Origin of the sequence: Cellulosimicrobium arenosum (assembly GCF_014837295.1) — a bacterium.
Taxonomy (GTDB): Bacteria; Actinomycetota; Actinomycetes; order Actinomycetales; family Cellulomonadaceae; genus Cellulosimicrobium; species Cellulosimicrobium arenosum.
Window position 1 is genome coordinate 57672 of the sequence record NZ_JACYHB010000013.1, and the last position, 56920, is coordinate 114591.

53 protein-coding genes (2 of these 53 only partly in view) are annotated in these 56920 nt (G+C 73.1%); 27 read left to right on the forward strand and 26 right to left on the reverse strand.

Annotated elements, in window-relative coordinates; translation table 11 throughout:
• A protein-coding gene (locus IF651_RS14245; protein ID WP_191829801.1) for an FtsK/SpoIIIE domain-containing protein crosses the window boundary here: on the forward strand, nt 1-2432 show its 3' portion. The gene continues 1789 nt to the left of window position 1, outside the view; 2432 of the gene's 4221 nt are visible here — the last part of the coding sequence; its start codon lies beyond the left edge, outside the window; it ends in the stop codon at nt 2430-2432.
• Here IF651_RS14245 and IF651_RS14250 read toward each other — a convergent pair.
• The gene (locus IF651_RS14250) at nt 2377-2811 is read right to left on the reverse strand and encodes a hypothetical protein (RefSeq protein WP_191829802.1); all 435 of its coding nucleotides are present in this window, start codon (nt 2809-2811) and stop codon (nt 2377-2379) included. The genes IF651_RS14245 and IF651_RS14250 overlap by 56 nt on opposite strands.
• Nucleotides 2812-3080: 269 nt before the next feature.
• Between IF651_RS14250 and IF651_RS14255 the strand changes: the two genes are divergently transcribed.
• The gene (locus IF651_RS14255) at nt 3081-3329 is read left to right on the forward strand and encodes a WhiB family transcriptional regulator (RefSeq protein ID WP_191829803.1); all 249 of its coding nucleotides are present in this window, start codon (nt 3081-3083) and stop codon (nt 3327-3329) included.
• Between the two features lie 87 nt (nt 3330-3416).
• On the opposite strand, the gene IF651_RS14260 is transcribed toward IF651_RS14255, so the two are convergent.
• Nucleotides 3417-4904, reverse strand: a complete 1488-nt coding sequence (locus IF651_RS14260; RefSeq protein WP_191829850.1) for a sensor histidine kinase — start codon at nt 4902-4904, stop codon at nt 3417-3419.
• Nucleotides 4905-5007: 103 nt separating this feature from the next.
• Here IF651_RS14260 and IF651_RS14265 point away from each other — a divergent pair, with 103 nt between their 5' ends.
• From IF651_RS14265 to IF651_RS14290, 6 genes are all read left to right on the forward strand, one after another.
• Nucleotides 5008-5526 carry a DUF2505 family protein gene (locus IF651_RS14265; protein WP_191829804.1) on the forward strand — a complete coding sequence of 173 codons (519 nt, stop codon included), beginning with the start codon at nt 5008-5010 and terminating at the stop codon, nt 5524-5526.
• Nucleotides 5527-5782: 256 nt separating this feature from the next.
• Nucleotides 5783-7168, forward strand: a complete 1386-nt coding sequence (locus IF651_RS14270; protein WP_191829805.1) for an ABC transporter substrate-binding protein — start codon at nt 5783-5785, stop codon at nt 7166-7168.
• A gap of 111 nt (nt 7169-7279) precedes the next feature.
• Nucleotides 7280-8431: a carbohydrate ABC transporter permease gene (locus IF651_RS14275; RefSeq protein ID WP_191829806.1), complete on the forward strand. Its 1152-nt coding sequence runs from the start codon at nt 7280-7282 to the stop codon at nt 8429-8431.
• Nucleotides 8428-9345 (forward strand): ABC transporter permease subunit, encoded by a 918-nt coding sequence (locus tag IF651_RS14280; RefSeq protein WP_191829807.1) that lies wholly within the window; start codon nt 8428-8430, stop codon nt 9343-9345. Before IF651_RS14275 ends, IF651_RS14280 begins: the two co-directional genes overlap by 4 nt.
• An 85-nt stretch (nt 9346-9430) precedes the next feature.
• Nucleotides 9431-10948: a glycoside hydrolase family 1 protein gene (locus IF651_RS14285; protein ID WP_191829808.1), complete on the forward strand. Its 1518-nt coding sequence runs from the start codon at nt 9431-9433 to the stop codon at nt 10946-10948.
• Between the two features lie 41 nt (nt 10949-10989).
• Entirely contained in the window at nt 10990-12006 is a 1017-nt protein-coding gene (locus IF651_RS14290) for a LacI family DNA-binding transcriptional regulator (protein WP_191829809.1), read from the forward strand.
• Here the strand turns inward: IF651_RS14290 and IF651_RS14295 are convergent.
• Nucleotides 11957-15574 (reverse strand): proline dehydrogenase family protein, encoded by a 3618-nt coding sequence (locus IF651_RS14295; protein ID WP_338403977.1) that lies wholly within the window; start codon nt 15572-15574, stop codon nt 11957-11959. The genes IF651_RS14290 and IF651_RS14295 overlap by 50 nt on opposite strands.
• 124 nt (nt 15575-15698) lie before the next feature.
• Here IF651_RS14295 and IF651_RS14300 point away from each other — a divergent pair, with 124 nt between their 5' ends.
• Both IF651_RS14300 and IF651_RS14305 read left to right on the forward strand, forming a co-directional pair.
• Entirely contained in the window at nt 15699-16493 is a 795-nt protein-coding gene (locus tag IF651_RS14300) for an aldo/keto reductase (RefSeq protein ID WP_191829811.1), read from the forward strand.
• 123 nt (nt 16494-16616) lie between these two features.
• A complete protein-coding gene (locus IF651_RS14305; RefSeq protein ID WP_422110493.1) occupies nt 16617-17924 on the forward strand; it encodes a Glu/Leu/Phe/Val family dehydrogenase in 1308 nt (435 codons plus the stop codon).
• Nucleotides 17925-17964: 40 nt separating this feature from the next.
• Here IF651_RS14305 and IF651_RS14310 read toward each other — a convergent pair whose 3' ends face one another.
• Nucleotides 17965-18792: a tryptophan-rich sensory protein gene (locus IF651_RS14310; protein ID WP_191829812.1), complete on the reverse strand. Its 828-nt coding sequence runs from the start codon at nt 18790-18792 to the stop codon at nt 17965-17967.
• A gap of 246 nt (nt 18793-19038) precedes the next feature.
• Here IF651_RS14310 and IF651_RS14315 point away from each other — a divergent pair, with 246 nt between their 5' ends.
• Complete coding sequence (locus IF651_RS14315) at nt 19039-21165, forward strand: amidase family protein (RefSeq protein ID WP_191829813.1); 2127 nt, start codon at nt 19039-19041, stop codon at nt 21163-21165.
• 170 nt (nt 21166-21335) lie between these two features.
• Here the strand turns inward: IF651_RS14315 and hemQ are convergent, their stop codons facing one another.
• Both hemQ and IF651_RS14325 read right to left on the reverse strand, forming a co-directional pair.
• Nucleotides 21336-22070, reverse strand: a complete 735-nt coding sequence (gene hemQ / locus IF651_RS14320) for a hydrogen peroxide-dependent heme synthase (protein WP_191829814.1) — start codon at nt 22068-22070, stop codon at nt 21336-21338.
• Nucleotides 22071-22122: 52 nt separating this feature from the next.
• Nucleotides 22123-23283 (reverse strand): ferrochelatase, encoded by a 1161-nt coding sequence (locus tag IF651_RS14325; RefSeq protein ID WP_191829815.1) that lies wholly within the window; start codon nt 23281-23283, stop codon nt 22123-22125.
• A gap of 172 nt (nt 23284-23455) precedes the next feature.
• Between IF651_RS14325 and IF651_RS14330 the strand changes: the two genes are divergently transcribed.
• Nucleotides 23456-24748, forward strand: a complete 1293-nt coding sequence (locus IF651_RS14330) for an alkaline phosphatase (RefSeq protein ID WP_241744476.1) — start codon at nt 23456-23458, stop codon at nt 24746-24748.
• Nucleotides 24749-24827: 79 nt separating this feature from the next.
• On the opposite strand, the gene IF651_RS14335 is transcribed toward IF651_RS14330, so the two are convergent.
• The 5 genes from IF651_RS14335 to IF651_RS14355 all read right to left on the reverse strand — a co-directional run bounded on the left by IF651_RS14335 (nt 24828) and on the right by IF651_RS14355 (nt 31703).
• Complete coding sequence (locus IF651_RS14335) at nt 24828-25790, reverse strand: carbohydrate ABC transporter permease (protein ID WP_191829853.1); 963 nt, start codon at nt 25788-25790, stop codon at nt 24828-24830.
• A gap of 86 nt (nt 25791-25876) precedes the next feature.
• On the reverse strand, nt 25877-26752 hold the full coding sequence (locus IF651_RS14340; protein WP_191829854.1) for an ABC transporter permease subunit: 876 nt from the start codon (nt 26750-26752) through the stop codon (nt 25877-25879).
• A 244-nt stretch (nt 26753-26996) separates the two neighbouring features.
• Nucleotides 26997-28397: an ABC transporter substrate-binding protein gene (locus IF651_RS14345; protein WP_191829816.1), complete on the reverse strand. Its 1401-nt coding sequence runs from the start codon at nt 28395-28397 to the stop codon at nt 26997-26999.
• 154 nt (nt 28398-28551) lie between these two features.
• A complete protein-coding gene (locus IF651_RS14350; RefSeq protein ID WP_191829817.1) occupies nt 28552-30243 on the reverse strand; it encodes an alpha-amylase family glycosyl hydrolase in 1692 nt (563 codons plus the stop codon).
• Between the two features lie 428 nt (nt 30244-30671).
• The gene (locus tag IF651_RS14355) at nt 30672-31703 is read right to left on the reverse strand and encodes a LacI family DNA-binding transcriptional regulator (RefSeq protein WP_191829818.1); all 1032 of its coding nucleotides are present in this window, start codon (nt 31701-31703) and stop codon (nt 30672-30674) included.
• A gap of 135 nt (nt 31704-31838) precedes the next feature.
• Here IF651_RS14355 and IF651_RS14360 point away from each other — a divergent pair, with 135 nt between their 5' ends.
• Nucleotides 31839-33041, forward strand: coding sequence for an AAA family ATPase (locus IF651_RS14360; protein ID WP_191829819.1), 1203 nt, complete (start codon nt 31839-31841; stop codon nt 33039-33041).
• Nucleotides 33042-33107: 66 nt separating this feature from the next.
• On the opposite strand, the gene IF651_RS14365 is transcribed toward IF651_RS14360, so the two are convergent.
• Together IF651_RS14365 and IF651_RS14370 are read right to left on the reverse strand one after the other, a co-directional pair.
• Nucleotides 33108-34298: a glycerate kinase gene (locus IF651_RS14365; RefSeq protein ID WP_191829855.1), complete on the reverse strand. Its 1191-nt coding sequence runs from the start codon at nt 34296-34298 to the stop codon at nt 33108-33110.
• 135 nt (nt 34299-34433) lie between these two features.
• Nucleotides 34434-35195, reverse strand: coding sequence for an isoprenyl transferase (locus IF651_RS14370; protein ID WP_191829820.1), 762 nt, complete (start codon nt 35193-35195; stop codon nt 34434-34436).
• Nucleotides 35196-35361: 166 nt separating this feature from the next.
• Between IF651_RS14370 and trhA the strand changes: the two genes are divergently transcribed.
• Nucleotides 35362-36063, forward strand: coding sequence for a PAQR family membrane homeostasis protein TrhA (gene trhA / locus IF651_RS14375; protein WP_191829821.1), 702 nt, complete (start codon nt 35362-35364; stop codon nt 36061-36063).
• Between the two features lie 39 nt (nt 36064-36102).
• Here the strand turns inward: trhA and IF651_RS14380 are convergent, their stop codons facing one another.
• From IF651_RS14380 to mca, 3 genes are read right to left on the reverse strand one after another with little or no spacing between them, the layout of a single operon-like run.
• Nucleotides 36103-36924: a nitrilase-related carbon-nitrogen hydrolase gene (locus tag IF651_RS14380; protein ID WP_191829822.1), complete on the reverse strand. Its 822-nt coding sequence runs from the start codon at nt 36922-36924 to the stop codon at nt 36103-36105.
• Nucleotides 36925-36932: 8 nt separating this feature from the next.
• A complete protein-coding gene (locus tag IF651_RS14385; protein ID WP_191829823.1) occupies nt 36933-37310 on the reverse strand; it encodes a hypothetical protein in 378 nt (125 codons plus the stop codon).
• Nucleotides 37307-38248: a mycothiol conjugate amidase Mca gene (mca, locus tag IF651_RS14390; RefSeq protein WP_338403979.1), complete on the reverse strand. Its 942-nt coding sequence runs from the start codon at nt 38246-38248 to the stop codon at nt 37307-37309. The genes IF651_RS14385 and mca overlap by 4 nt, the downstream gene beginning before the upstream one ends.
• A gap of 152 nt (nt 38249-38400) precedes the next feature.
• Between mca and IF651_RS14395 the strand changes: the two genes are divergently transcribed.
• Nucleotides 38401-38829, forward strand: coding sequence for a DUF4307 domain-containing protein (locus IF651_RS14395; protein WP_191829824.1), 429 nt, complete (start codon nt 38401-38403; stop codon nt 38827-38829).
• A 247-nt stretch (nt 38830-39076) separates the two neighbouring features.
• On the forward strand, nt 39077-39559 hold the full coding sequence (greA, locus tag IF651_RS14400; RefSeq protein WP_191829825.1) for a transcription elongation factor GreA: 483 nt from the start codon (nt 39077-39079) through the stop codon (nt 39557-39559).
• A 73-nt stretch (nt 39560-39632) separates the two neighbouring features.
• Here greA and ilvA read toward each other — a convergent pair whose 3' ends face one another.
• Together ilvA and IF651_RS14410 are read right to left on the reverse strand one after the other, a co-directional pair.
• Nucleotides 39633-40916, reverse strand: coding sequence for a threonine ammonia-lyase (gene ilvA, locus IF651_RS14405; RefSeq protein ID WP_338403980.1), 1284 nt, complete (start codon nt 40914-40916; stop codon nt 39633-39635).
• The gene (locus IF651_RS14410) at nt 40913-42172 is read right to left on the reverse strand and encodes an AI-2E family transporter (protein ID WP_338403981.1); all 1260 of its coding nucleotides are present in this window, start codon (nt 42170-42172) and stop codon (nt 40913-40915) included. Before IF651_RS14410 ends, ilvA begins: the two co-directional genes overlap by 4 nt.
• Nucleotides 42173-42328: 156 nt before the next feature.
• Between IF651_RS14410 and IF651_RS18275 the strand changes: the two genes are divergently transcribed.
• The 5 genes from IF651_RS18275 (at nt 42329) to IF651_RS14435 (ending at nt 45793) form a co-directional block, all read left to right on the forward strand.
• Entirely contained in the window at nt 42329-42718 is a 390-nt protein-coding gene (locus IF651_RS18275; protein WP_206715346.1) for an SDR family NAD(P)-dependent oxidoreductase, read from the forward strand.
• Nucleotides 42715-42981 carry an SDR family oxidoreductase gene (locus IF651_RS18280; RefSeq protein WP_191829826.1) on the forward strand — a complete coding sequence of 89 codons (267 nt, stop codon included), beginning with the start codon at nt 42715-42717 and terminating at the stop codon, nt 42979-42981. The genes IF651_RS18275 and IF651_RS18280 overlap by 4 nt, the downstream gene beginning before the upstream one ends.
• A 211-nt stretch (nt 42982-43192) precedes the next feature.
• Nucleotides 43193-43819: a peptide-methionine (S)-S-oxide reductase MsrA gene (gene msrA / locus IF651_RS14425; protein WP_191829860.1), complete on the forward strand. Its 627-nt coding sequence runs from the start codon at nt 43193-43195 to the stop codon at nt 43817-43819.
• 218 nt (nt 43820-44037) lie between these two features.
• Nucleotides 44038-44877: an aldo/keto reductase gene (locus tag IF651_RS14430; RefSeq protein ID WP_191829827.1), complete on the forward strand. Its 840-nt coding sequence runs from the start codon at nt 44038-44040 to the stop codon at nt 44875-44877.
• Nucleotides 44878-45013: 136 nt separating this feature from the next.
• A complete protein-coding gene (locus IF651_RS14435) occupies nt 45014-45793 on the forward strand; it encodes a CPBP family intramembrane glutamic endopeptidase (protein ID WP_191829861.1) in 780 nt (259 codons plus the stop codon).
• Between the two features lie 46 nt (nt 45794-45839).
• Here IF651_RS14435 and IF651_RS14440 read toward each other — a convergent pair whose 3' ends face one another.
• From IF651_RS14440 to IF651_RS14450, 3 genes are all read right to left on the reverse strand, one after another.
• A complete protein-coding gene (locus tag IF651_RS14440; protein WP_191829828.1) occupies nt 45840-46490 on the reverse strand; it encodes an SRPBCC family protein in 651 nt (216 codons plus the stop codon).
• Nucleotides 46487-46903 carry an ArsR/SmtB family transcription factor gene (locus tag IF651_RS14445; RefSeq protein WP_191829829.1) on the reverse strand — a complete coding sequence of 139 codons (417 nt, stop codon included), beginning with the start codon at nt 46901-46903 and terminating at the stop codon, nt 46487-46489. The genes IF651_RS14440 and IF651_RS14445 overlap by 4 nt, the downstream gene beginning before the upstream one ends.
• Nucleotides 46904-47035: 132 nt before the next feature.
• Nucleotides 47036-47905: a substrate-binding domain-containing protein gene (locus IF651_RS14450; protein WP_338403982.1), complete on the reverse strand. Its 870-nt coding sequence runs from the start codon at nt 47903-47905 to the stop codon at nt 47036-47038.
• Nucleotides 47906-48006: 101 nt separating this feature from the next.
• Between IF651_RS14450 and IF651_RS14455 the strand changes: the two genes are divergently transcribed.
• Nucleotides 48007-48435, forward strand: a complete 429-nt coding sequence (locus IF651_RS14455) for a DUF5997 family protein (protein ID WP_191829830.1) — start codon at nt 48007-48009, stop codon at nt 48433-48435.
• A 16-nt stretch (nt 48436-48451) separates the two neighbouring features.
• Here IF651_RS14455 and IF651_RS14460 read toward each other — a convergent pair whose 3' ends face one another.
• Both IF651_RS14460 and IF651_RS14465 read right to left on the reverse strand, forming a co-directional pair.
• Nucleotides 48452-48880 (reverse strand): Rdx family protein, encoded by a 429-nt coding sequence (locus tag IF651_RS14460; protein ID WP_191829831.1) that lies wholly within the window; start codon nt 48878-48880, stop codon nt 48452-48454.
• 29 nt (nt 48881-48909) lie between these two features.
• Entirely contained in the window at nt 48910-50304 is a 1395-nt protein-coding gene (locus IF651_RS14465) for a DUF2252 domain-containing protein (protein WP_191829832.1), read from the reverse strand.
• A gap of 102 nt (nt 50305-50406) precedes the next feature.
• Here IF651_RS14465 and IF651_RS14470 point away from each other — a divergent pair, with 102 nt between their 5' ends.
• Nucleotides 50407-51600: a class I SAM-dependent methyltransferase gene (locus IF651_RS14470; RefSeq protein WP_338403983.1), complete on the forward strand. Its 1194-nt coding sequence runs from the start codon at nt 50407-50409 to the stop codon at nt 51598-51600.
• 39 nt (nt 51601-51639) lie between these two features.
• On the opposite strand, the gene IF651_RS17855 is transcribed toward IF651_RS14470, so the two are convergent.
• On the reverse strand, nt 51640-51993 hold the full coding sequence (locus tag IF651_RS17855) for an FKBP-type peptidyl-prolyl cis-trans isomerase (RefSeq protein ID WP_338403984.1): 354 nt from the start codon (nt 51991-51993) through the stop codon (nt 51640-51642).
• Between the two features lie 233 nt (nt 51994-52226).
• On the opposite strand from IF651_RS17855, the gene IF651_RS14480 reads away from it, so the two are divergent.
• From IF651_RS14480 to IF651_RS14490, 3 genes are read left to right on the forward strand one after another with little or no spacing between them, the layout of a single operon-like run.
• On the forward strand, nt 52227-53105 hold the full coding sequence (locus IF651_RS14480; protein ID WP_241744479.1) for an alpha/beta fold hydrolase: 879 nt from the start codon (nt 52227-52229) through the stop codon (nt 53103-53105).
• Nucleotides 53098-53763 (forward strand): WHG domain-containing protein, encoded by a 666-nt coding sequence (locus IF651_RS14485; protein ID WP_191829834.1) that lies wholly within the window; start codon nt 53098-53100, stop codon nt 53761-53763. The genes IF651_RS14480 and IF651_RS14485 overlap by 8 nt, the downstream gene beginning before the upstream one ends.
• A gap of 35 nt (nt 53764-53798) precedes the next feature.
• Entirely contained in the window at nt 53799-54488 is a 690-nt protein-coding gene (locus IF651_RS14490; RefSeq protein ID WP_191829835.1) for a DUF5701 family protein, read from the forward strand.
• Nucleotides 54489-54546: 58 nt separating this feature from the next.
• On the opposite strand, the gene IF651_RS14495 is transcribed toward IF651_RS14490, so the two are convergent.
• Both IF651_RS14495 and IF651_RS14500 read right to left on the reverse strand, forming a co-directional pair.
• Nucleotides 54547-55062, reverse strand: a complete 516-nt coding sequence (locus IF651_RS14495; protein WP_191829836.1) for a hypothetical protein — start codon at nt 55060-55062, stop codon at nt 54547-54549.
• Nucleotides 55063-55066: 4 nt separating this feature from the next.
• Complete coding sequence (locus tag IF651_RS14500; RefSeq protein WP_191829837.1) at nt 55067-55972, reverse strand: Bax inhibitor-1/YccA family protein; 906 nt, start codon at nt 55970-55972, stop codon at nt 55067-55069.
• 278 nt (nt 55973-56250) lie between these two features.
• On the opposite strand from IF651_RS14500, the gene IF651_RS14505 reads away from it, so the two are divergent.
• Nucleotides 56251-56920, forward strand: partial view of an ABC transporter ATP-binding protein gene (locus IF651_RS14505; protein ID WP_191829838.1) — the 5' portion only. Its footprint extends 329 nt past the window's final position; only the first 670 of its 999 coding nucleotides appear in the window; the start codon lies at nt 56251-56253; its stop codon lies off the right edge, out of view.

Here is a 56920-nt window from a genome sequence, read left to right on the forward strand (position 1 = left end):
CGGTGGTGCTCGGGACGGGCGCGGACGGCCTGCCCGTGGTGCTCGACCTCGTGGCCGACGGCCCGCACGTGCTCGTCGCGGGGACCACCGGCGCGGGCAAGTCCGAGCTGCTGCAGACCCTCGTGACCGGGCTCGCGCTGACCCGCTCACCGACGGACCTCGCGCTCGCGCTCGTGGACTTCAAGGGCGGCACGAGCTTCGGGGCGTGCGGCGACCTGCCGCACGTCGCGGGCCGGGTCACCGACCTCGAGCCGGGCCTGGCCGGGCGCGCGCTCGCAGGGCTGCGCGCCGAGCTGCACCGTCGAGAGCGCGTCCTCGCCGCGGCGGGAGTGAGCGACCTGTCCGACCTCCCGGCAGGCACGATGCCGCGGCTCGTCGTGGTCATCGACGAGTTCCGCGCGCTCGCCGACGACCTGCCCGAGTTCCTGCCGGGCCTGCTGCGGGTCGCCGCCCAGGGGCGCGCGCTGGGCGTCCACCTCGTGCTCGCGACGCAGCGTCCGGCCGGCGCCGTCAGCACCGACGTGCGGGCGAACATCTCGGCCCGGCTCGCGCTGCGCGTCGTGGACCCGGCCGACTCGCTGGACGTCGTCGACTCGCCGCTCGCGGCCCGCATCCCCGCCGGCGTGCCCGGTCGCGCGATCCTGCGCATCGGCGCCGCGCCGCCGGTCGCGCTGCAGTGCGCGCGCACCAGCGCACCGTGGCGGCGGCGCGGCGCGCCCGTCGGCGCAGCTCTCGCCCCGCCGTGGGGCGCGGCGGGGCGACGGGCCGCGCCTCTGGACGACCCTCCCGAGGGACCCCCGGACGGCACGGTGGACGCCGACGACCCGGCGGCGGTGGTCCGGGTCGCGCAGGAGGTGGCACGGCGCACCGGCTCGCCGACCCCCGCTCCGCCGTGGCTGCCCGCCCTGCCCGAGCGCGTCGGGACGGCGGACCTCCCCGACGCGGGGTCCGCCGCCGCGGGACTCCCGTTCGGCCTCGCGGACCTCCCTGCCGAGCAGCGGCGCGACGTCGCTCGCTGGGACCCCGCGGACGGGCACCTCGCGGTCGTGGGACGGACCCGCTCCGGACGGACCACGACCCTGCACACGCTCGCCCGCGCGGCCCTGGACCGAGGCTGGCACGTCCACGTCGTGGGCGGGCCTGCCCTCGCGCGCGTCGCGCAGCACCCGGGCATGGGCACCGTCGTCGGGCGCTCGGATCCCCGCCGGGTCGTGCGGCTGCTCCGCCTGCTGGCCGGGCACGACGACGGCCAGGGGCGTCCCGCGGGACTGCCGCACCCCGGCTCGCCGCGCCCCACGCTGCTCGTCGTGGACGACGTCGAGGCCCTGCGGACCGCGCTCGACGCGCTGCCCGGAGCCGTCGGGACGGACGCGCTCGCGGACGTCCTGGCGGCGCCCGGCGTGCACGTGGCGGTCGCGGGCTCGGGGGCACGCGTCGCCGGGCTGGACGCGCAGGTGGGGGTGCGAGTCGTGCTGTCCTCCCGCGACCGGCACGACGACGTGTCCCGCGGCGTGCCCGGCGCGCTCGCCGGCACGGGCGGTCCTCCCGGCCGGGCCGTGCTCACCGGGTGCGGCGAGCCGGTCGTGTGCCAGGTCGCGATCGCCGACGGCCCCGCGCCCGGTCGTGGCGCCCACCCCGGCGGCGCACCGCGGGTGCCGACGACCGACCGTCCCACGCGGGTGGCGCCGGTGCCCGACCACGTGGCCGTGGCCGACCTGGGTGCACCCGACGCGGCCGCCCCGACGACGGGCCACCTGCTCGTGCCGCTGGGACGCGGCGGCGACGACGGCGCTGTCCTCGCGCTGGACCTGGAGGACGGTGCGCTCGTCGCCGGCCCGCCCGGGAGCGGCCGCTCGGCCACGCTGCGACTGATCGTGGACCGGCTCGCGGACCGCGGCTCGCTCGCCGGGATCGCCGCCCGGGACCGCCGGGTCCCGGCCTCCGCGCCCGACGACGTGCCGCGCCTGACCCGCTACTCCCCCACCGACGTCGGAGCCTTCCTCGACCTGCTCTCCGCCCGGCCCGCGATGCCGGGGACAGGGGTCGGCCCGGCTGTGGTGGTGATCGACGACCTCGACCAGCTCGCGCAGCTGTGCCTGGTGGAGGGCGACCGGCTCGCGGCACTGTGCCGCGACGGGCTGCGCCTGGTCGCCTCGTCGACCACCGCGGCGGCCGCCACCGCGCTGCGCGGTCCGCTCGCGGAGCTCCGGTCCGCGCGGAACGGCGTGGTGCTCGGTCCGGCCGAACGCGGCAGCTCGGACGTGTTCGGGCACCCGCTCGAACGGCTCGCGGACCCGGGACGCACCCGAGCGGGTCGCGGCGTGCTCGTGCGCGGGCCCCGGGCCCGCCCCCTGCAGGTGGCGCTCGTGGACTCGTTCAGCCCTGGGGCCGGGCGTCGGGAGTCGTCGCCGCCACGACCGGCCGGAGCATGAGCAGCACGACGATCGTCACCGCGAGGACGAGGGCGACGACGGGCCACACCGAGGCACCGGCCTGCAGCGAGCTGATCGCCACCACGACCTGCAGGATCTGCCACGTCGCCACCGGCGACCGTGCCCAGCGCTGCCCGCGCAGCAGTCCGCGGACGCTCGCCGCCAGGACGGCAGCGATCCCGAGGCCGAACAGGACGAGGAACACGCTCACGCCGACGGACAGCGAGCCACCGGAGGCGAGCTCGACGAGAACGACGAGGGCCCCGCCCACGAGCGCGAGCACCTCCACCCCGACGCCCACGACGAGCGCGAGCAGAGCGGGCGGACGGGAGCCGGAACCGCCTGCGGGCGGCACCGGCTCGTGCGAAGGATCAGGCACGGGACGAGGCACGATCACCCAGGGTACGCCGCGACCTGGGGTTTCACGCTCTTGTGACGAAGACCTCACGATTCATGTGGAGGAAACTTCCCCGTAACCCCTTGTGCTCACCTTCACGAGGTGTGAACCTGGTTCAAGCATCAATCACCCCCTCTGTCCGCACCCGGCCTGCGTCGGAACGGGCGATCCTGTCGGCACCATCCTGGTCGACGGCGTCGCTGCATCCCGCCCCCGAGTCGGACTCCCTCTCTCGTGCCAAGGAGTGACACATGGACTGGCGCCACCGCGCAGCCTGCCTGGACGAAGACCCGGAGCTGTTCTTCCCGATCGGGAACACCGGACCCGCCCTCCTCCAGATCGACGAGGCGAAGGCCGTGTGCCGTCGCTGCGACGTCGTCGACACCTGCCTGAAGTGGGCCATCGAGTCCAACCAGGACGCCGGTGTCTGGGGCGGGCTGTCCGAGGACGAGCGCCGCGCGCTCAAGCGCCGCACCGCCCGCGCCCGCCGCGCCGGCTGACGCCACGCACCCGCTCGTCGGGCCGTCACCCTCCCGGGGTGGCGGCCCGACGTCGTTCGTGCCCGACGCCGTTCGTGCCCCGCGTCGTCAGGGCACGCGGGACGACCCGCCGTCGCGCAGGGCGATCTCGAGCGCGACCTGCGTCCCGCCGCCGTCGCGAGGGCCCCATTCGATGGTCCCCCGGAGCTCGTTGGTGACCAGGGTCTGCACGATCTGCGACCCGAGGCCGCTGGTCGCGACCCGACCTGCATGGGCCACGCCGCCCTCGGGCATCCCCACGCCGTCGTCCGCGACGACGATCCGCACCGCGGAGCCGTCCCGCTCGACCGCGACCTCGACGGTGCCGCCACCGCTCTTCGCGAGCCCGTGCTCGACGGCGTTGGTGACGAGCTCGGTCAGCACGAGGGCCAGCGGCGTGGCGTCCTCCGCCGGCACCAGGCCGAACGATCCGGTCCGCACCGTCCGCACGCTCGTGTCCGCCGACGCGACGTCGGCCGCGAGGCGCAGCGCGCGCCCGACCATGTCGTCGAACTCGACCTCCTCGTCGAGGGTCTGGGACAGGCTCTCGTGCACGAGGGCGATGGTGGCCACCCGGCGCATCGCCTCCTCGAGGGCGGCCCGCGCCTCCGGGACGTCCATGCGCCGAGCCTGCAGGCGCAGCAGTGCCGCGACGGTCTGCAGGTTGTTCTTCACGCGGTGGTGGATCTCGCGGATCGTCGCGTCCTTGGTGATGAGGTCGCGCTCGCGCCGGCGGAGCTCCGAGACGTCGCGGCACAGCAGCACGGCGCCGATCCGCTGGCCCGACTCCGTCAGGGGCAGCGCACGCAGCGAGAGGGACACGCGGTGCGCCTCGAGCTCGGTGCGCCACGGCGCGCGGCCCATGACGACGAGCGGCAGCGACTCGTCGACCGGCTTCTCGTGCTCCACGAGGTCTGCGGTCACCTCGACCAGCGACCGCCCGACGAGCGGTCCGATGACGCCGAGCCGGTGGAAGCAGCTCAGCGCGTTCGGGCTCGCGTACAGGACCTCGCCCTCGGAGTTCAGGCGGATCAGCCCGTCGCCGACGCGCGGCGCGCCGCGGCGCGGACCGGTCGCGGCGTTCGGGAACGGGAACTCGCCGCGCGAGATCATCGCGATGATGTCGTCGGCGGCCTCGACGTAGTTCAGCTCGAGGCGGCTCGGCGTGCGCCCGCTGCCGAGGTTGGTCTGCCGTGCCACGACCGCGATCGGGCGGCCCTGGTGGACGACGGGGACGGCTTCCTCGCGCACGGCGTACGCGCCGAACCACCGGGGCTCGCGCGAGCGCTGCGGGCGGACCTCGCTCATCGCACGCGCGAGCTGGGGCCGCTGGCCGTCGGGGGCCAACGAGCCGACGATGTCGTCGTAGTGGACCGTCGCCCCGGTCGACGGGCGGCACTGCGAGAGCGCGACGAAGTTGCCGTCCGCCGTCGGCAGCCACAGCACGAGGTCGGCGAACGCCAGGTCGGAGACCACCTGCCAGTCCCCGACGAGCAGGTGCAGCCGCTCGTTGTCCGAGGGGCTGAGATCGGCGTGGCGGGAGATGAGGTCACTCATGGCAGACACGCGCCCAGCCTAGACGGGCCGGTAGAGTCCCGGGAGAACGGCGCGTCCGCACCGCGCCCGGTCCGCCATCCCGTCCGAGTCCAGGAGGCAACCCGTGCACCTGCGCGTCGAGCAACGCTACCCGGCGAGCGTCTCGCGGGTCGGCCAGGTGCTCGCCGACGAGGCCTTCGTGCGCTGGCGCGCCGAGCGTTCCGGGGGGTCCGGCTCCGAGGTGATGCAGGTCGACGTCACCGGGACGCCGGACCACGGGTTCACCGTCACGGTGCGGCGCACCCTGCCGTCGGGCCAGATCCCCGCCCAGGCACGGCCGTTCGTCGGCAGCCGGCTCGAGATCCGTCAGGTCGAGGCGTGGGAGCCGGAGCACGACGGCGTCCGCCGGGGGACGGTCTCCCTCGAGATCACCGGAGCGCCGGTGCGGCTCACCGGGACCGTGACCCTCGCCTCCGACAGCGATCCGGGCTCGGACGCGCCGTCGACCGTGCAGGAGTACGACGGAGAGGTGCGAGCGTCGCTCCCGCTGTTCGCGAGCGCGATCGAGGACGCGGCGGCGACGGCGGTCCGGGCCGCCCTGTCCGCGGAAGAGGCCGCCGGGCAGCACTGGCTCGCGGGCTGAGGAGCCGGTCGGCGCGGGACCGACCTCGCCACCCCGTTCCGGGTCGGGCGTCACGACGCATCACGCAGCGGTCTCGAAGCGGTAACAATTCAGCACCCAGGAGTGCGGCCGATCGTCCCCGATATGCCCTCTGACCAGCGTGTATGCCGGTATGGGAGCGCGACCACACCACACCCGGCCCGACCCACCCCTTGACATCCCACCAGGGGCGCGAGCACCATCGTCACACCTCGTGGAAGCGCTACCATCTCTGGTGATGGGAGCGCTGCCACTTCGTCCCACCGACAAGGGAGTCATCGTGCTGAGCAGCACTCGAACGACCCGCCGGTCCCGCAAGGCGATCGTCGCCACCGCGGGCCTCGCGGCCATCACCCTGACTTTGACCGCATGCTCCGGAGACTCCGGAGACGACTCGGACGGCGGAGGTGGCGGCGGCGACAGCGACGAGCCGATCACCCTCACCGTCGCGACGTTCAACGACTTCGGCTACTCCGACGAGCTCCTCGCCTCCTACACCGACGAGCACCCGAACGTGACGGTCGAGCAGACCAAGGCCGCCGAGTCCGGCGACGCACGCACCAACCTCACGACCAAGCTCGCCGCGGGCGGAGAGGGCCTGGCCGACATCGAGGCCATCGAGGTCGACTGGCTGCCCGAGCTCATGGAGTACCCCGACAAGTTCGTGGACCTGACCGACCCGGCTCTCGACGGCCGGTGGGTGGACTGGAAGGTCCAGCAGGCCACGACGACCGACGGCGTGCTCATCGGCTACGGGACGGACATCGGCCCCGAGGCCATCTGCTACCGCCAGGACCTGTTCGAGGCCGGCGGCCTGCCGACAGACCCCGCCGAGGTCGCAGAGCTGCTGGGCGGCGAGGACGCGACGTGGGACGAGTACTTCAGCGTCGGCAAGGAGTTCACGGACGCCAGCGGCACGCCGTGGTACGACTCCGCCGGTGCGACGTTCCAGGGCATGATCAACCAGCTGCCGAACGCGTACGAGGAGTCGGACGGGACCCCCAAGGACCTCGCGACCAACACGGACGTCCAGGACCTCTACAACGAGGTCCTCACGCAGTCGGTCGACAACGGCCTGTCCGCGGGTGCGGAGCAGTGGACCGGTGACTGGGACGCGGCGTTCCAGAACGACGGTTTCGCGACCATGCTGTGCCCGGCGTGGATGATGGGCCCCATCGAGGAGCGCTCCGGCGGGATCGACGGCTGGAACATCGCGGACGTCTTCCCCGGTGGCGGCGGCAACTGGGGCGGTTCGTTCCTGACCGTCCCCGCGAACGGCGCGAACACCGACGCGGCCAAGGAGCTCGCGGCCTGGCTGACCGACCCCGCCCAGCAGACCACCGCGTTCGAGAACGCCGGGACCTTCCCGTCGCAGATCGAGGCGCAGGAGTCGGACGCCGTGATGGCGTTCACCAACGAGTTCTTCAACGACGCACCGGCCGGTGAGATCTTCACCAACCGCGCGCAGGTCATCGGCGAGGCTCCCTTCAAGGGCGCGAACTACTTCTCGATCCACCAGCAGGTCCAGGACGCGATCACGCGCGTGGACGTCGAGAAGACCGACGACGCCCAGCAGTCGTGGGACAAGGCCGTCCAGGGCTTCAAGGACCTCGGCCTGAGCTGACGCACCAGGTCCCGCCCCGTCCGTGCCGGCGGCACGGCCGGGGCGGGACCGCTCGTGCCGCGGACCTCGCCGCTGCACGCCTGACCGACGTCGAACCTCCCAGGAAGAGCCATGGCCGTCCTCTCACCCACGCAACCCGACCGGGGCGTCGACGGGCCGCCCGAGCGGACCCCACGACGGGTGGGCTTCTCCCAGCGCATGAGCCGCTGGGACGTGAAGCTCTCCCCCTACCTCTTCATCTCGCCGTTCTTCATCCTCTTCGCCGTCACCGGCCTCTTCCCGCTCGCCTACACCGCCGTGGTCTCGGTGCACGAGTGGAGCCTGCTGGGCGGCCAGGGCGACTTCGTCGGCCTGCAGAACTTCAGCGACGTGCTCGCGCAGCCCACGTTCTGGAAGTCGCTGCGCAACACCCTCTCGATCTTCCTGCTCTCGTCCGTGCCGCAGGTGATCATCGCGATCACCCTCGCCGCGTTCCTCGACCAGAACCTGCGTTCCGCGACGTTCTGGCGCATGGGTGTGCTGCTGCCCTACGTCGTCGCACCGGTCGCGATCTCGATGATCTTCAGCCGCCTCTTCGCCGACCAGTACGGCCTGATCAACGAGATGCTCGGCCTGGTCGGGATCGACCCGATCCGCTGGCACGCGAGCACGCTCGCGAGCCATACCGCGATCGCCGGCATGGTGAACTTCCGCTGGACCGGGTACAACGCCCTGATCTTCCTCGCCGCCATGCAGGCCGTGCCGCGCGAGCTCTACGAGGCCGCGATCATCGACGGCGCAGGACGCGCCCGCCAGTTCTTCTCCGTGACGGTCCCGCAGATCCGCGCGACCATCATCTTCGTGGTCATCACGTCGACCATCGGCGGCCTGCAGATCTTCGACGAGCCGCGCATGTTCGACGCCGGCGGCCTCGGGGGCGCGGACCGGCAGTACATGACGACCGTGCTCTACCTGTACGACGTCGGATGGGGCAACCAGGGCAACTTCGGCCGCGCCGCCGCGGTCGCCTGGCTCCTGTTCCTCCTGATCCTCGTCATCGGGATGGTCAACTTCTTCATCACGCGCAGCATCTCGACGTCGGGGCCGCGCGTACCGCGGCAGGAGCGTGCCCGTGCACGTGCCGCACGGCGTCGGGCGCGTACCGCCCTCGTGGCGAGCGCTGCCGCTCCGCCGACCGCCGCCACGGCCGCCCGTGCCGAGGGCGAGCCCGGCACCCGCGACCGCTCCGACGACCGCTCGAACGACTCCGGGAGCGCATCGTGACCTCTGTCCCCGTCATCGCCCAGACCGCAGGTCCTGGTGCTGCGCACGCCGCGGCGCGCCGCAGGCGCCGCAGGTCCACCGGCGGCTACTCGCGCCGACCCGGCTGGGTCACCTACACCTTCCTCGGCATCACGCTGCTCCTGGCGATCTTCCCGCTGTACTACACGCTGGTGCTGGGGTCGTCGACACCCGAGGAGATCTCGCGCAACGCGCTCCCCCAGCTGTTCCCCGACATGAGCCTGTTCGAACGGTTCTCGGACATCATCAACTCGACCGCGATCAACTTCTGGAAGGCGTTCGCGAACTCGGTGATCATCTCCGTGGTCACCGCGGTCACCACCGTGTTCTTCGCGACGCTGGCCGGGTACGCATTCTCCAAGCTGCGGTTCCGGGGACGCCGGCCGCTCCTCGTGTTCGTCATCGCGACGATGGCGGTCCCGACCCAGCTCGGCGTGGTCCCGTTGTTCATCCTCATGTCGGAGCTCGGCTGGATCGGCAAGGTCCAGGCGGTGATCGTGCCTGCCCTCGTCACGGCCTTCGGCGTGTTCTGGATGACCCAGTACCTCGAGGAGGCGCTGCCCTTCGAGCTGATCGAGGCGGCACGCGTCGACGGCGCGTCCATGTTCCGCACGTTCTGGTCCATCGCCCTGCCCGCGGCCCGGCCGGCCGCGGCGATGCTGGCACTGTTCACCTTCGTGATGCAGTGGACGAACTTCTTCTGGCCGTCGATCGTGCTGAGTCAGAACAATCCGACGTTGCCCCTCGTCATCCGGTCGCTGCAGGCGAACTACTTCGTGGACTACTCGCTCGTCATGGCGGGCGTCTTCCTCGTCACCCTGCCCCTGATCGTGCTGTTCATCTTCGTCGGGCGCCAGCTGGTCGCCGGCATCATGCAGGGCGCTGTCAAGGGCTGACCGGTCGCACGCCGCTCCAGCCGTACCCTCGCACGCCGCACGGGACGACCAGCACCCGCCCCTCCGACCTGGGAAGGACCCACCCATGAGCCTCTTCGTCCCCACCGCACCTCTCGCCCCGAACCCCGACACGGCCACGGGTCGCGTCGAGATGCCCCAGGGCTTCCTGTGGGGCACGGCGACCGCCGCCTACCAGGTAGAGGGTGCGGCCCGCACCGACGGTCGGCGCGACTCCATCTGGGACACGTTCAGCACGATCCCCGGCGCGGTGATCAACGGCGACGACGGCACGGACGCGTGCGACCACTACCACCGGTACCGCGAGGACGTCGCGCTCATGCGTGACCTGCACCTCGGTGCGTACCGGTTCTCGACCTCGTGGGCACGCGTGCACCCGGACGGCGGGGCCGTGAACCCCGCCGGGCTCGCGTTCTACGACCGCCTCGTCGACGAGCTGCTGTCGGCGGACCTCCTGCCGTGGCTCACGCTCTACCACTGGGACCTGCCGCAGGCGCTCGAGGAGGCCGGCGGGTGGACCAACCGCGACACGGCCTACCGGTTCGCGGAGTACGCCGTGACCATGCACGAGGCGCTGGGCGACCGTGTCGGGGTCTGGACCACGCTCAACGAGCCGTGGTGCTCGGCGTTCCTCGGGTACACCGCCGGCGTGCACGCACCGGGTCGGCAGTCGCGGCCCGACGGCCTGGCTGCCGCTCACCACCTCATGCTCGCCCACGGGCTCGGCATCCAGGCGCTGCGCGAGCGCGCGCCGGCCGCGAACCTGGGACTCACGCTCAACTTCACGGTCGCGGACCCGGTCGATCCGGCCGACCCGGCCGACGTCGACGCCGCCCGCCGCATCGACGGCCAGTTCAACCGCATCTTCCTCGACCCGATCCTGCGCGGCGAGTACCCGGCCGACGTCCTCGAGGACGTCGCGCCCTACGGGCTGCTCGACCACGTCCGGGACGGCGACCTCGACATCATCTCCACCCCGATCGACACGCTCGGCGTGAACTACTACAACGGTGGTGCGGTCTCCGCGCTCCCGCAGGAGTCGGGGTCGGGCGGCGGTGGGACACGGCCCGAGGGCGTGCGCGAGGCCGACGACGCGGCCCCGGTCCGCGAGACGTCCTCCCCGCACCCGGCGGCGGACGGCGTCCACACGCACTCGCGCGGGCTGCCGCTGACGGACATGGGCTGGGAGGTCCAGCCCGAGGGGCTCACACGCCTGCTCGTGCGCCTGCAGGAGGAGTACACGGGCCCCCGGGGCGTCGCGATGTACGTCACGGAGAACGGTGCGGCGTTCCCGGACGTCGTCGGGCCCGACGGCGCTGTCGACGACCAGGACCGGCTGTCGTTCATCGACGGGCACCTGCGCGCGACGAAGGACGCGATCGACGCGGGGGCCGACGTCCGCGGCTACTTCGCGTGGTCGCTCCTGGACAACTTCGAGTGGGCGCTCGGCTACACGAAGCGGTTCGGCATCGTGCGGGTGGACTACGAGACCCAGGAGCGCACCGTCAAGTCCAGCGGCCGCTGGTACGCGACGGTCGCCCGCGACAACGTCATCCCGGCCCGGGACGACACGACGCGGCCATGACCGATGCCGCCCGTCACCCCTGGTGGCGGGATACTGGTCTCATGAGCTCTCCCACCACAGCACCGACGCTGGACGAGGTGGCCCGGACGGCCGGCGTCTCGCGCTCCACGGCATCGCGCGCGATCAACGGCGGCGACCGCGTCTCGCCGGAGGCTCAGGCCGCCGTCGACGCGGCCGTCGCGGATCTCGGCTACACCCCGAACCGCGCGGCGCGGTCCCTCGTGACGCGACGCACCGACTCGATCGCGCTCGTCGTGCCCGAGCCCGACGAACGCATCCTCACCGACCCGTTCCTCGCGGGGACCATGCGTGGCGTCAGTGCGGCGCTCGGCGGCACGGACCTCCAGCTCGTGCTGCTCTTCGCCCGGCCGGACGAGCAGCCGGGTCGGATCGTGCGGTACCTGCGCAGCGGGCACGTCGACGGCGCGATCGTCGCGTCGCACCACCGCGACGACGAGCTCGAGGAGGCGCTGCTCGCGACTCGCCTGCCCGCCGTGTTCGTCGGCAGACCGTTCCACCCGACGCCCGACCTGCTGTACGTCGACGTCGACAACGTCGAGGGCGGACGGCTCGCCGCACGCCGACTCGTCGAGGCCGGCCGGCGCAGGCTCGCGACCATCACGGGTCCGCAGGACATGACGGCCGGGGTGGACCGGCTCACCGGGTGGAACGAGGTGCTCGACGCCGCGGGGATCGCGCACGACGCGGTCGAGGCCGGGGACTTCGCCCTCGCCGGGGGTGCGGCCGCCATGGAACGGCTCCTGGCCGAGCACCCCGACATCGACGGGCTCTTCGCGGCGTCCGACCTCATGGCCGAGGGCGCGATGCGGGTGCTCGCTCAGCACGGGCGGCGGGTGCCCCAGGACGTGTCCGTCGTCGGGTTCGACGACCTCGCGACGGCGGCGACGACGTCTCCCCCGCTCACGACCGTGCGCAACCCGATGATCACCATGGTGCGCGACGCGACCGACATGCTGCTCGATCTCGTCGCGAACGGGAGCAAGGACTTCACCCCTCGCGTGCTGGCCCCGGAGCTCGTCGAGCGGGCGTCGGTCTGACCGACGCCCGGACGTGACCGTACCGGTGCCGGGTGCGGCTCACCGCCTGCTCGGCCAGCACGGTGAGCAGCTCGCGCCGCCCGCTCGCGACGACCGGGTGGTCCAGGACCGTCACCTCTCCGACGCGCTCCGCCGCCGCCTCGCGCAGCCCGGGCGCCGACCCGATCACGCGCACCCGGCCGCGCACCCGACCGGCCGCGACGTCGGCGGCGAGCTGCGCGTCGTCCGTCCCGGTCCACCGCCCTGGCGTGCCCGGGGCACCTGGCGCCGGCACGACGATCGTCGGCACGCCCGCCGTGCGCGCCGCGTGCAGCACGCGCTCGACCTCGACGGGCAGGGCGTCGGCGCCGACCCGCACGGTGAGCAGCTCGACGGGCCGGTAGCGGAGCACGTTCGACTCGCTGCGCAGCCCGGCCGGGTCGTGCTCGACGGAGAACTCGCGTCGCCACCAGTGCGCGTCGTCGGCCTTCGCCCATGCGAGCCACTGCGCGGGTGACCGGTCGCGCGGCGGCACCACGGCGTCGTCGGACCACCGCCCGAGCTGTGCGACGTAGTTCGGCCCACCCGCCTTCGCACCCGGGCCGACCGACGACTGCTTCCACCCGCCGAACGGCTGCCGCTGGACGATCGCGCCCGTGATGTGCCGGTTCACGGAGGCGTTGCCCACGTGCACGGCGTCGAGCCACCGCGCGACCTCGTCGTCGTCGAGGCTGTGGATCCCGCCGGTGAGACCGAACGGCACGGCGTCCTGCAGCGCGATCGCCTCGTCGAGGGTCGCGGCGGTCATGATGCCGAGCACCGGACCGAAGTACTCCGTGAGGTGGAAGGACGAGCCCGGCCGCACGCCCTGCTTGAGCCCGGGCGTCCACAGGCGCCCCGTCCCGTCCTCGCCTGCGTCGAGGCAGCGGGGGCGCACGAGCCACGACTCCCCGGCGCCGAGCGTGGTGAGCGCGTCCAGCAGCTTGCCCGACGCCGGTCCGGTGAGCGGTCCCGTCGTCGTCGCGAGGTCCGTGGCGGGACCCACGGCGAGCGAGCGGACCGCGTCGACGAGCTGGCGCCGCACGCGTCGACCCGTCCCGGTGCCCGGGTCGCCGGCCGAGCCGACGAGGATCGCGAGCGACGCGGCGGAGCACTTCTGCCCGGCGTGCCCGAACGCCGAGCGCACGAGGTCGGCGACCGCCAGGTCGACGTCGGCGGACGGCGTGATCACGAGCGCGTTCTTGCCCGACGTCTCGGCGAGCACCGGACGCTCCGGGCGCCAGCGCGCGAAGAGGCGCGCGGTCTCGATCGAGCCGGTGAGCACCACGCGTGCGACGTCGCGGTGCGTCACGAGGGCGCGACCGCGCTCGTCGTCGGGCACACGCACGTGCTGCACCACGTCGGCGACCGAGTCGGCGTCGAGCCCCGCGGCGCGGTAGGTGCCGGGGTCGTCGGACACGGCATCGCGCAGCCCGGCGTGGACGGCCGCGACCACGACCTCGAGGCACCGCGGGGTCTGCGGCGCCGGCTTGGCGAGGACCGCGGAGCCCGCCGCGAGCGCCGCGAGGATCCCGCCCGCCGGGATCGCGACCGGGAAGTTCCACGGCGGGGTGACGACCGTGACGCCGTCGGGCGTGAAGTGCGCGCCGGGCACCGTACCGGCCGCGGGATCGAGCTCGTCGGCCCGGTCGGCGTAGTAGCGCGCGAAGTCGACGGCCTCGCTCACCTCGGGGTCGGCCTCGGCGACGGTCTTGCCGGGTTCGTGGACCATCGCGACGACGAGGTCGGTCCGCGCCTCCTCGAGGCGTCGCGCGACGCGACGCAGCGCGTGGGCGCGCGTGGCCGCGGGCACCCCGGACCAGGCCGACGTGGCCTGGGCGGCGCGCGCGACGATGTCGTCGACCGCGGCGGTCGAGGCCGGCTCGGGGGCGCGGACCGGGACGTACCCGCTGTCGGGGCCGGTGACGCGCGCCGCCCACGCGCGCGAGGCGGCGAGCGCCGGGTCCGTGTCGGGAGCGTTGGCGAACCGGTCCGCGTCCCGTGCGGGGACCGGCTGGTCCGGGGCGACCGGCTGGTCCGGGACGGGGCGGGTCTCCCCTGCCGGCGCGCCCGGGGCACCCCGAGCCCGACGCCGCGGGGTGAGGTCCGTCGGCGCGTCCCGTTCCCCGTCGCGCACCGAGTCGCGGAACGCGCGCTCCTGGCGGTCCATGGGGGTGCCCGCGGACACGTCGGCCAGCAGGGCGTGCAGGAAGTTGTGCGGCTCGGCGTTCTCCTCGAGCCGGCGCACGAGGTAGGAGATCGCGACGTCGAAGTCCTCGTCGCGCACGACCGGCGTGTACAGGACCATCTGCCCGCCGCGGCCGGCGTGCGGCCCGGTCGTCGCGCGGTCGCCCGCGATCTCGTCACGCACCGCGCGCGCCTCGGCCGGCGCCATGCCCTGCAGCATCTCGACGTCGATCGCGTGGCTCACGCCGCGTGCGCGACCGAGCAGCACGGCGAGCGCGACGTGGAAGAGGTTGTGGCTCGCGACCCCGACGCGGACGGCGTCGGTGCGCGGCGGCCGGAGCGCGTGGTCGAGCAGGCGCACGAAGCTCGCGTCGGAACCGGGCTTGGTCGGGTACGGTGCGGCGGCCCAGCCGTGCAGCTCGGCGTCGACCGCCTCCATCGCGAGGTTCGCCCCCTTGACGAACCGCACCTTGATCGGCGCGCCGCCCGCGGCGACGCGTTCGCGCGCGAACGCCGTGAGGTCGTCGAGGACGCCGAGCGCGTCGGGCAGGTACGCCTGCAGGGCGATCCCGGCCTCGAGGTCGTGCAGCCCGTCGCTCGCGAGGACCGCCCGGAACACCGCGGTCGTCAGCGCGAGGTCGCGGTACTCCTCCATGTCGAGGTTGACGAACACGCCGTGCTCGCGCGCGGCCCGGTAGAGCGGGAGCAGTCGGTCGACGACCCGGTCGCGCGACCCCTCGAGGTCCCAGGGCACGAGCTGGGACGCGACCGAGGACACCTTGACCGAGACGTACTCGACGTCGGGCCGCTCGACGAGCGCGATCGTGCGAGCGAGCCTGGCTCGCGCCTCGTCCTCGCCGAGCACCGCCTCGCCGAGCAGGTTCACGTTGAGCGTGTAGCCCGCGGCCCGGGTCCGCGCGAGGTGCGCGGTGAGGCCGGGCCCGGCGTCGGCCACGAGATGCCCCACGAGCGAACGCAGCCGCATCCGGGCAGCGGGCACGACGACGCGTGGCAGGGCGGGAGCGAGGCGTCCCCCGGCGCGCAGCAGGGACCGGTCGAGCGGCCCGAGGAAACCGCGGGAGTCGCTCGCGTCGTCGACGAGCCGGGCCAGCGCTCGCGCCGCGACGTGCGGGTCGTGGGGGCGCGCGACGTCGTCCACGAACCGGACGGCCAGGTCGAGACCCGCCGGGTCGGAGACGAGCGCGGCCACCCGTGCGACGGTCCGGGTCTCGCGCGACGTGCCACCCGACGCGGTGCTCGCGGCGAGCCAGCGGCGCGCGAGGCCGACGGCGTCGTCCACGAGGTCGAGCGGCCGAGGACGTACGGACGGCAGGGACGGCAGGGACTCCTCACCACGACTCACCCCTCCACCCTGCCCCCGCACGTCGTGCTCCACACGTCGTCAGCGCCTCACCGGTCCGTGGCCCGGCCACGGGCCGGCGGCTTCCCGGTGGCGAGACGGGGCGTCGGGCGCGAAGACTGGAGCCATGACACCCACGACCTCAGATCCCCTTCCCGTCCCCACCGCGCTGCTGCCCGGCGGGAGCATCCCGCTCCTCGGCATCGGCACGTGGCTGTCCGAGGGCGACGACTGCTACCGCGCGGTGCGCCACGCGCTCGACGTCGGCTACCGCCACGTCGACACCGCGACCGGCTACGGCAACGAGTCCCAGGTGGGACGCGCGCTCGCCGAGTCCGCGGTCGACCGTGCGGACGTGTTCGTCACGACCAAGCTGCCGCCCGACGCCGCAGGCAGGGAGCGCGAGACGCTCGAGGCCTCGCTGCGCGATCTCGGGACCGACTACGTCGACCTGTGGCTGATCCACTGGCCGCCGAACAAGGAGGCCTCGCCGTGGGTGTGGGAGCGGTTCGTCGAGCTGCGCAACGAGGGCAAGGTGCGTTCGATCGGCGTGAGCAACTATGCGGTCGAGCAGGTCGACATCCTGTCCGAGCAGGTCGGCGAGACGCCGGCGGTGAACCAGATCCCGTGGAGCCCGGCCGACCACGACGCCCAGGTCGCGGAACAGCTCGGCAAGCGCGGTGTCGTGCTGGAGGGGTACAGCCCGTTCAAGCGCACCGACCTCGACCACCCCGTGCTCGCCGAGATCGGCGCGGCGCACGACGCGACGCCGGCGCAGGTCGTGGTGCGCTGGCACATCGACCACGGATACGTCGTCATCCCGAAGTCGGTGACGCCGGCACGCATCGAGGAGAACGCCGACGTGACGCGGTTCAGCCTGTCCGCGGACGAGCTCGCTCGCATCGACACGATCGGCGGCTGACTCCCGCCTCCTGGCGGGTGCGCACCTGCGCGCGCCCGCCAGGAAGCGCGCACCGCGCGGCGTTACGGTGGGTTCGGGGCCGCACACCCCGCGGCCGCGGACCCACCTCGACCGGAGGCACCAGTGACGACGACGTCCGTCCCAGCACCCACCCCCACCTCGCCCGCCCCCGACGACGCCGCACCCGTCGCCGGTTCCGCCCTGACCACGGCCCTGAGCCAGCTCGCGGGCGCGGTCGACGTGCTCGGCTACGACGCCGGCCTGCACGAGATGCTCGCGACGCCGCGCCGCGAGGTGAACGTCTCGGTCCCGCTGCGCCGCGACGACGGGCGCACCGTCCTGTTCCACGGGTTCCGCGTGCAGCACAACGTCTCGCGCGGGCCGGGCAAGGGCGGCCTGCGGTACCACCCCAGCGTCGACCGGGACGAGGTGCGCGCGCTCGCGATGTGGATGACGTGGAAGTGCGCGATCGTCGACCTCCCGTACGGAGGGGCGAAGGGCGGGGTGTCGATCGACCCGGACGCGCACTCGGCGGGCGAGCTCGAGCGCGTCACTCGCCGCTACACGTCGGAGATCATGCCCGTGATCGGCCCCGGGCGGGACATCATGGCGCCCGACATGGGCACCGACGAGCAGACGATGGCCTGGGTCATGGACACGTACTCGGTCAACCACGGGTACACGATCCCGGCCGTGGTGACGGGCAAGCCGATCGCGGTCGGCGGTTCGCTCGGGCGGACGACGGCGACGTCTGCCGGCGTGGTCCACGTGACGCGCGCGGCGCTGGACGAGGCCAAGGTGCCGCTGTCCGACGTGACGGTCGCCATCCAGGGGTACGGCAAGGTGGGCGCGCACGCCGCGACGTTGTTCGCCGCGCAGGGCGCGCGGGTCGTGGCCGTGTCGGACGCCTTCGGCGGGGTGCACGACCCCGACGGCCTCGACGTGCGCAGCCTGTCCGAGCACGTCGCCGCGACGGGCAGCGTCGTCGGGTTCGAGCGCTCGGACCCGATCGACAACCCGGCGCTGCTGGCGCTCGACGTGGACGTCCTGGTGCCCGCGGCCGTCGAGGGTGTCCTCGACGGGGAGTCGGCCCGCCAGGTCCGAGCCCGCTGGGTCGTCGAGGGCGCGAACGGCCCGACGACGGCCGAGGGCGACGGGATCCTCGCGGCGAACGGCGTGATCGTCGTGCCCGACGTCCTCGCGAACGCCGGCGGCGTGGTGGTCTCGTACTTCGAGTGGGTGCAGGCCAACCAGGCGTACTGGTGGACGGAGACCGAGATCGGCGAGAAGCTCGAGCACCGCATGCTGCAGGCGTACGACGAGGTCGCCTCGCTCTCGCGGCGCCAGGGCCTGACGCTGCGCGACGCGGCCCTGGTCATCGGGGTGCAGCGCGTGGCCGAGGCGCACGAGATCCGGGGGCTCTACCCCTGACGCGTCTGCCCGTCGACGTTCGACGAGGCGTCGCCCAGGGTCAGCGGGCCGGTCGCAGCGCCGCAGCGACGCCCGCGACCAGTGCGATCGCCGAGGCCGCGACCGCGGTCCACGCGACGGTCGTGTCCGTGAGCGGCCCGGAGAAGCGCCCGACGGCGACCCACGCCAGGCCCCACGCCATCGCGAGACCGATGCCGAGGGGCAGCGCGCGGCGTCGGACGGTGAACGCTGCCCACGCGACCGACAGGGCCGTCGCGGCGACGAGGACGACCACCGACCATCCCGTCGCACCGAGGCCCAGCTCGCCGACCCCGGCGTCGGACAGCGCGGCCGCGACGTTCGCGAGCGTCGCGACGCTCACCCAGCCGGTGTAGAGGCCGATCGTGCCGTCGAGGACCACGGCCTGTCCCGCGCCGTCGGGCGGGGTTCGCACGAGCCGCACGACGATCACGCTGAGCACCACGAGCAGCGCGGCGATCACGACGACGCTCAGCGCGAGCCAGCCGGCCTGGACGACGCCGATCCACGCCGCGTTGAGCAGCATCGACGCGAGCACCCACCACGCCGTCGCGCGCAGCCGCGCGTTCGTGGCCCTGCTCGGCAGCACCTGGTGGACAGCGAAGACGAAGAGGCCGAGATAGATCACCGACCAGATCCGGAACGCCGGGTTGTCGGGCGCCACGGGCGTGGCCGTCGCGGACAGCGCTCCCCCTGCGGCGTCCTGGATGGCCTGGCCGCCGAACGCTCCCGACCCGTACGCGGCGCCGGCGGCCGCGACGAGCGATCCGACGAGCACCACCGCCTGCCGCACACGGTCGGCGGGTGCCGGCGGGACAGCGACGGAGGGTGCGGGTGCCGTGGTGGTCATGGTGTCACGATGACATCCCTCAGCATGCTGAGCAATATCTCGGGGCGTGCCGACGCCGGTCGGCGCGGTTCGCCCTCGCGTCCTGGCCAAATTTCTCAGGGCAATATCGAGACCGATCAACACCGTTACAGCACCGCAATTGCAATGAAACAACTCGCCCGTACGGTCGCCCTGTCCAGCGCTATCAGTCATCGAAACCTCCTGGAGACATCTATGGGCAACAGCCCTTTCCGGAGCCGCAGGGCCGTGGTTGGACTTGCGGTCACCGGGCTCCTCAGCACCACCGCTCTCATCGCACCCGTCGCGGCGAGCGCGGCTCCTGAGCCGACCCCGCCCACCCAGAGCTCGAGCTGGCTCGACGACTGGGATCCCACCACTCTCACGATCACGGACACCCTGTCGGCTCTCGAGAACGGCGACGTGAGCTCCGTCGAGCTCGTCGAGGCGTTCACGGACCGCATCGACACCTACGAGCCGTACTACAACGCCTTCACCCAGATGAACGACGCCGCGCTCAAGGACGCCAAGAAGTCCGACAAACGCCGCGCCAACGGCAAGAAGACCCGCGCTCTCGAGGGTGTCCCGATCGTCATCAAGGACTCGATGGACGTGAAGGGGATGCCGACGACGTCCGGCTGGCCGCTGACCGCCCCGATCGCCGGGGGACTCGCGCTCGTCCCCGAGGAGGACGCACCCGCCGTCGCACGACTGCGCAAGGCGGGAGCCATCATCATCGGCAAGACCAACCTGCCGATCCTCGCCGGCAGCGGCTCGAACGCCAACAACAGCGCGTACGGCCCCACGTACAACTCGCTCAACCAGGCGTGGGCGCCGGGCGGCTCCTCGAGCGGCTCCGCGACATCCGTCTCCGGGGGCTTCGCCGTGACCGGCATGGCCGAGGAGACCGGCGGATCGATCCAGAACCCGGCGTCCGCACAGAGCCTGTACGCGGTCAAGCCGACCTTCGGCCTGGTGCCGAACACCGGGAACTTCCCCCTGCAGGGGATCACCCGCGACGTGCTCGGCCCGCTCGCCAAGAGCCCCGAGGACGCGGCGATCATGATGGACGTGCTCGCCGGGTACTCCCCGGACGACCCGAAGACGGAGGACGCCGAGGTACCCGAGGGGGGCTACGCCGCGGCGCTGTCGACCGAGTCCCTCGAGGGCAAGCGCATCGGCCTGTGGGGAGACGGGTGGCGGACGGGGAGCAACGCCGAGCTCTCCCCGGAGACCGCCGAGCTCTACGCGCAGGCCGTCGACCAGCTCGAGGCGCAGGGCGCGACCGTCGTTCCGGATCCTTTCGCGGGATCCGGGTTCGACGAGCTTCGAGGTGCCGGCGGCGCGACCGGCGGAGGCAACAACTGGGCCATCCAGCAGTACCTCGAGCGCCTCGGCCCGAGCGCTGCGGTGAACTCCGTCGAGGAGCTCAACGCCTGGGCGGACGCCAACGGCTTCGAGGACGACGAGCGCGTCAACCGGATGCTCGAGGGCGCCGACGAGGTCCCCGACCTCTCGCCGTTCCTGGAGAACCGGGACGAGTACCTGCGGATCTACGACGCGGTGATGGAGGACCAGCAGCTCGACGCCCTGGTCTACCCGCAGCAGGTCCGCGAGGTCGGGCCGATCTTCAGCGGGAGCGTCTCCGCCAGCACCGTCTCGGAGATCAACGTCGCCCAGCTGCCGGGCGTCGTCGTCCCGGACGGCGCATATGCCAGCGGCAAGCCGTTCAACCTCATCATCCTGGGCGAGAAGTGGTCGGAGGCGGACCTGCTCAGCTACGCCTACGACTACGCCGACGCCTACGGCGGCCGGATCCTGCCCGAGCTCGGCACCGTGGAGCCGGACACCACCGACCCGACCGTCACGGTCAAGCCCGAGTCCGTGGGCAAGGACGGCGTGTACTCGACGGCGTCGTTCAAGCTCTACGACGCCGGTATGGTCGCCGGTCTCGAGCTGAACGGGGTCGAGAAGGACCTGACCGACAACACCTGGTCCGATCTGAACGGGGTCGTGCCGGGGGCGTTCGGCGGCGTCGAGGGCGAGAACGAGCTCGAGGTGTTCGACGTGTTCGGGAACTCGACGACCGTGGAGTTCACGCTCGACGCGACCGCTCCGACGGTGACGGTCAAGGACGGTGCGTCCTTCACCGAGGCGACGGACGACGGCTACGCCAAGGTGTCGTTCAAGCTGCACGACGCGCTGAAGATCGACAAGGCTGTCATCAACGGGACCGTCAAGGACCTGTCGGACAACGCCTGGTCGGACGTGAACTTCGTCAAGCCCGGTACGTTCGGCGCGGTCGCCGGTCTCAACACCGTCGAGGTGTACGACGTCGCGGGGAACGTCACCGCGATGGAGGTCGTCCTCGAATGAGCTGACGTGACCACACCTGAGCGGTCACCCGACGCGTCCGGATGACCGTACCGCCCAGGGCGCAGGACCAGTCCCCGCGAGGACTGGTCCTGCGCCCGTGGCTCTGCTCGGGCCGCTCGGTCGCACCTCTCCGCAGGCCTTCTGTGCCACGTCTTCGTGGTCCGGAGTCCTCAGGCGAACGGCTGGCGGTCGGCCCACGCGGTCAGCGCGGTCCGCGGCCCGGTGAAGAACGGGACCTCCTCGCGCACGTGCCGACGCGCCTCGGTCGCCCGCAGCTCGCGCATGAGGTCGACGATGCGGTGCAGCTCGTCCGCCTCGAACGCGAGGATCCACTCGTAGTCCCCGAGCGCGAACGACGCGACCGTGTTGGCTCGCACGTCGGGGTAGTCCTTGGCCGCGAGACCGTGGTCGCGCAGCATGGTCCGGCGCTCGGAGTCGGGCAGCAGGTACCAGTCGTAGGAGCGCACGAACGGGTACACGCTCAGGTAGTCGCGCGGCTTCTCCCCCGCGAGGAACGCCGGCACGTGCCCGCGGTTGAACTCCGCCGGGCGGTGCAGCGCGACGTTCGACCACACGGGCTCGAGGTGGGCACCCAGGCCGCTCTGGCGCAGGCGCTGGTACGCGCCCTGGACGGACTCGATGCTGGGGCCGTGCCACCAGACCATGAGGTCCGCGTCCGAGCGCAGCCCCGCGACGTCGTACCAGCCGCGGACCACGAGGTCGCCGTCGGTCGCCGCCGGGTCCGGGCCGCCGCCGATGGCGTCGAGCGCCTCGGTGACCAGACCGGCGCGCTCGTCCGCACGAGCAGGCAGCGGTGCCGCCGTCGCGAAGACCGACCACATCGTGTAACGGATCGACGCGTTGATCTGGTCGTGGTCGGCGGGGACGCGGGCTGCGTCGCTCATCGTGGTGTCCTCTCGGGGTACGTCGTCGCCCGACGGCAGGGCTCTCGCCGGGTCAGCTGTACAGGTCGGTGCTGCAGAGCGCGGGCACGCCGCTCGGCTCGCCGTCGCGCCGCAGGCAGCAGCCCGGCGCGCACACGGAGCGGAACGCCGGGAGCTCCCCGACGACCGCCTGGTCGACCTCCTCGCCGCGCGCGATCGCCGCGCGCTCGAGCAGCAGGTCGACGAGCCCGCGCACGAACGGCTCCCGTGTGCTCACGGTACCGGCACGCACCGCGGTCAGGCCGAGACCCTCGGCCGTCTCCATGGCCTCCGTGTCCAGGTCGTACGCGACCTCCATGTGGTCCGAGACGAACCCGATCGGCGACAGCACGACGTCGTGGACGCCGTCGGCCGCGATCGCCTCCAGGTGGTCGTTGACGTCGGGCTCGAGCCACGGCTGGCTCGGCGGGCCGGAGCGCGAGCAGAACGCGAGGTCCCACGCGACGTCGTGACCGAGGCGCTGCGAGACCTGCGCGACGACGGTGCGCGCGAGGTCGCGGTGCTGCTCGGAGTACGTCGCGCGCGAGACGCGCGACGCGGCCTCCATGGTGTCGGGGATGGAGTGCGTGACGAACACCAGGCGGGCGGCGGGCCCGTCACCGCCCTGCGCCGCGAGCGCCGCGTAGCCGTCGAGGACGGCGTCGACGTTCGCCTGCGCGAAGCCCGGGTGGTTGAAGTAGGACCGGATCTTGTCGAACCGGACCCCGGTCGAGCCCGAGCCGTCGAGCTGGCCGCGCTTCTCGAGCACCACCGCGAGGTCCTCGCGGTACTGGCGGCAGCCGGAGTAGGACGAGAACGCCGACGTCACGAGCGCGACCGCGCGCTGCGCGTGCAACCCCTCGAGCTCGGTGATCGCGTCGTGGGTGTACGGCGCCCAGTTGCGGTTGCCCCACACGACGGGCAGCTCGATCCCGCGGCGCGCGAGCTCGGCCTCGAGCGCCGCCTTGAGCGCGAGGTTCTGCTCGTTGATGGGGCTCTTGCCGCCGAAGCCGTAGTAGTGCTCGCCGACCTCCTCGAGGCGGGCGTCGGGGATCCCCTTGCCCGCGGTGACGTTGCGGAGGAACGGCACGACGTCGGCCGGCTCGTTCGGTCCGCCGAACGAGTAGAGGAACAACGCGTCGTAGGGCCGCAGGTCGGGGGCGGTCGCGGCATCCTGGGCAGAGAACGAGGGCATGACCTCGATGATCCCACCTGCACCGGTGCCCGCCCGCCCGGAACGGACGTCGACGGACGTGACATTGACGGGACATGGTGTCACCTCCGGTTGTGAGCGGGGCACACCCTCCTAACGTGTGACGGGTCCGACGACGACGACGTCGCCGGACCCGGGTCTCGAAGGAGGACTCATGGACGCACGACGAAGCACCATCAGGACGGGCGCGACCGGTGTCGCCGCCCTGGCCGCGATCGCGATGGTCCTGCCGTTCGGCGGCAGCGACCGCGGCGGGGACCACGGCAGTCACGGCGGCGGCCAGGGCGACCGCGCCCGCAACGTCATCTTCATCCAGGGCGACGGCCTCGGGCTGTCGCACCGCGAGCTCATCAGGCTCGCCACCGTCGGCAAGGACGGGCAGCTCGCGATGGACTCGCTCGAGCACGCGGGCTGGACCACGACGGACTCCGCCGACCCCGAGGAGGCCGTCACCGACTCGGCCGCGGGCGCCACGGCGTTCGCATCGGGCGTGCGGACCTACAACGGGGCCGTCGGGGTCGACGCCGACGGCGACCGGGTCCCGACGCTGCTCGAGCGCGCACGTGGGGCCGGCAAGGCGACCGGCCTCGTCACGACCGCCCAGGTCACCGACGCGACCCCGGGCGCCTTCGGCGCGCACGTCCCCGACCGCGGCGACCAGAGCGAGATCGCACGCCAGCTCCTCGAGGGATCGCGCCCGGACGTGATCCTGGGAGGTGGCGAGGACTGGTGGCTCCCTGCCGGCGAGCCCGGGGCCTGGCCGGACAACCCGCCCAAGGACCCGACCGAGCAGAGCAAGGGCACGGAGGGGAACCTCGTCGAGCGCGCGCAGGAGCTCGGGTACACGTACGTGAGCGACGCCGACGGACTCGAGGACGCGCGCGGGCGCAAGCTCCTCGGGCTGTTCGCGAACGAGGAGATGTTCGAGCAGCGCAACGAGGGCGAGGGCGACCTCTACGAGCCCGAGGTGCCGCTCGTCGACATGACCGCCAAGGCCCTCCAGACGCTCTCGCGGGACCGCGACGGCTTCTTCCTCGTGGTCGAGGAGGAGGCGGTCGACGAGTTCGCGCACCGCAGCAACGCGACGCGCACCATCCAGGCGGGGCAGGCGCTCGACGAGACCGTCACGCTCGCTCTCGACTTCGCCTCGAGGAACCGCGGGACGCTCGTGCTCGTGGTCGGGGACCACGCGACGGGCGGGCTCGCGATCGAGAACGTGGACCCCGAGGACGAGGGCGGCGAGGGCGCGACGAGCGAGGACGGTCCGTTCGACCTCGCGGGCTCCGATCTCCAGTTCACCGTGGACTGGACGACAGGCGGGCACACGGGCGAGGCCACGCCGATCACCGCCCAGGGGCCGGGCGCCGAGCGTCTCGCGGGAGCACAGCGCAACACCGACGTCCACGACGCGGTCCTGCGGGCGATGCTCGGCCGAGGCCGCGGGTAGACGCCGTCGACCATGCGCTCGTGGCTCGTCCGGGTCGACCGACGGGCCACGACCGTATGGTCGGCGGCTTCTGGCGGGGTCAGCCCTTGACCGCTCCACCCAGTCCTGCACCCTGGAGGAACAGGCGTTGGAAGACCAGGAACAGCGCGACCGGGATGACCGTCGAGATCGCGAGCGCCGCCAGGAACACCCCGAGGTCCGTCGTCGCCTCGATGGACGGCAGGCGCACGGACAACGGCTGGATGTCCGGGTCCTTGAGCACGAGGAGCGGCCACAGGAAGTCCTTCCAGGCCGCGATCACCGCGAACACCGACACCACGCCGATGATCGGCTTGGACATCGGCAGGACGATCGACCAGAACAGCCGGAACGTCCCGGCGCCGTCGACCCGTGCGGCCTCGAAGACCTCGCGCGGCAGGCTGTCGAAGAACCGCTGGACGAGCAGCACGTTGAACGCGCTCGCGCCCGCGGGCAGCCACACGGCCCAGAAGCTGTCGATCAGGGACTGCCCGAGCAGGGGCGGGTCGAGGATCGTCAGGTAGAGGGGGACCAGGAGCACGATCGCCGGCACGAACATCGTGGACAGCACGAGCGCCTGGATCAGCCTGCCGTACCGCGGCCGCAGCACCGACAGCGCGTAGCCGCCGGTCGTGGCGACGAGGATCTGCGACGCCCACGACCCGACCGCGAGCCAGATCGTGTTGAGGAAGTACTTGCTCACCTCGACGTCGTTCCACGCCTTGTCGAGGTTCTCCCACGCGATCCCGTTCGGGAAGATCTCCATCGGGGTCCGCAGGATGTCCTGCGTCGGGGTGACCGCGAACTTCGCGAGCAGGAGCATCGGGCCGAGCCCGACGAAGACGAGCAGGACGAGCAGCACGGCGTGCGTACCGCCCATCCCCCACCGGATCGAGGGGCGGCGCCAGTCCGCCCGGGACAGCGCGCCGCGGTCCTCGCCGTCCGACGGGCGGGACGTGCGGCGGCCGCGCCCGGACTGCGCGGCGCGGCGCTCGCGAGCGATCCGGCGGGCGCGCACCTCCATGTCGCTCGCCCCGCTCGCGTCCGCGGTGCGCTCGCTGTCGCCGGAGACGACGTCGATCTCGCTGGGGTTGTCGGTGGGCGAGAGAGTCATGACGTGCTCCAGGACCGGGTGAGACGGAAGTAGAGGATCGAGAACACCGCGAGGACGGCGGCGAGCATGAGGGACAGCGCCGTCGCAGCCCCGTAGTCCCCGCCGAGGCTGTTCTGGAACGCGTAGCGGTAGATCAGCAGCAGGACCGTCACGGTCGCGTTGTTCGGCCCGCCGCCCGTGAACAGGTAGGGCTCGAGGAACACCTGCGCGGTACCGATGACCTGCAGGATCAGGGTGATGAACAGGACGCCGCGCAGCTGCGGGAGCGTGACGTGCCAGATCTTGCGCCACAGCCCGGCGCCGTCGACCTCCGACGCGTCGTACAGCTCGGGCGGCACGCTCGTGAGCGCGGCGAGGTAGATGATGATGGTCCCGCCCGCACCGGCCCAGGTGGCCGCGAGCACGAGCGAGGGCATGGCCCACGACGCGTCCTGCAGCCAGGGGTACGGGCCGAGACCGACCCAGCCGAGCATCGTGTTGAACACGCCCGTGGGGCTCGCGTTGTAGAAGAACTTCCACAGCAGGACCGCGACCACCGGCGGCACGACGACCGGCAGGTACGCGAGCGCCGAGTACAGGCCCTTGGCCCGGCGCACCTCGCGCATGAGCACGGCCGCGACGAGCGGGATCGGGTACCCGAACAGCAGCGCGAGGAACGCGAAGTACATCGTGTTCCGCACGGCCTTCCACAGGATCGGGTCGTTCAGCACCTGGCGGAAGTTGTCCAGCCCGACGAACGTCGGCGCAGTCACCAGGTTCGTCTCCTGGAAGCTCATGATCACCGCGCGCACGATCGGGAACCACGAGAAGAGCCCGAAGATCACGATCAGCGGCAGGAGGAACACGAGCGTGCTCAGCCCGCCGCCACGCACCCAGGTGGCGAGGCTGCGCGGCCGACCGCTGCGTGCGGCACGGTGGGCGCTGCCGGTGCCTCCGGGGCGCGCGTGCGCGGGGCCCGGGGGTGGTGGCGGGGAGGTGGTGGCGGTCACGGTGGTTCCTTCGGTCCGGTGGGAGGTGCCCGACGACGGGAGGTGCGTCCCGTCGTCGGGCACCGGTCGGGTGCGGGCCGGCCACCAGGGGGCGCTGGTGACCGGCCCGGTTCGGTCGGCCCGGCCGTCAGCCCTGGTCGAGCAGGGCCTGGGCCTGGGCGTCGGCGTCCTCGAGGAGGGCGTCGATGTCCGCGTTCTCGTCCGTGAGGACGGCCTGCACGACAGGGTCGAGCAGCGCGTAGATCTCCTGCGTCTTCTGCGACGGTTCCCCCACGAGAGGCAGGTCGAACATCGTGTCGGTGTAGCTGGTCATCTGGTCGAGCGGGACGTTGATCTGGTCGGCGATCCACTCCTGGTTCTGCTCGTACTGCTCCTGGGAGAACATCGGCAGGACCGGGGTCCCGACGGGCTGGTCGTTGGCGACGAGCGTCTCCGCGTCGGCGACCGCACGGTCCTCGTCGACGAGCTTGCCGAGGTAGAAGAAGTCGATCCACTTCATCGCGGCCTCCTTCTTCGCGTCGTCGACGTCCGCCGGCATCGCGGCGAGCGTGCCGCCGGTGAGGACGCCTGCGTCGTCGCCCTCGAGCGGGAGCGCGGCGAGGCCGTACATCTCGGGGTCGATCGCGTTCGTCTGGACGAGCGCGGTGTAGACGTCGGAGCCCGACGTGTACATCGCGACCTGGCCGGCGGCGAACGCCTGGTTGATCGTGCCCCAGTCGAGGAGGAAGTTGCTGCCGAGGGAGTTGTCCTCCCACCGCATGGCCTGCAGCCACTCGAGCGCGTCCTTCGTGCCCTCGTTCGACAGCGTGGACGTCGCGGAGCCGTCGTCCGCGACCTCCTGGGTGCGCCCGCCGCGCGCGAACGTGTTCACCGTCAGCTGCCAGCCGCCCGTGTTGTTCTGCGACATCTGCATGTAGCCGGCGACGCCCTCGTTGGCGTCCGAGATCGTCTTCGCGTCCTCGCGGACCTCGTCCCACGTGGTCGGCGGGTCGTCGGGGTCGAGACCGGCGGCCTCGAAGAGGTCACGGTTGTAGTGCAGCCCGACGCCGTAGACGTTCTTCGCCGGGATCGCGTACACGTGGCCGTCCGGTCCCGTGCCCGCCTCGATGATCGCCGGGTTGAACTTGTCCGCGTACGGCAGCTCGCGGAACTGCGCGTCGAGGTCGGCGAGCTGGCCGTTCTCCACGAGCGTCTTCGCGTCCGTGAACGGGATCTCGAAGACGTCGGGCAACGTGTTGCCCGCGAGCTGGGCGGCGAACGTCGTCGCCTTCCACTCGTACTCCTCGGGCTCGATGTCGATGTCGGGGTTCGCCGTCTCGAACTCCTCGACCTGGGCGTTGAAGGCGTCGATCGCCTCCTGCTCGGAGCCCGGCAGCAGGGAGACCACCTTGAGGGTGACCTTCCCGCCGTCGGTGCTGCCTCCGTCGCCGTCGTCGTCGCCCGAGCCGCTGCTCGAGCACGCCGCCAGCGTGCTGACTGCGAGCGCTCCCGCGAGGGTGAGGGCGATCGCCTGACGTGTGGACCTCATCGTGGCTCCTGTGTCCGGTGGTGCCTGTGCTGGGTGGGTGGGTGGTGCGGGTGTACCGGGTGGCCCGGTGGTCCCGGTCCGCGTGGCTCGCGGGCGGGAGGTGAGGTTCACCGGGCGGCGGGGGTCGCCACCCGGGGTCGTGGGCGCGGCGGGCTCACGGGCGGAGCCAGACCGCGGTGTCGGTCGTGAGCGGGGCGCGCGCGTCCGAGCCCGGCTTGCCGTGCTCGCTGTGCAGCAGGACGCGCGCCCGGGCGGGAAGGGCGACCTCGTCGGCACCGAGGTTCACGATGCACACCAGGTCGTCGGTCCCGTCCCCGCGGGCGAACGCGAGGACGTCGTCCCCGAGCTCGACGCCGTCGAGGGCGTCGAGCCAGCGCAGCGAGTCGTCGTGCAGAGCGGGCTCGGCCCGTCGGGTGGCCAGGACGAGGCGGTAGAGCGCGAGCATCGACGCGTCGTCGTCCGCCTGCGCCTGCACGGACAGGTCACCCCACCCGTCCGGCTGGGGCAGCCATGCCGCGGTGCCGCCGTCGGGCCCGAACCCGTAGGTGGTCCCGCCGCGCGACCACGGGATCGGGACGCGGCAGCCGTCCCGCCCGGGGTCGACGCCGCCCGAGCGGAAGTGCATGGGGTCCTGGATCGCGGCCGCGGGCAGGTCCTCGACCTCGGGCAGGCCGAGCTCGTCCCCCTGGTAGAGGTAGAGGGAGCCCGGCAGCGCCGCCGTGAGCAGGGCGGCCGCACGTGCCCGACGACGGCCCACGGCCAGGTCCGTGGGGGTGCCGAAACGCTTGGTGAGGAACGCGAAGGAGCTGTCGTCGCGCCCGTAGCGCGTCACGGGGCGCGTGACGTCGTGGTTGGACAGGACCCAGGTGGCGGGCGCGGCGACCGGTGCGTGGGCGTCGAGCGTGGTCTGGATCGACTCGCGCAGCGACTTCGCGTCCCACGGGCGGGCCATGAAGTCGAAGTTGAAGGCCGTGTGCATCTCGTCGGGCCGCAGGTACTGCGCGAACCGCGCGCGGTCGGCGAGCCACACCTCGCCGACGAGGACCCGAGGCTCGTCGTACGACTCGGCCACGGCGCGCCACGACCGGTAGATGTCGTGGATCTCGTCGCGGTCGACGTGCGGGTGCTCCCCCGGGCCCGGGTGCACCGGCACCTCGGGCAGCGCAGGGTCCTTGACCAGCAGGGCGGCCGAGTCGATGCGGATGCCCGCCGCACCGCGGTCGAACCAGAACCGCAGGATCTCCTCGTGCTCGTGGCGCACGTCCGGGTGGGTCCAGTTCAGGTCGGGCTGCTGGGGCGTGAACAGGTGCAGGTACCACTCGCCGGGCGTGCCGTCCGGGTTCGTGGTGCGGGTCCATGTGGTGCCCTGGAAGTCCGACACCCAGTGCGTCGGCATCTCGGCGCCGCCCTCCCCCTTGCCGGGGTGGAACCAGAAGCGCTCGCGCTCGGCCGAGCCGGGTCCTGCGGCCAGCGCGGACCGGAACCACTCGTGCGCGGCCGAGACGTGGTTGGGGACGACGTCGATGATCGTGCGGATGCCCAGGTCGCGCGCCTCGGCGATGAGCTCCTCCGCCTCGGCGAGCGTGCCGAACTGCGGGTCGATCGCGCGGTAGTCCGCGACGTCGTAGCCGCCGTCGGCCAGCGGCGAGACGTACCAGGGGGTGAACCAGATCGCGTCGACGCCGAGGTCGCGCAGGTAGGCCAGGCGCGAACGGACGCCCGCGAGGTCGCCGGTGCCGTCGCCGTCGCCGTCCGCGAAGCTGCGCACGTAGACCTGGTAGATGACCGCGCTGCGCCACCACGGGCGTTCTGCGTGGGTGGCGGTGTCGGGGCGGTCGTTGCTCACCGGGTCCTCTTCCTCGTGGACGTCTCGTCGGTGCCCCGCTGCTGTGCGGAGCACCCGGTCGTGCCTCCGACGCCGATCTCTCGGCCCCGGGACGCCCGCCGTCCTCCGGGGAAGACCACGCCGTCGAGGACGACAGTAACTACGCGACAGTTTTAGCGCAAGAACCTGACAGTGCCGTTATAGAAACGCTATCTCTTGACGTCGAGACATCTACGAGCCTTTGCGCGAGCGCGGCTCGTCGAGACCGCGTCCCCACCTCGCGGCTCGTCAGGCTCCTGAGGTGCTGCGACGAGGGCGCGCCAGGCCCACGAGGGTGCGCAGGGTTGCGCAGGTGTGCGCAGAGGTGCGCAACCGGGACGGGCCCGGTCCGGGCGGGTGGGAACCACGCCGCGTGGCCGGGGCGGTGGGTCGAGGAGGACGACCCGCGGTCAGTGCGAGACGACCTCGCGGCCGGTCGAGCGCGCGGCCGCGGTCGACCGGCGCACGACGAGCTCGGGCTCGAACAGGAGCTCGTCGTGGGAGACGTCCGCGCCCGCGATCATCCCGGCGAGGAGGTCGACCGCCGCGCGCCCCATGGGCTCGATGGGTTGGCGCACCGTCGTCAGGGCGGGGTCGGTGAGGTTCATGAGGTTCGAGTCGTCGTAGCCCACGACCGACACGTCGCCGGGCACGTCGAGGCCGGCCCGGCGGACCGCGCGGACGGCCCCGAGCGCGAGCGGGTCGCTCGCGCACACGATCGCCGTCGCTCCCGACTCGAGCAGCCGGTTGGCCGCCGCCTGACCGCTCTCGAGCGAGTACTGGCTGTGGGCGACGAGGTCCGGGTCGACGACCAGCCCGTTGCGCTCGGCGAACACGTGCGCCGCGGCGAGCTTGCGCTCAGAGGGGACGTGGTCCGCCGGTCCGAGGAGCAGCCCGACGCGCTCGTGCCCCAGCGAGGCGACGTGGCCCAGCGCCTGGTTCATCGCGACCATGTCGTCGCACGACACCCGTGGGAAGTCGAGCTCCTCGATCGAGGCGTTCATGAGCACGACGGGCAGGCCCAGGGTGGACAGCCTGCGGAAGTGGGCGTGGTCCGCACGGCGCTCGGCGTAGAACCCGCCCGCGAAGATCACGCCCGAGACGTGCTGGCCCAGCAGGAGGTCGATGTACTCGGCCTCGGTGACCCCGCCCGCGGTCCGCGTGCACAGCACGGGCGTGAAGCCCTGCTGGGCGAGGGCACCCCCGATGACCTCGGCGAACGCCGGGAAGATCGGGTTGACGAGCTCCGGCAGGACGAGACCGACGAGCCGGCCCCGCTCGCCCCGCAGCTTGGTCGGGCGCTCGTACCCGAGGACGTCGAGCGCCGTCAGCACGGAGTCCCTGGTCGTCTGCGAGACACCCGGCTTCCCGTTGAGCACCCGGCTCACGGTCGCTTCGCTGACTCCGACCTTGGTGGCAACCTCTGCCAGACGCCTCGACATGCCGTCGACTATACGCGTCCACGCAAGCCACTTGCGTGGACCGCGCGGTACCGGCGGTTCCTTGCGCTCGTCTCGCAGCATGGAGATTCTCGGGTCGTGGGTAGTGCTGCCTAGGGTGTGGCGCATGAGGTCCGCATGATCGGGACGGTCGCCGTCGAGGGGTACCGCTCGTTGCGCTCGGTCGTGCTCGAGCTGGGACGGGTCACCGTCGTCACCGGGCCGAACGGCGCGGGCAAGTCCAACCTGTACCGGGCGCTCCGGCTGCTCGCGCACTGCGCGCTCGACGGCGCGGTGGGTGCCCTCGCGCGCGAGGGCGGGCTGCGCTCCACGCTGTGGGCGGGCCCGGAGCACGGCGTCCGCGCGTCGCGCGACGGCGACCTGGAGGGCAGGCTCCGGAGCGGACCGGTCGCGGTACGGCTCGGCTTCGCCGGACGTGGCCCGGTCGACCTCGGGTACGCGGTCGACCTGGGCCTGCCGCAGGAGGGCGGGTCGGCGTTCGCGCTCGACCCGGAGATCAAGGTCGAGTCGGTCTGGTCGGGACCGACGCTGCGCCCGGGCACGCTCCAGGCGGAGCGACGCGGGCCGGCCGTCCGCCTGCGGGACGACGACGGCGCATGGGCGACCTCCCCCGCCCGGCTGCGGACGTTCGACAGCATGCTCACCGAGCACGTGGACCCCGTCGGAGCCCCCGAGGTGGTCGCCGTCCGCGAGAGCCTACGGTCGTGGCGGTTCTACGACCAGTTCCGTACGGACCCGCTCGCTCCGGCCCGCGCCGTGCAGCTCGGCACGCGGACGCCCGTCCTCGCACACGACGGCGCCGACCTCGCGGCGGCGCTCGAGACCGTCCGCGACCTCGGGCGCGCGGACGAGCTCGACGCCGCGGTCGCGGCGGCCTTCCCCGGCACACGGGTCGAGGTCCGCGCCGACGACGGTCGGTTCGAGATCGCGTTCCACCAGCGCGGCCTGCTCCGCCCGCTCAGCGGGGCCGAGCTGTCCGACGGCACCCTGCGCTACCTGCTGTGGGTCGCCGCTCTCCTCAGCCCCCGCCCGCCCGCGCTGCTCGTGCTCAACGAGCCCGAGACGAGCCTGCACCCCGACCTCGTGCCGGCGCTCGGCGCGCTCGTGCACGCCGCGGCGCGCGGCACGCAGGTCGTCGTGGTCACCCACTCCGCGCGGCTCGTCGCCGCGCTGCGCCAGGCCGCGGCGTCGGGCGTCCGGGACCTTCCCGGCGAGCACGAGGTGATGGAGGTCGCGCTCGAGAAGTCGTCGGGCGAGACGGCCGTCGCGGGCCATGAAGGGCTGCTCGACCAGCCCGTGTGGCACTGGCCCCGCCGGTGATCGCACCCGGGTACGGCACCCAGCGGCTGCCGTCCGCACCGTCGCACGGGCACGGTGCGCCGAGTCCTACCTGCGCGAGGCCAGCACCAGGCTCGTGACGGTCGCGGCGAGGTCGGTGAGCCTCGACGCGGTGCGGTCCAGCAGGTCGTCCAGCGCGATCGGCCCCGGCGCGATGCTGAAGGCCGCGGCGATCCCCGCCGCGCGAGCCTGCTCGGCGGGCAGCAGGACCCGCCCGGCGAGCACGACCACTGGAGGCCGCCCCGGCACCCCGGCAGCGAGCGCGCCGATCGCGTCCGCGACCTTGCCGTTCACGGACTGCGAGTCGAAGGACCCCTCCCCGGTGACGACGAGGTCGGCAGCGGCGATGTCGTCGGGAAGCCCGATCGCGTCGGCGACGAGTCCGGCGCCCGGCTCCAGCCCGGCGCCCACGACCGCGACCAGGCCCGCCGGGACTCCCCCGGCCGCACCGGCGCCGGGCAGGTCGCCGACGTGGACGCCGGTCTCGGCGGCGAGCACCGACTCCCAGTGCCGCAGGGCGCCGTCGAGGAAGTCGACGTCGGCCGGTCGCGCGCCCTTCTGCGGGCCGAAGACGTGCGCGGCACCACGCTCGCCGTGCAACGGGTTCGTCACGTCGACGGCGAGACGCCACCGCACGGACCGAGCGCGCGGGTGCAGCCCGGCCAGGTCCAGGCGCACGACCTGCGCGAGGCCCTCTCCGCCGTCGGGCACCGGGGCACCGGCATCGTCGAGCAGTCGCGCCCCGAGACCGGTGAGCAGACCCGCGCCGCCGTCGGTGGACGCCGAGCCGCCGAGGCACACCAGGACCTCCTCGACGCCCGCGTCCAGCGCCGCGGACGCTGCCGCGCCCGTGCCGAGCGTGTGGGCGTGCAAGGGCTGGAGCGCCACGTCGTCGACCTGCGGCAGCCCGCTCGCCTCGGCCAGCTCCACGACGCCGACGCGGCCGTCACCGGAGACCCCGTAGCGCGCGGTGTGCGGTCGGCCGATCGCGTCGACCGTGCTCACCTCGCGCGCCGGGACGCCCCACACGGCGAGCAGGGCGTCGAGGGTTCCCTCGCCGCCGTCGGCCATCGGCCGCTGGACGACGTGCGCGTCGGGGACGACGGAGCGCACGCCGTCGGCCACGGCGCGGGCGACGTCGGCAGCGCTCAGGCTGCCTTTGAAGGAGTCGGGTGCGACGACCACGCGCAGCGGTCGTCGGTCGCGCGGGACGTCGGGGGCGGGATCGGTGCTCGGCACTGAGGACACGCCCCGAGTCTAGGTCTGCGCCCCCGGTCCGGTCCGGTCCGACGACGCGACAGGTCCGTGTCGTGCGACACACCCGGGGGTCGCCGACCGCGGCCGGGGCCCGGTCGCCGGCGGGTCACCGCCAGGTCACCTGCCCAGGCGCCGTTCCCGCTGGGAGAAGCTGCGCAGCGCGCGCAGGTAGTCGATGCGGCGGAAGGAGGGCCAGTACGCCTCGCAGAAGTAGAACTCCGAGTGCGCGCTCTGCCACAGCAGGAAGCCGCCGAGCCGCTGCTCGCCGGACGTGCGGATGACGAGCTCGGGGTCCGGCTGGCCCTTGGTGTACAGGTGCTCCTCGATGTGCTCGACGTCGAGGTTCTCCGCCAGCTCGGCGAGGCTCGCGCCCGCGTCCGCCTGCTCACGCAGGTAGGAGCGCACGGCGTCGGCGATCTCGTGCCGTCCGCCGTAGCCGATGGCGACGTTCACGTGCAGGCCGTCGACCGTGGCCGTGCCGCGCTGCGCCTCGCGCAGCGTGGCGGCGAGACGTTCGGGGAGCAGGTCGAGCCGGCCCATGACGCGCAGGCGCCACCGACCGGACGCGGCGAGGTCCGTGACGGCGTCCTCGATGATGTCCAGCAGGGCCGTCAGCTCCTCCTGCGACCGGGACAGGTTGTCGGTCGAGAGCATCCAGAGCGTGACGACCTCGACGCCGAGATCCTCGCTCCAGCCGAGGAACTCGTCGATCTTGTCCGCGCCGCGGCGGTGCCCGGTCGCCGCCGTCTCGCCGAACGACCGCGCCCAGCGCCGGTTGCCGTCCAGGATCACGCCCACGTGGCGCGGGACCGACTGGCGCTGGAGGGACGTGGCCAGCCGTCTCTCGTAGAGTCCGTAGACGGGGTGGGGAAGGCGCACTGCCACACGTTATCGCCCCGCGCAACAGGGGCGGCTCGTCGCGAGGTCGGCCGGACGCCTCTGTGCAGGATCTTCACAGCGGGCGCAGGGCGGACCATCCGTAACCTACGCCTGCGTAACCTACGATTGCGTAGGTTACAGCGGACGCACGACCCGAGGAGGCCCGGTGGCACGAGCGCAGGACGAGCACGACACCCACCCCGTGGCCGAGACGGTCACGCGTGTCGCCGAGTCGATCAAGCCACGCCTGCGCGGCTGGATCCACGCGGGCGTCTTCCCCGTCGTGCTCGCCGCGAGCATCGTCCTCGTCGTCCTCGCACCACCCGTCGCGGGAAAGGTCTCGTGCGCCGTCTTCGGTCTCAGCGCGTGCCTGCTGTTCGGGACGAGCGCCGTCTACCACCGCGGCACCTGGTCGCCCCGTGTCGCGGGCGTGCTGCGGCGGGCGGACCACTCGAACATCTTCCTGATCATCGCCGGCACCTACACACCGCTCGCCGTGCTGCTGCTCGACCCCGCGACCGCGCGCACGCTCCTGATCATCGTCTGGGGCGGTGCGGTCCTCGGGCTCGCCGCGCGCATCCTGTGGCTCGGCGCACCGCGCTGGGTGTACGTCCCGGTCTACGTCGCCCTCGGCTGGGTCGCCGTGTGGTACCTGCCGGCGTTCGGCGAGGCCGGGGGTGCCGCCGTCGTCTGGCTCGTGGCCGTGGGCGGTCTCGCCTACACGCTCGGTGCCGTGGTCTACGGCATCAAGCGGCCCAACCCCATCCCGCGCTGGTTCGGCTTCCACGAGGTGTTCCACGCGCTGACGGTCGTCGGCTTCGGGTGCCACTACGCCGCGATCATGATCGCGGCACTCGCGGCCCGCTGAGTCACGGCGCCCACGCCTCGCGCCCGGCGTGAGGCCGGGTCAGCGCGGCAGCGGCACGACGGTGTAGCGGCGGTTGGCGAGGGACGGGTCGCGCTCACGTGCAGCGGCGAGCTCGTCCGGGTCCAGGTCGGCGCTGCGCAGCTCTGCCCGCTCCCCCAGCTCGAGTCCGACCTGCCCGTCGGGGCCCACGAGGACCGATCGTCCCGTGACGCCCTTGCCGGCCTGCCCCACGGCGATCACGACCGCCGTGTTCTCGATGGCGCGCGCCCGGGACAGGGTGCGCCAGTGGTCGGCCTTCAGCTCGCCCGCCGCCCACGCCGCGGGGACGACGAGCACCTGTGCACCCGCGTCGACCAGTCGTCGCGCGCTCTCCGGGAACCGGAGGTCGTAGCAGGTCAGCACGCCGAACCTCAGGTCGCCCACCTGCACGACGAGCGGCGCCGCCGCCGGGTCGCCCGGCTCCAGCAGGTCCGACTCGCGGTGGCCGAACGCGTCGTAGAGGTGGACCTTGCGGTACACGCCGGTCAGCGCGCCGGCACGGTCCACCGCCACCACGGCGTTCACCGCCCGGGAGGTACCCGCCGCCCCGTCGTCGCCCGGCAGCAGCGTCCCGGCGATCACCGCGAGGTCGTGCTCGCGCGCGAGGCGGCGCAGACCGGAGACGAACGGCCCGTCGAGCGGCTCGGCGTACTCCGGTCCCGTCCCGCGCGGGTCGAACGCCGACGCGTACTCGGGCAGCACCAGCAGGTCGGCCCCGACCCTGGCCGCCTCGCGGAACGCGGACGCCACCGCCTGGAGATTGGCCGTGCGGTCACCGCTGACCTCGAGCTGTCCGATGGTGACCCGGACGTCGTGCGCCACGCCCGGCCCTACCTGTCCGCGTCCCGGCCGGTGCCCGGGCCGCCCTCGGTGCCGCGTGCATCGGGCGCGGCCCCGCCCGGGGCCTTTCCGTCCCCGTCGGCGCGGTCCAGCGGCCCGTCCGGACCGATCCCCTGGACGTCGGCGTTGTGGCGCATGCGCCGCAGCTGACGGGAGAGAGCGAAGAAGATCCCGATCGCCGCGACGGCGACGACGAAGATCGCGAGGAACCCGACCAGGCCGGGCGACACGTCGGTCGGGTCGAGGTCCTCACGCAGCGGATCGTCCGAGGGCGCGGGCGTCGAGGTCTCCGCCACCACGTCCGCGGCCCACCCCGGTCCGCCGGCGAGCCCCTGGACGGGCAGCAGGGTGAGCGCCGTCGCGCTCATGCCGCTCCCCCGGCCCCGCCCCGGACACCTGCGAACAGGTCGTCCTCGGGCAGCGTGGTCGGCACGCGCGACTCGGCGAGCTCGTACTCCTCGTACGGCCACACGTCGACCTCGAGATCGCGCGGGATCGCGAAGAAGAAGCCGTCCGGGTCGATCTGCGTGGCGTGCGCGACGAGCGCGGCGTCGCGCTGCGGGTAGAACGCGGCGGCGTCGACCCGCGTCGTCACCTCGCGCTCCGGGATCTCGCGGGCGGAGCGCGACTCGACCCAGTCCCCGAACGGCGACTCCAGCCCGGCGCCCTGCATCGCCTCGTGCAGCGTGCGGATCCGGTTCATCGAGAAGTCGTGGTTGTAGTACAGCTTGAGCGGTGACCAGGGCGCGGACCCGCCCTCGCGCCGGTAGCGGTCCGGGTCGCCCGCCGCGTGGAACGCCTCGAACGCCACCCGGTGGCACATGACGTGATCGGGGTGCGGGTAGCCGCCCGACGGGTCGTACGTCGTGATCACGTGCGGACGGAACTCACGGACCAGCTCGACGAGCGGCGCGGCCGCCTCCTCCAGCGGCACGAGACCGAAGCAGCCCTCGGGCAGCGGCGGCAGCGGGTCGCCCTGGGGCAGCCCCGAGTCCACGAAGCCCAGCCACTGCTGGCGGACCCCGAGCGCGCGCGCCGCCGCAGCCATCTCGCCACGTCTCAGCTCGCGCATCGCCTCCACGCCGTCGGGGCCCGGACCGAAGCTGGGGTTGAGGATGTCCCCCCGCTCGCCGCCGGTGCACGTCACGACGAGGACCTCGACACCCTCGGCCGCGTATCGCGCCGTCGTCGCGGCACCCTTGCTCGACTCGTCGTCGGGGTGGGCGTGCACGGCGAGGAGCCGCAGCGGCTCGTCGTGATCGTCGGTCCGCCCGCTCGGCGCCGTCCGTCCGGCCGGTTCGGCCACTGGTCCTCCCGAATGTCTCGATCCTCGCAGCACTCTGCGAGGATGGTCGAGGACAATGATCCCCCAACCCACCCACGGCTGACGAACCAGCGGCGGCCCGGTCGAACGGCCGCCGAGCGGCCGAGGACGAGCAGAGCAGCGAGACCAGTCACATGACGGACGAGAGCACCGTGCCGCGACCGGCAGCCCCTCCGGCACTGCCCGAGGGACGCTACGGTCCACCGTCGACACCGCGGCGCCGCCGGTGGGCGGTCGCCGGGATCTCCCTCGCCGCCGTCGTCGGGGTCGTGGTCACGGTGCTGGTGGGACTCGACCACGCCGACCAGGACGTGCGCTTCCAGGACGTCGGGTTCGACGTCGTCGACTCGGAACGGGTCGACGTCACCTTCGAGGTCTACATGGATGCCGGGACGACGGCGCGGTGCTCGGTGGACGCGCTCTCCGAGAGCTTTGCACAGGTCGGCACGCTCGACGTCACCGTGGGCCCGGTCGACACGACCGAGTCGAGGTGGACCGTGAGCGTCGCGACGTCCGAGCTCGCGACCACGGGTGTCGTGCAGTCCTGCCTCGCAGCCGACTGACTCCGACGGGGCGGCTCTTTGCTATCCTGAGGGATTCCTGCGCCCGCGTCGTCGGCCGCGCGACGCCTCGGTGCGCGCGTGACGAGCGGGCCACGAAGTTCTCAGACCAGCCGTACGCGCTGCCACCCGGGCAGCGTCACCGACCCGGGCAGGCAGGCGCGACGCACGAGTGCGCCCGGCTGCCCGTCCCCGGACCCGAACGGCCGCGCGCTGCGCGGCCGTCCACCTTGGAAGGAAGGAGCGGACCGTGACCGACACCTCAGTCACCTGGTTGACCCAGGAGGCGCACGACAGGCTGCAGGCCGAGCTCGCCCACCTCTCCGGCGAGGGCCGCACCGAGATCGCCGAGCGCATCGCCGCCGCGCGCGACGAGGGCGACCTCAAGGAGAACGGCGGCTACCACGCCGCGCGCGAGGAGCAGGCCAAGAACGAGGCCCGCATCCGCGAGCTCACCGAGAAGCTGCGCAACGTCCAGGTCGGCACGCCCCCCGACGACGGGACGGTCGAGGCCGGCATGGTCGTCACCGCGACCGTCGCGGGCGACGAGATGACGTTCCTGCTCGGCTCGCGCGAGATCGCCGGGACGACGGAGCTCGACGTCTACTCCCCCACCTCGCCGCTGGGCGCCGCCATCGACGGCAAGGCCATCGGCGACGAGTCGAGCTACACGGCACCGAACGGGAACGAGATCGCGGTGAAGATCACCGCCGCGACGCCCTTCACGGGCTGAACGTCCCGCACCGCTCCACGCCACGACGGCCCGGCACCCCGCGAGGGGTGCCGGGCCGTCGTCGTCCCCACCGTCAGGCGGAGGAGCTGCGACCGCTGAGCTCCACGCGGTAGCCGTCCGCCCGGAGCTTCGCGACGAGCTCGTCGCAGTGCTCGGGGCCCTTCGTCTCGACCTGCATGCGCACCCAGGTCTCACCGATCGCCAGCCCGACGTCGGTGCGGTCGTGGTCGATGTGCATGACGTTGCCCCCGGTGGTGGCGATCGACTCGAGCATCCTCGACAGCGCTCCCGGACGGTCGTCGAGCAGCACCTGGAGCTGGACGTACCGCCCCGCGGCGGCGAGCCCGTGCCGCACGACCCGCAGCAGCACCAGCGGGTCCACGTTCCCGCCGGACAGCACGACGACGACGGGCCCCTCGAGCGGCTGCGCACCGGCGGACCGTGCCGGGTCCGCGACGTCGACCACGCGCGGCGCGGCCAGCAGCGCCGCGACGCCCGCCGCCCCGGCCGGCTCCACGAGGAGCTTCGCCCGCTCGGCGACCATGAGCAGCGCGCGGGACAGCTCGTCCTCGCTGACCGTGCGCACCTCGACGCCGTACCGCTCCAGGAGGGCGAACGGCACCACGCCCGGCGTACCGACGGCGATCCCGTCGGCCATCGTCGAGCGCAGCCGCACCGACGTCGGCCGGCCCGCGGCGAGCGACCCGGGAAAGGCCGCCGCACGTTCCGCCTGCACGCCCACGACGCGCACGTGCGGCGCGGTGGCGGCGAACGCCGCGGCGAGGCCCGCCACGAGCCCGCCGCCACCGAGAGGTGCGACGACGGTCGCGACGTCGGGCACCTGGTCGAGGATCTCGAGCGCGATGGTCCCCTGGCCCGCCACGATGTCGCGGTGGTCGAACGGGTGGATGAGCACGGCGCCCGTCCGTCGGGACTCCGAGTGCGCCGCGGCCAGCGTCTCGTCGACCGTCGAGCCGACGAGGCGGACCTCGGCCCCGTACTGACGGGTCGCCGCGACCTTCGGCAGCGCGGCGTCGACCGGCATGTAGACGATCGCGCGGATCCCGAGCAGCCCGGCCGCGAGCGCCACTCCCTGGGCATGGTTGCCCGCGCTCGCGGCGATCACCCCGCGCGACTTCTCCGCGTCGGAGAGCCGGGCCATGCGCACGTACGCGCCGCGGACCTTGAACGATCCGGCGCGCTGCAGGTTCTCGCACTTGAGCAGGACCTCGACCCCGGCGGCCGCGCTGATCGCCCGGCTCGACTGGACCGGAGTGCCGGTGGCGACGCCGTCGAGCAGCCGGGCCGCCGCCCGCAGCTCGTCGAGCGTCAGGTCGTGGACGGCCTCGCCCGTCACCGCGTGGTGCCTCGCCCACCGCTCGCGTCGTCCCCGCGCACGACCGGGGAGTCGTGAGCGGACGACCGGGAGGTGTCGGCGTCGGGGTCCTCGATCACCCGTGGTTGGGGATCGCCGCGCACGACGACGCGTTCCTCCGTACCGAGCGCCGGGAACTTGTCGTGCCCGTGGAGATAGAGGATCACGGTGTTGAGCACCGCCGCGATCGGGACGGCGAACAGGGCGCCCACGATGCCCGCGGCGAAGCCTCCCGCAGCCACCACGAGCAGCACGGCGACGGGGTGCAGCGAGACGGCGTGCCCCATGAGGAACGGCTGCAGGATGTGTCCCTCGATCTGCTGCACGAGCAGCACGATCCCGAGCATGATCAGGGCTGGCACCCAGCCTTCGGCGACCAGCACGACGAGCACCGCGACGACGCCGGTGACGACGGCGCCGACGACGGGGATGAACGACCCGACGAACACCAGGATGGCGAGCGGCAGGGCGAGGGTCGGGACGAAGAACGCGGCCCCGATCCCGATGCCGACGGCGTCGACCGCAGCGACGAGGATCTGCGTGCGCGTGTACGCCGCGAGCGTGATGATGCCCCGCCGGCCCGCCTGGTGGACCCGGTCCCGCGAGCGCAGCGGCAGGAGGCCGACCGTCCAGGACCAGATGGTGCGGCCGTCCAGCAGGAAGAAGAACGTGCAGAACAGGGCGATGAGCGCGCCCGCGAGGACGTGGCCGACCGTCGTCGCCGCGCCGAGCGCGCCGGAGACGATGCTGCTCTGGTTGTCCGAGAGCGCCGACTCCGCCTGGTCGAGGTAGGAGCTGAGCGTCGCGGAGTCGAGGCCGAGCGGCCCGTCGGCGAGCCAGTCGAGGAGCTGGTCGAACCCGGCGACGGCCTGCTCGCGCAGGTCCTGGAACCCGCTGACGATCTGCTGCCCGGCGAGCGTGACGAGGCCGGCGACCACGATGAGCATGCCGAACAGTGCCGCGGCGGACGCCCACGCGCGAGACATGTGCAGGCGTCGCTGGAAGAAGTGCTGGACCGGCGTGAGCAGGACGGTGAGGAGCAGGGCCACGGCGATGGGCACGACGATGACCTTGAGCTCGGTCATCACCCAGAGGGTCGCGGCGATCAGACCGCCGATGAGCAGCAGCCGCCACGACCATGCTGCCGCCGCGCGCACGGCGTCCGTCACGGCGGAGGCCCCGGGTGCGGGGGGAGGGATCGGCGCCGGCTCGGCAGGTTGGTCGTTCGCTGTCGTCACGCCCCAACACTAGGTGAGCGGCTAAGGCGTCGCGCGCGCCCACGCGTTCCTGCGCACGATCTCCTCCGTCCCGGTCGGCTGGCACGGCCCCCGGGCGGGCGGGACAGTGGTGCCGGAACGGCCGCACGCGGCGGCACGGACGAGACGGAGGCCTGGATGCAGATCGACCTGGACGGCAGGACCGCGCTGGTGACCGGCTCTGCGCAGGGGATCGGGCTGGCGATCGCGCGCACGCTCGCGGACTGCGGGGCGAGCGTCGTCGTCAACGGACGGTCGGACGAGACCTCGCAGCGTGCCGCGGCCGACGTGCGCGCGCACGTGCCGGGAGCGGACGTGCGCGGGGTCGCGGCCGACCTCGCCACCGACGACGGCGCGGCGGCCCTGCTCGAGGCGGTCCCCGGTGTCGACGTCCTGGTCAACAACCTCGGCATCTTCTCGAGCGCCGACCCGTTGGAGATCGACGACGCCGAGTGGCGACGGTTCTTCGAGGTGGACGTCCTGGCGGGGGTGCGGGCTTCGCCAAGGCCGCCGCAGGGACGGGCGTGACGGTGAACAGCGTCCTGGCGGGCCCGACGCACACCGGCGGCGTCGAGTCGTTCGCGCGCGAGCTCGTCGGCGACGACCTGCCGTGGGACGAGGCGCAGCGCGTCTTCATGCGCGAGCACCGGCCCCAGTCGCTCCTGCAACGGCTCATCGAGCCCGAGGAGATCGCCCACATGGTCGCCTATCTCGCGTCACCGCTCGCGTCTGCGACGACAGGCGCGGCGGTGCGCGTCGACGGCGGGTACATCGACTCGATCGTCCCGTGAGGGCTCGGTCCGGGCCGTGGCGCACGGCCCGCGCCCCCGACCCGGAACACTCGGAGCCCTGCCCGCGTTCTACCCGCTGCCAGGTCGATGCGTCGTGGGCCCGGGGCCTCTCGCCGGTCCCCCTCAGCGCCCCGGTCGTCCCGGCATCTTCAGGAGGTATGTGGTGAACTCGATCTTCGACGCCCTCTTCGGCTCGTCCGGCAAGACCACCATGGTCGCGCCGGAGGACACGCTGCCCGGACGCGAGTCCCCCGTCCTGCGCACGCCCCGACCCCACACCGTGCTCGGCACCTCGATCACCGGCCCCTGGCCCGAGGGCACCCGCGTGCTCTACCTCGCGATGGGCTGTTTCTGGGGCGCCGAGGAGATCTACTGGCAGGTCCCGGGCGTGGTGAGCACCGCCGTCGGGTACATGGGCGGGACGACGCCGAACCCGACCTACGAGGAGGCGTGCACCGCCCGCACGGGGCACACCGAGACCGCGCTCGTGGCCTACGACCCCGCGAAGGTCTCCGAGGAGGAGCTTCTCAAGATCTTCTGGGAGCGCCACGACCCGACGCAGGGCTACCGGCAGGGGAACGACGTCGGCACGCAGTACCGCTCCGCGGTGTACTGGACGACGCCCGAGCAGGAGAAGGCGGTCCGTGCGACGGCCGAGCGCTACGGCGAGGTGCTCGCCGCGAAGGGCTACGACCCGATCACGACCGACATGCGGCCCGCGTCCGAGGCCGGTCCGTTCTACTACGCCGAGAACTACCACCAGCAGTATCTCGACAAGAACCCGCACGGCTACCGCTGCCACGCGACGACGGGCGTCCCGTTCCCCGACGCGGCGTAGCACGCACTCTCAGCACGTGACGACCGTGGCGCGCCGACGGTGGCGCGCCACGGTCAGCTTCTGATCGACCCGGCGTGGGTGACGGGCGCGCGCAGCCGTCCGAGCGGGTGGCGGTAGCCCTCTCGGCTCACGAGCTCGGCGTATGTCCAGACCTCGCACGAGATGCGCGCGCCGTCCCCGCGCGTGCCTGGTCGCCGTCGCCGTGACTAGATGGAGCCATGAACTCGGCCACCTCTCACACTGCCCAGGACGGAACCCGGATCCCCTCGATCGGGTTCGGCACGTACAGGCTGCGCGGCTCGGACGGCGCGGACACGATCGCGCGCGCGATCGACGCCGGCTACCGCCTGGTCGACTCCGCGTTCAGCTACGAGAACGAGGGCGCGGTCGGCGCGGCGGTCCGCCGCTCGTCGGTCCCGCGCGAGGACCTGATCGTCACGTCCAAGCTCCCGGGCCGCTACCTGGAGCACGACGCCGCCGTGCGCGCCGTCGAGGAGTCGCTGTTCCGGACGGGGCTCGACCACATCGACCTCTACCTCGTCCACTGGCCCAACCCGGGGCGCGGGACGTACGTCGAGGCGTACGAGGCCCTCGTCGAGTGCCGGGAGCGCGGGCTGGTCCGCCACGTGGGCGTCTCGAACTTCCTGCCCGACCACCTCGACGAGGTGATCGCCGCGACCGGGGTCACGCCGGTCGTCAACCAGGTCGAGCTGCACCCCTACTTCCCGCAGGCAGACCAGCGCGCCGCCGACGCGGCGCGGGGGATCGTCACCGAGGCGTGGAGCCCCATCGGGCGGGCGAACGAGCTGCTGACCGATCCCGTGGTCGTCGGCGTGGCCGACGCGCACGGCGTCTCGCCCGCGCAGGCGATCCTGCGCTGGCACGTGGAGCTCGGCGTCGTGCCGATCCCCAAGGCGTCCTCGCCCGGGCGCCAGCGCGAGAACCTCGACGTCTTCTCGTTCGAGCTCTCACCGCGCGAGATGACCGCGCTCACGGAGCTCGCGCGCGTGGACGGACGCACGAACGGCCAGGACCCCGCCGTCTACGAGGAGCTCTGAGCGGAGGCGTCGGGCACATGCCCCCGCGCGCCGGGCATGGCACGGTGTGCGGGTGACGTCCTCCCCCGCCACCGGTCCGTCCGCGCTCGCGCCCGACGCCGCACCGCCGCCGTGGTCCGTCGGCTCCCCGGCCCGGTTGCTCGCCGCCGTCCTCGTCTCCGGTGCGGCGGTGCTGCTCTTCGCGGTGCACGTCCGTCCGCTCGGCTACGTCCCGCTGGTGCTGGGGATCGCGCTCGGCTGGGCGGTCGACCGCAGGCTGGGCCGCGACCTGGCCCTGATCGGCGTCGGCATGGCGATCATCTCCGCGATCTCGTTGGAGGCGGACCTCTCGGACGCCGGGATGGCGCGGTTCACGATCGCGTTGTCGCTCGCGGTGCTCGTCCCGTGGGCGGTGTCGCGGTTCGCGTTCGGCGACCGGACGATCCGGTTCCCGGTCGCGACCGGCCGACGCTGGTCGCGCGGCCAGCTCGTGTACCTCGCGGTGGTCGTCGTCGCCGGGTACCTGATCCTCCCGTTCTACTTCATCGGGTCCGGCGCCTACCAGAACTGGCCCGACGTCACGGGCGGGCAGGAGATCGCGCGCCTGTTCGTGGGGGTCAACGCGGTGGGCATCTGGGACGAGCTGTTCTTCGTGTGCGTGGTGTTCGCGCTGTACCGCGAGCACTTCGGCCTGTGGACGGCGAACCTCCTGCAGGCGACGGTCTTCGTGTCGTTCCTGTGGGAGCTCGGCTACCGCGAGTGGGGGCCGCTGCTGACGGTCCCGTTCGCGCTCGTGCAGGGCTGGATCTTCTCGTGGAGCAAGTCCTTCACGTACGTCGTGGCCGTCCACCTGCTGTTCGACCTCGTCGTGTTCGGCGTGCTGGTGCACGCCCACCACCCCGAGCTGTTCGACGTGTTCGTCACCGCGCCCCGCTGACGTCGTCGGACCGTGCTCTCGGGCACCGGGCGCCGCCCGCCCGTCTCTACCGGGGCGGGTCGAGCGGAGGGACGTAGAACGCGGTCGTGGCCGCCACGCGCGCCGCCACCGTGTCCGCGTCGAGCCCGTCGGCCGCTGCGAGCGCCGCCCCCCAGGCCTCGCTGCTCGCGGTGTTGAACGCCCGCAGCCGCGGGTCGGTCCCCTGCTCCTCGGGGGCGATCGGACCCTCGCCGTCGTCGAGGTGGAGCGCGAGCCCGAGCAGCGCGCCGTCCCACCCGACCCCGACGGAACCTGGTCCGTAGGTGTCCCAGAACTCCGCGGGCACCACGGCGGTGTGCTCGAGCGTCAGGCGCGTCCCCTCCGCCAGCGGTTCGAGCCGCACGTCGACGATCGACGCGTCCTGCGGCGTCGGCGGCCCCATGACCCACGTGAGCCGCAGGTGTCGTGGCGCGTCGCACACGCGGATCTCCCCGCCCGCGTTACCATCGGTCTGGTAGGTGCCACCGAGGCGCAGGTCGCCGGAGACCGGCAGGAACCAGCGGGGGATGCGTTCCGGGTTCGTCACGGCGTCCCAGAGGTCCTCGACGTCGGCGGGATAGGTTCGCGTGAGCGTCACGACGTGTGCCGCGCCCGCCGGGAGAGTCCCGCTCGCGACCGTCCGCCGCGCGGCCTCCAGCTCGGCGATGAAGTCCTTCATGCTGTCCTCCGGGTGATGTCGGTGGTGCTGTCGGTGGTGGTGGTCGTGCCGTCCGCGTCCCGGGCGGTCGGGGCCGCGCCCGCGGCCCGACGCCGACCTGCCGCACCGCGGGCCAGCTCGGTCCCGAGGGCGTCGAGCCGTTGCTCCCAGAACCGGCGCAGGCCGGCGGCCCAGTCCTCGACCGCGCCGAGGGGGGTCGGGTCGAGCGCGTAGAGGCGGCGCGCTCCCTCGGGGCGCACCGTCGCGAAGCCGCTCGTGCGCAGCACCCGCAGGTGCTGGGATACCGCAGGCTGGCTGATCGAGAACTCGGCCCCGACGAGCGCCGAGATCTCGCCCGCAGGCCGCTCGCCCTGGGCCAGGATCTCGAGGATGCGGCGCCGGACAGGGTCCCCGAGGACGTCGAACGCTTCCATGGGACCAATGTTTAGTCAGGTTCTTATATAAGTCAAGACGAAACTGCGAGGACGCGCGGCGAACAGCAGCAACGAGACGTCTCCTGCGCCAGACAGGAACCGGCACCAGAGCGCCCGCGCCGGACACGGGTCTCAGCGTCGACCCGAGCCCCGTCCGCGCGAGCCGCGTCCGTCCTTGCGCCCACGGCTTCGTCCCGTGCGGTCCGACGCACTCCCGCGAGCCGCCCGGGGGCGAGGCGTGGCTGCTGTGCCCGCCTGCGCCGGGGAACCGTCGGCGCCGGGCCTGCGGCCGCGCGAGCTGTTGACCGTGCGCCCGCGCACGATACCGACCATCTCCTCGACGAGGTCGTCGTCGTTCTCCGCCACCCACGCGAGAGCGACCGGGGCAGCCGGTGCTCCGTCGAGGACCCGGTACGTCACGTCCTTGCGGTGGTGCAGACGCGCGAGCGACTGCGGGACCACGAGCACGCCCACGCCCGCCGCCACGAGCGCGACCGCGTCGGCCGTCGTCGCCGGGCGTTCGACCGCCGGCCGGCCGGGCAGGGACACGCCGTCGGACGGCGGCGCGGCGTCGCCCACCGCCCGCGTCTGCTCCTGCGCCTGCTCCCAGGCCACGACGTCGTCGAGCGGGTGGAGCACCACGTCGTCCGACAGGTCGTCGAGCGCGACGGTCTCGTCCTCGTCGAGCGCCGCGAGCAGATGGTCTCGCGAGACGCAGACGACCGGGGACTCCTCGTAGAGCCGGATGGCCGCGAGGACGTCGCGGTCCACCGGGAGCCGCAGGACCGCCGCGTCCGCCTCGCCGTCGCGCAGCACGCGCTCGGCGTCGTCCGCCGCGGCCGCGACGAGGTCGAGCGGGACGTCGGGGTGGCGTTCGCGCCAGGTACGCACCCACTTCGCCGGGGTCGCGCCGGGGACGTACGCGAGCCGAAACCTGCGCGGACCGTCGCCGGTCCCGCCCGCTGCCGCTGCGCCGTCGTGCACCTCGTCCGTGTCGCTCACGCGCCAACCCTAGGCGCGTCCACGGCGAGAAGTGGGCTGCGGCCCCGGATCGTCGCGCCCGCGGGGCGAAAACTCACCTCTCGACGAACTACCCTGGGGCCATGACCCCCAAGCAGTCCTCGCAGACCATGAAGCCCGCCACGGCGGCGAAGAAGCTCGGGGTGTACCTGCCCGCGACGCCCGCGGCGTTCCAGGAGGGCACGGTGACGCGGGGTCAGCTCGAGGAGCTCGAGAAGAACCCGCCCGAGTGGCTCGCCGACCTGCGCCGCAACGGGCCGCACCCCCGACCGGTGGTCGCCGGCCGGCTGGGGATCTCCATCTCGGGGCTCGCGCGCGGCGGCATCGACGACCCGCTCACCACCGAGCAGATCAACGAGCTGCGCGACGACCCACCGTCCTGGCTCAGCCAGGAGCGCGAGACGCAGGCGAAGGTGCGTGCCGAGGAGGACCGCGTCGCCGCCGAGCGCGCCAAGGCGGCCGAGCGGGCGAGGTCCGCCGAGCGGGCGAAGCCCGAGCGCCCGACGACCTGAGCACGATCGATGCCCGCTAGACCGTGACGGCCCCCGGTCCCGCGTCCCGACCGTCGTCGCCGCTCTTCCCGGCGCGTCCTGCCCCCTCGGTGTGACCGAGCGCCATGTCCGGCGCCACCGCGTCCCGCACCCGGCGCTTGAGCTCCGGGATCTCGGGGAAGCCGTCCCCGGACGCGCGGTCCCACAGCAGCACCGCTCCGTCTCCGGCATCGAGCCAGACGCGGAACACCCCACCCGTCCCCGGCACGAGCGCGACCTCGCCGAGGCGGGTCCGGAACGTCTGCAACAGCTCCTGCGCGACCCATCCTGCCCGCAGCAGCCAGCGGCACTGCGTGCAGTACTCGATCGCGACGCGCGCGCTCCCGGGTGACCGGTCCGACGTCGGGCGGGGCTCGTCGGGTATGTCGGGCCCGGCGGGACCGGTGCGCAGCGGCTCGTTCGTCATGCCGTCCAGCCTACGGTCGACGGCGCTCGTCAGGTCCCGCGCTCGGCGGGCAGGCGACCGGAGGACACGGCTGCCTCGAGGGCGGCGAAGTCCTGCTCGACGACGTCCGCGTAGGACCTCGACCACCGGACGATCGCCTCGTCGAACGTGGCTCCTCGACCCAGGTAGCCGTAGGTCGTGCGCGCCCCCGGAGACTGGCTGTGGGCTCGGGCGAGGACCCAGCCGCACAGCTCGCCGTACCTCGTGAACTGGTCCGGCGCGAGCCGGTCGAGCTCCACCGACCCCTTCATGTCACGGAACTGCCGCCAGAAGAAGTCCACCCGGGCGCGTCCCGTGCGGTCCGGGCGCTCGACGGTCACCCACCCGAGGAACGGGTCGGAGTGCGCCTGGAGGATGCGCTGGGCGGTGGCGACGCGCCGCGCCTGCGACAGCACGGGACCCGTGACCGCGGGGCGTCCCGGGAGAGCGTCGGGCATGCCGCCGTAGGTCGCGAGGACCGACGTCGCGGCCTCCTTCGCCTGCAGGACGAGGGGCTCGCCCGCGGGACCCTCGAACAGCAGGATGTAGCAGCGGGTACCGACGCTGCCGACGCCCACCACCCGCAGGACGAAGTCCACGAGGACGAACTGACCGAGCAGCAGCCGGACGTCGGCGCGCAGCGGCTCGCGATAGAGCTCGAAGTACTCCGAGAGCTCCTCGACGCTCGCATGGTCGACGTGCCGCATCACGGGTGGTTGGTCGACGATCCGGGGGTGCCCGTCCGCCGTGCGCGTCGTGATCTTCCGCACGACCTGCTCCGACGTGCGCCGCCGAGCCTTGCGCACCGTCCGCCGCATCTCGTCCTTGCCGGCCGTGGTCAGCAGCGGCTCGATCGTCTCCGTCGCGACCTGGAAGGCGAAGCGTTCGAGAGCGCTGCGCGCGAACAGCACCGCGAGCGCCTCGCGGTAGCCCCGGACGACGCTGCGTACCGCGTCGCCGCACTGGTCCTCCGTCATGCCCTTGTCCCGACCGCCGACGTACATGCTGGCGGCGAGCCGCTTGACGTCCCACTCCCACGGGGCGTCCGCCGACTCGTCGAAGTCGTTGAGGTCGAACACGAGGCGACGCTCGGGTGAGGCGAAGAGTCCGAAGTTGGACACGTGCGCGTCGCCGCACGCCACGACGTGGACCCCCGTCCGGGGTGCGTCCCGCAGGTCGTGCGCCATGGTCGCCGCGGTGCCGCGGTAGAACGCGAACGGGGACTCGAGCATGCGCCCGACCCGCAACGGCACGAGATCCGGGAGCCGGTCGAGGTTCTGCCGTTCGATGATCGCCACGGGGTCGCGTTCCGGGAGGTGGAGCTCGCCGTGCGTGCTCCGCGGCACCCGCTCGCGCAGCCCACGGCCGACGGCACGGCACTCGTCCAACGTCCCCGGGACGACCATGGGTGACCTCCTCGGCCAGGGTCGCAGCCTAGCGCGCCCCTCGCGAGCGCGCCGAGCGACCGGGACGTCACAGGACCGGTCGTCGTCGGGGAGACTGGGCGGGTGACGACCACCGCCCTCACCGATGTGCTCCTCGGCCTGCGCACCGGGGAGCCAGGTCCCCGGCGCGAGGACTCCCCCGTCGCGGTGGACGCCGCGGACCGCCTGCTCCTGGACGAGGCGGCACCGTGGGTCGAGGAGGTCGGGCGCGGGGCCGTCGCGGTCGTCGACGACCGGTACGGAGCCCTCGCCCTCGGCGCGGCCACGCTCACCGCGCGCGGCGGGGCGCAGGAGCTCGTCCGGGTGCACCAGGACTCGTGCACCGCGGCTGCCGCGCTCGACATGAACGGCGCGGCGCTCGAGATGTCGGACACCTACCGCCACCACGCGCTCGACGCCGGCCTGCTCGGCGGCGCGCGCGTCGTGCTGGCACGCCTGCCGCGCGGTCTCGCCGCACTGCGGGACCTCGCGGAGCACGTCGCCCGCGAGGCCGCCCCGGACGTCGTCCTGCTCGCGGTCGGTCGGGTCAAGCACATGACGCCGACCATGAACGACGTCCTGCGCGAGTCGTTCACCGACGTGCGCGCGAGCCTCGCGCGGGGCCGGTCGCGGGTGCTCGTCGCGCGCTCACCCCGGCCGTGCGACGACGGGTCGGCCTTCACCTACCCGGTGACCGCCGACCTGCCGGACGTCGGGCTCTCGGTCGCGACCTACGGCGCGGCGTTCGCCGGTGCGAGCCTCGACCTCGGGACGCGTCTCCTCCTCGAGCAGCTCGACGCCGTGGCGCCCCCGGCCGGTCCCGACGGCACTCCGCACGACGAGCCCGGCGACGTCGTCGACCTGGGGTGCGGGACGGGGATCCTCGCGGCGTGGGCGGCTCGGCGCTGGGTGTCGTCGCGCGTCGTCGCGACCGACAGCTCGGTCGCGGCGGTGCGGTCCGCCGGGCTCACGGCGCGGGGGAACGACGTGGGCGAGCGGGTCCGCGTCGTGCTGGACGACGCCGGGTCCACCCTCGGGGACGCGAGCGCGGACCTCGTGCTGCTCAATCCGCCGTTCCACGAGGGTGCGGCCGTGCGGACCGGCACGGCGCACCGCATGTTCGCCGCCGCGGCGCGGATCCTGCGTCCGGGCGGCGAGCTGTGGTGCGTGTGGAACTCCCACCTGCACTACCGGGGCGCGCTCGAACGGGCGGTCGGGCCGACCGTCCAGCTCGCGCGGGACCGCCGCTTCACCGTGACGCGCAGCGCGCGGCGCTGACCGTCGCGCGCTCGCGAGGTCACGGGCTCGCGGGTCCGGTCACTGCACGTCCACGACGTCGACGACGAACACGAGAGTGTCCGTGCCGCCGATGCCGGCCTGCGGGACGCCGCGCTGGCCATAGCCGTGCTCCGGCGGGACGGACAGCAGCACGCGCGAGCCGACGCTCTGGCCGACGAGGCCCTTGTCCCAGCCGCCGATGACCGCGCCCACGCCGATGGGGAACGCGATCGTGTCGCCCCGGTCGTAGGAGTTGTCGAACACCTCGCCGTCCCACGTCTGGCCGAGATAGTGGACGACGATGTTGCGCCCCGACGTCACCGCGGGCCCGTCGCCCTCGGACAGCACGACGACTTGAAGGCCCTCGGGCGCTCCCGACCCCGGGAACGTCACGGTGGGCTTGTCGCCAAAGGAACCCGAGATGGAGGGAAGTGCGGACTGATCGGTCACGAGGACGCCTCTCGTCGGTGGCTGGGATCGTCCGCCGGGCCCGACGGAGGCGTGCCACGGCGGCATCTTCACCCTACGCGGGTCGGCCGCACCGGCACCCCGAGCTCCCCGTGGCTCCTGCCGCGCGGCGCCTCTTGACCATCTAGGCTAATAGCATTAGCTTTTGAGCTATGGACATGAGCGCGTCAGCACCGACCCACCACCTCCAGCGACCCGCGGGCCGGATCGCCTACACCGACCACGGCGCCGGCCCGCTCGTCGTCGCCTCCCCGGGCATGGGCGACCTGCGGGCCACGTACGACGACGTCGTCCCCCGCCTGGTGGACGCCGGGTACCGCGTCGTGGTCATGGACCTGCGCGGCCACGGCGAGAGCGACACCACGTTCGCCGTGCACGGCGACGAGGCGACCGCGTCCGACTACGTCGCGCTCGTCGAGCACCTCGACGCCGGTCCCGCGGTGCTGCTCGGCAGCTCGATGGCCGCGTCCGCCGCGGTGGTCGCCGCCGCGGACCGCCCCGACCTCGTGCGCGCGCTGGTCCTGCTCGACGGGTTCCTGCGCGAGGGGGCCTCGCGCACGCGGCTCGCCGCGATGCGGGTGCTGTACCGCGTGCTGCTCGCCCGCCCGTGGGGCGCCGCTGCCTGGTCGGCCCTCTACGGGACCCTCGTCAAGGGCCCGCGCCCGGCCCGGCTCGCGGCGCACCAGGCGGCGATCCGCACCAACCTATCCGAGCCGGGCCGCCTGCGCTCGTTCCGGCACCTGTGCCTCCAGCTCGACCACTCGGTCGTCGAGCCGCGCGTCGCGCGCGTCCAGGCGCCCGCGCTCGCGGTGTTCGGCCTGCGGGACCCGGACTACGCCGACCCGGCCGCCGAGGCCGCGTGGGCGCGCGAGGCCCTCGGCGCGAGGACGCTCGAGCTCCCGGGGGTCGGTCACTACCCGCAGCTCGAGGCACCGGGCGAGGTCACCTCGGCGGTCCTCGACTTCCTGACCGCCCAGCCGGAGCAGCCGGGACCGGACGCCGCGACCCGCCACACCGGGACCGACGACCGTGCCTAGGGCCGGCCTGTCGCGTGGCGCCGTCGTCGCGATCGCGCTCGACCTCGTCGACGCGGGCGGTCCGACCGGCTTCGCGGACCTCACGCTCGCGAAGGTCGCGGCGCGGGCGGGCGTGGCGACGCCGAGCCTCTACAAGCACGTCGGCTCGCTCGCCGCGCTGCGGCGCGAGGTCGCGGTCGTGTCAGACGACGACTTCACGCGCACGATCGCCGAGGCGACCGTCGGCCTCGCCGGGCCCGACGCCGTCACCGCGCTCGCGCACGCGACCCGGCGGTTCGCGCACGAGCGGCCCGGCCGCTATGCCGCGGTCCAGGTCGCACCCGACCCCGACGACCCGGCGGACGCGGACCACCGCGCCGCGGCGCAGCGCGGCGTCCAGGTCGTCGCGGCCGTGCTGCGCGGGTTCGACCTGCCCGACGGCCGCGCGATCGACGCGATCCGCTCCGTCCGAGCGAGCCTGCACGGGTTCGTCGCGCTCGAGCTCAGCGGCGGCTACCGCCTGCCCGACGACCTCGACCAGAGCTTCGACGTCCACGTCAGGATGCTGCTCGCAGGGCTGGAGGCGCTGTGCCCTGCGGCTGGACGCCGCCGCGCCGGCACACCGCCGGACCGGACGGGCGAACCACCACGGGAATTCCCGTACGGTGTAGAGCGTTGAGGCCACCGATCGTCTCCCGACCGAGAGGTTCCTCCATGCCCGAGACCACGACCGCTGCCGGGACCGCCGCGCCGTCCGTCCCTGCGCTCCCCCACCTCGCCGACCAGGCCGAACGTCTGGTCGCGCTCGGCGTCCACACGATCGCGGGGCTCGGCGCAGACGAGCTCCGCTCCGCCGCCGCGGGGCTCGCTGCCACCGCGCCCGCCGGCGCCCTGCTCGTGGTCGACCCGCGGCTCGCGCCGCCATCGGCCCTCGCTCCCCTGCTCCGGCTCCCGGCGCGTGGGGGCGAGAGGGAGGGGTTCGTGGTCGTCGACATGGACGACGTCGACCGGTTCGCCCCGATCGAGGGCGTGCACCCGCCGGAGAGCGCCCTCTACGTCGTGACCGACCTGGACCGTGGTGACGACATGGCGAACTGGTCCCCCGACGAGGCGCTGCCCGAGATCACGGCGCGCGGCCGTACGCCGCTGCTGCTCGCCGAGGGCCTCCACTGGGCGCTCCAGGTGCCAGCGGTCGTCGAGCGCAACCGCTGCTTCATGACGATCGGCTCGCGCCTGCGCAAGCCGGACGGCCGGCTCGACACCCGCACGCCCGCCCTGTGGATCTCGAACGGCACGGGTCGCGACGGCCGCGAGCGCCGCGGCGCGCCGAAGGTGGGCTGGTGTTGGGCGGGGAACCGGCACACGTGGCTCGGGTTCGCGTCCGGGGCGGCGCGCCAGAGGTGACCAGGAGCGCGGCCGACGGTATGCCGTCGTGGCGACGTCGCCGTGGGCCGCGCTCCTGCTACAGCAGTCCGAGAGCGGCGACGGCCACGACGACCGCGCCGAGGACGACCACGAGGACCGGGCGGTCAGCCGCCTCCCGGGCAGCGAGGCGCCCCATCACGGCGCCGATCGCGGCGGTGACGCCGACGACGAGTGCCGACCCGAGCACGAGCGACCCGCTCGCGCCCGCGGACGTGAGCTGACCGGCGAGACCGCCGCCGAGGAACGACCCCCACAGCGCACCACCCACGAGGCCCAGCGCCCCGAAGACGAGCGCTGCCCGGCGCTCGGACGCGTCGCGCGTGATGCGGGAGCCGAGCCAGCCGAGCGCCGCCCCCGCCGTCGGGACGCTGATGACGATGAGCAGGGCCGCGAACGGGAGCCACGCGGGCGGCGCGCCGGACAGGACCATGTACAGGACCTGGACGGCGAGCATCGCCACCGCGGCGACCGCCAGGCCCGCGACGAGGACCGGCACCCGGGTCGTCGGGGTCTCCCCCGCGGTGGGTGCCGGTCCTGAGGTGGGACGTGCCACCGGGTCAGTCGCTCTGCAGGATCGCGAAGAGGCGCAGGAACTCGAGGTACAGCCAGATCAGCGTGACGAGCAGACCGAACGCGGCGGACCACGCGAACTTCGCCGGGACGCCGCCCTCGACGCCGCGCTTGATCGAGTCGAAGTCCACGATGAGCGAGGCGGCGGCGAGGCCGACGGCCACGAGGCTGATCACGATGCCGAGCGTGCCACCGCGCAGCCCCCAGCCGTCCAGCGCACCGAACATGAGCAGCACGACGTTGACGAGCGAGAAGGCGAGGTAGCCGACCATCGCGATGAGCAGCCACCGCGTGAACTTCGGTGTGACCCGCACCTTGCCGGACTTGAACAGGAACAGGGCCGCGGCGAAGGTGGCGATGGTCGCGACGACCGCGGACGGGACGACCCCGCTCCACTGCGCCTCGTAGAAGCGGCTGATCCCACCGAGGAACACACCCTGGGCGACGGTGTAGAGCATGATGAGCGCGGGGCTGGGGCTCTTCTTGAACGCGTTGACGAGGCCGAGGACGAGGCCGACGACCGCGCCGCCGATCCACAGGCCCGGCATCTGCGGCGTGAGGTACCACGAGCCCGCTGCGACGACCACGAGGAGGGCGAGCAGCCCGCCGGTCTTCATGATGACGTCGTCGTAGGTGAGGCGCTTCGTGTCCGCCGTCGTGGCCGACGGTGACGTGTACATCTGGTTCAGGGTCGCGGCGTCGGCGGCCTGCGCGCCCTGCTGGCCGTACTGGCCCCACTGCTGGCCCTGCGGGGCCGGGGTGCCGTACGCCGGCCCCTGCTGCCCCTGCGCCGGCGGCGTGCCGTACGCGGGCCGGGTCGTGGTGGCCGACCTCCCGCGCTGGGCGCGCGGGTCGCCGAAGACCTCGCTGTTGTTGAAGACGGGGTTGCTCATGGGCTCCTCCTGGTCGCGGCGTCCACTCCTGCAGCGGGCCTCGTCTGTGGCGTCTGCCTCGAGTCGGGTGTCGCTGGCCTGACAGTCATCCTACGGAACGTGCGAGCACGCTCCACTGTTCCCGCGGGGTATCTCGCCGTTCCGGGGGTACGCCGCGCGGCGTACGCCACCCGCCCGACAGGCGGACAAGATACGCCGGAAGGTGGCTGTCCGGCGTCGGGCCCGGTGCCTAGGCTCGAGACGAACCACGAGACCTCACCACTCGAGAGGGACGAGCCATGATCGAAGCACACGGCCTCACCAAGCGGTACGGGCCGAAGACCGCGGTGGACGGCGTCACGTTCACCGTCCGACCGGGCACCGTCACCGGCTTCCTCGGCCCCAACGGAGCCGGCAAGTCCACGACCATGCGCATGATCATGGGACTGGACCGCCCGACCGCCGGGACCGTCACCGTCAACGGCAAGCCCTACGCGCAGCACCGCTCCCCGCTCACCGAGGTGGGCGCGCTGCTCGACGCGAAGGCCGTCCACACCGGCCGCTCCGCCTACAACCACCTGCGTGCGATGGCTGCGACACACGGGATCCCCACCAAGCGGGTCGACGAGGTCATCGACATGACGGGCCTGCAGTCGGTCGCCAAGAAGCGCGTCGGCGGCTTCTCGCTCGGCATGGGTCAGCGGCTCGGCATCGCGTCGGCGCTGCTCGGCGACCCGAAGACGCTCATCCTCGACGAGCCCGTCAACGGGCTCGACCCCGAGGGCGTCCTGTGGGTGCGCAACCTCGCGAAGTACCTCGCGTCGGAGGGCCGCACGGTCTTCCTGTCGAGCCACCTCATGAGCGAGGTCGCGCTCACCGCGGACCACATCGTCGTCATCGGCAAGGGCCGCATCATCGCGGACGCGCCGGTGGGCGACATCGTCAACGGCACCCAGCAGCGCACGGTGC

Bases quoted from the DNA above. Each gene is read 5' to 3' on its own strand.
- IF651_RS14255 (WP_191829803.1), top strand. From the start codon at position 3,081: ATGGACTGGCGCCACCGCGCAGCCTGCCTGGACGAAGACCCGGAGCTG.
- IF651_RS14260 (WP_191829850.1), bottom strand. From the start codon at position 4,904: ATGAGTGACCTCATCTCCCGCCACGCCGATCTCAGCCCCTCGGACAAC.
- IF651_RS14270 (WP_191829805.1), top strand. From the start codon at position 5,783: ATGGGAGCGCTGCCACTTCGTCCCACCGACAAGGGAGTCATCGTGCTG.
- IF651_RS14275 (WP_191829806.1), top strand. From the start codon at position 7,280: ATGGCCGTCCTCTCACCCACGCAACCCGACCGGGGCGTCGACGGGCCG.
- IF651_RS14285 (WP_191829808.1), top strand. From the start codon at position 9,431: ATGAGCCTCTTCGTCCCCACCGCACCTCTCGCCCCGAACCCCGACACG.
- IF651_RS14290 (WP_191829809.1), top strand. From the start codon at position 10,990: ATGAGCTCTCCCACCACAGCACCGACGCTGGACGAGGTGGCCCGGACG.
- IF651_RS14300 (WP_191829811.1), top strand. From the start codon at position 15,699: ATGACACCCACGACCTCAGATCCCCTTCCCGTCCCCACCGCGCTGCTG.
- IF651_RS14310 (WP_191829812.1), bottom strand. From the start codon at position 18,792: ATGACCACCACGGCACCCGCACCCTCCGTCGCTGTCCCGCCGGCACCC.
- hemQ (WP_191829814.1), bottom strand. From the start codon at position 22,070: ATGAGCGACGCAGCCCGCGTCCCCGCCGACCACGACCAGATCAACGCG.
- IF651_RS14325 (WP_191829815.1), bottom strand. From the start codon at position 23,283: ATGCCCTCGTTCTCTGCCCAGGATGCCGCGACCGCCCCCGACCTGCGG.
- IF651_RS14330 (WP_241744476.1), top strand. From the start codon at position 23,456: ATGGACGCACGACGAAGCACCATCAGGACGGGCGCGACCGGTGTCGCC.
- IF651_RS14335 (WP_191829853.1), bottom strand. From the start codon at position 25,790: ATGGAGGTGCGCGCCCGCCGGATCGCTCGCGAGCGCCGCGCCGCGCAG.
- IF651_RS14345 (WP_191829816.1), bottom strand. From the start codon at position 28,397: ATGAGGTCCACACGTCAGGCGATCGCCCTCACCCTCGCGGGAGCGCTC.
- IF651_RS14355 (WP_191829818.1), bottom strand. From the start codon at position 31,703: ATGTCGAGGCGTCTGGCAGAGGTTGCCACCAAGGTCGGAGTCAGCGAA.
- IF651_RS14360 (WP_191829819.1), top strand. From the start codon at position 31,839: ATGATCGGGACGGTCGCCGTCGAGGGGTACCGCTCGTTGCGCTCGGTC.
- IF651_RS14385 (WP_191829823.1), bottom strand. From the start codon at position 37,310: ATGAGCGCGACGGCGCTCACCCTGCTGCCCGTCCAGGGGCTCGCCGGC.
- IF651_RS14395 (WP_191829824.1), top strand. From the start codon at position 38,401: ATGACGGACGAGAGCACCGTGCCGCGACCGGCAGCCCCTCCGGCACTG.
- IF651_RS18275 (WP_206715346.1), top strand. From the start codon at position 42,329: ATGCAGATCGACCTGGACGGCAGGACCGCGCTGGTGACCGGCTCTGCG.
- msrA (WP_191829860.1), top strand. From the start codon at position 43,193: ATGGTCGCGCCGGAGGACACGCTGCCCGGACGCGAGTCCCCCGTCCTG.
- IF651_RS14430 (WP_191829827.1), top strand. From the start codon at position 44,038: ATGAACTCGGCCACCTCTCACACTGCCCAGGACGGAACCCGGATCCCC.
- IF651_RS14440 (WP_191829828.1), bottom strand. From the start codon at position 46,490: ATGAAGGACTTCATCGCCGAGCTGGAGGCCGCGCGGCGGACGGTCGCG.
- IF651_RS14445 (WP_191829829.1), bottom strand. From the start codon at position 46,903: ATGGAAGCGTTCGACGTCCTCGGGGACCCTGTCCGGCGCCGCATCCTC.
- IF651_RS14455 (WP_191829830.1), top strand. From the start codon at position 48,007: ATGACCCCCAAGCAGTCCTCGCAGACCATGAAGCCCGCCACGGCGGCG.
- IF651_RS14460 (WP_191829831.1), bottom strand. From the start codon at position 48,880: ATGACGAACGAGCCGCTGCGCACCGGTCCCGCCGGGCCCGACATACCC.
- IF651_RS14465 (WP_191829832.1), bottom strand. From the start codon at position 50,304: ATGGTCGTCCCGGGGACGTTGGACGAGTGCCGTGCCGTCGGCCGTGGG.
- IF651_RS14480 (WP_241744479.1), top strand. From the start codon at position 52,227: ATGAGCGCGTCAGCACCGACCCACCACCTCCAGCGACCCGCGGGCCGG.
- IF651_RS14490 (WP_191829835.1), top strand. From the start codon at position 53,799: ATGCCCGAGACCACGACCGCTGCCGGGACCGCCGCGCCGTCCGTCCCT.
- IF651_RS14500 (WP_191829837.1), bottom strand. From the start codon at position 55,972: ATGAGCAACCCCGTCTTCAACAACAGCGAGGTCTTCGGCGACCCGCGC.